General features: G+C 60.8%; 51 protein-coding genes and 1 tRNA gene (2 of these 52 only partly in view). 31 read left to right on the forward strand and 21 right to left on the reverse strand.

What is annotated here, in order from left to right:
- From ND528_RS05020 to ND528_RS05080, 13 genes are all read left to right on the forward strand, one after another.
- Positions 1-3,078: the 3' portion of a bifunctional diguanylate cyclase/phosphodiesterase gene (locus tag ND528_RS05020; protein ID WP_212617275.1), read on the forward strand. 669 nt of this gene lie to the left of the window's left edge; 3,078 of the gene's 3,747 nt are visible here — the last part of the coding sequence; the start codon falls outside the window, past its left edge; the stop codon is at positions 3,076-3,078.
- A 15-nt stretch (positions 3,079-3,093) separates the two neighbouring features.
- Positions 3,094-3,170 (forward strand) — tRNA-Ile (locus ND528_RS05025).
- A 191-nt stretch (positions 3,171-3,361) separates the two neighbouring features.
- Positions 3,362-3,934: a PBECR2 nuclease fold domain-containing protein gene (locus ND528_RS05030; RefSeq protein WP_263469824.1), complete on the forward strand. Its 573-nt coding sequence runs from the start codon at positions 3,362-3,364 to the stop codon at positions 3,932-3,934.
- Between the two features lie 272 nt (positions 3,935-4,206).
- Positions 4,207-4,668 carry an Lrp/AsnC family transcriptional regulator gene (locus tag ND528_RS05035; protein WP_073476545.1) on the forward strand — a complete coding sequence of 154 codons (462 nt, stop codon included), beginning with the start codon at positions 4,207-4,209 and terminating at the stop codon, positions 4,666-4,668.
- Between the two features lie 215 nt (positions 4,669-4,883).
- Positions 4,884-6,566: a flavin monoamine oxidase family protein gene (locus tag ND528_RS05040; protein ID WP_024014552.1), complete on the forward strand. Its 1,683-nt coding sequence runs from the start codon at positions 4,884-4,886 to the stop codon at positions 6,564-6,566.
- 12 nt (positions 6,567-6,578) lie between these two features.
- A complete protein-coding gene (locus tag ND528_RS05045) occupies positions 6,579-7,373 on the forward strand; it encodes a carbon-nitrogen hydrolase family protein (protein ID WP_263469825.1) in 795 nt (264 codons plus the stop codon).
- A 38-nt stretch (positions 7,374-7,411) separates the two neighbouring features.
- Positions 7,412-9,823 carry a pyrroloquinoline quinone biosynthesis protein PqqF gene (pqqF, locus tag ND528_RS05050; RefSeq protein WP_263469826.1) on the forward strand — a complete coding sequence of 804 codons (2,412 nt, stop codon included), beginning with the start codon at positions 7,412-7,414 and terminating at the stop codon, positions 9,821-9,823.
- Between the two features lie 156 nt (positions 9,824-9,979).
- Positions 9,980-10,054: a pyrroloquinoline quinone precursor peptide PqqA gene (pqqA, locus tag ND528_RS05055; protein WP_003444522.1), complete on the forward strand. Its 75-nt coding sequence runs from the start codon at positions 9,980-9,982 to the stop codon at positions 10,052-10,054.
- An 81-nt stretch (positions 10,055-10,135) separates the two neighbouring features.
- Complete coding sequence (pqqB, locus tag ND528_RS05060; protein ID WP_263469827.1) at positions 10,136-11,047, forward strand: pyrroloquinoline quinone biosynthesis protein PqqB; 912 nt, start codon at positions 10,136-10,138, stop codon at positions 11,045-11,047.
- Between the two features lie 139 nt (positions 11,048-11,186).
- A complete protein-coding gene (gene pqqC / locus ND528_RS05065; protein ID WP_263469828.1) occupies positions 11,187-11,939 on the forward strand; it encodes a pyrroloquinoline-quinone synthase PqqC in 753 nt (250 codons plus the stop codon).
- A complete protein-coding gene (pqqD, locus tag ND528_RS05070; RefSeq protein ID WP_137214231.1) occupies positions 11,936-12,211 on the forward strand; it encodes a pyrroloquinoline quinone biosynthesis peptide chaperone PqqD in 276 nt (91 codons plus the stop codon). The genes pqqC and pqqD overlap by 4 nt, the downstream gene beginning before the upstream one ends.
- Positions 12,183-13,355: a pyrroloquinoline quinone biosynthesis protein PqqE gene (gene pqqE, locus ND528_RS05075; RefSeq protein ID WP_263469829.1), complete on the forward strand. Its 1,173-nt coding sequence runs from the start codon at positions 12,183-12,185 to the stop codon at positions 13,353-13,355. The genes pqqD and pqqE overlap by 29 nt, the downstream gene beginning before the upstream one ends.
- Positions 13,321-15,120: a S9 family peptidase gene (locus tag ND528_RS05080; protein WP_263469830.1), complete on the forward strand. Its 1,800-nt coding sequence runs from the start codon at positions 13,321-13,323 to the stop codon at positions 15,118-15,120. Before pqqE ends, ND528_RS05080 begins: the two co-directional genes overlap by 35 nt.
- A 116-nt stretch (positions 15,121-15,236) precedes the next feature.
- Here the strand turns inward: ND528_RS05080 and ND528_RS05085 are convergent, their stop codons facing one another.
- The 4 genes from ND528_RS05085 to ND528_RS05100 form a co-directional block, all read right to left on the reverse strand.
- Complete coding sequence (locus tag ND528_RS05085; RefSeq protein WP_003228885.1) at positions 15,237-15,395, reverse strand: YqaE/Pmp3 family membrane protein; 159 nt, start codon at positions 15,393-15,395, stop codon at positions 15,237-15,239.
- A gap of 95 nt (positions 15,396-15,490) precedes the next feature.
- Positions 15,491-15,811, reverse strand: a complete 321-nt coding sequence (locus tag ND528_RS05090; protein ID WP_263469831.1) for a helix-turn-helix domain-containing protein — start codon at positions 15,809-15,811, stop codon at positions 15,491-15,493.
- Positions 15,804-16,160, reverse strand: coding sequence for a type II toxin-antitoxin system RelE/ParE family toxin (locus tag ND528_RS05095; protein ID WP_263470090.1), 357 nt, complete (start codon positions 16,158-16,160; stop codon positions 15,804-15,806). The genes ND528_RS05090 and ND528_RS05095 overlap by 8 nt, the downstream gene beginning before the upstream one ends.
- Before the next feature lie 250 nt (positions 16,161-16,410).
- Positions 16,411-17,637 (reverse strand): aspartate aminotransferase family protein, encoded by a 1,227-nt coding sequence (locus ND528_RS05100; protein ID WP_263469832.1) that lies wholly within the window; start codon positions 17,635-17,637, stop codon positions 16,411-16,413.
- 169 nt (positions 17,638-17,806) lie between these two features.
- Here ND528_RS05100 and ND528_RS05105 point away from each other — a divergent pair, with 169 nt between their 5' ends.
- A complete protein-coding gene (locus ND528_RS05105; RefSeq protein WP_263469833.1) occupies positions 17,807-18,721 on the forward strand; it encodes a LysR family transcriptional regulator in 915 nt (304 codons plus the stop codon).
- A 228-nt stretch (positions 18,722-18,949) separates the two neighbouring features.
- On the opposite strand, the gene ND528_RS05110 is transcribed toward ND528_RS05105, so the two are convergent.
- From ND528_RS05110 to bioB, 10 genes are all read right to left on the reverse strand, one after another.
- Complete coding sequence (locus ND528_RS05110) at positions 18,950-20,728, reverse strand: acyl-CoA dehydrogenase C-terminal domain-containing protein (protein ID WP_263469834.1); 1,779 nt, start codon at positions 20,726-20,728, stop codon at positions 18,950-18,952.
- A 208-nt stretch (positions 20,729-20,936) separates the two neighbouring features.
- Positions 20,937-22,733 (reverse strand): acyl-CoA dehydrogenase C-terminal domain-containing protein, encoded by a 1,797-nt coding sequence (locus ND528_RS05115; RefSeq protein WP_263469835.1) that lies wholly within the window; start codon positions 22,731-22,733, stop codon positions 20,937-20,939.
- A gap of 90 nt (positions 22,734-22,823) precedes the next feature.
- On the reverse strand, positions 22,824-24,113 hold the full coding sequence (locus ND528_RS05120; RefSeq protein WP_039757672.1) for a GGDEF domain-containing protein: 1,290 nt from the start codon (positions 24,111-24,113) through the stop codon (positions 22,824-22,826).
- A gap of 191 nt (positions 24,114-24,304) precedes the next feature.
- A complete protein-coding gene (locus ND528_RS05125; protein WP_039757671.1) occupies positions 24,305-26,110 on the reverse strand; it encodes a phenylacyl-CoA dehydrogenase in 1,806 nt (601 codons plus the stop codon).
- Between the two features lie 274 nt (positions 26,111-26,384).
- On the reverse strand, positions 26,385-26,681 hold the full coding sequence (locus ND528_RS05130) for a hypothetical protein (protein ID WP_016772865.1): 297 nt from the start codon (positions 26,679-26,681) through the stop codon (positions 26,385-26,387).
- A 108-nt stretch (positions 26,682-26,789) separates the two neighbouring features.
- Positions 26,790-27,470: a dethiobiotin synthase gene (gene bioD / locus ND528_RS05135; protein WP_016772864.1), complete on the reverse strand. Its 681-nt coding sequence runs from the start codon at positions 27,468-27,470 to the stop codon at positions 26,790-26,792.
- The gene (bioC, locus tag ND528_RS05140) at positions 27,467-28,276 is read right to left on the reverse strand and encodes a malonyl-ACP O-methyltransferase BioC (RefSeq protein ID WP_263469836.1); all 810 of its coding nucleotides are present in this window, start codon (positions 28,274-28,276) and stop codon (positions 27,467-27,469) included. The genes bioD and bioC overlap by 4 nt, the downstream gene beginning before the upstream one ends.
- Positions 28,269-29,000 (reverse strand): alpha/beta fold hydrolase, encoded by a 732-nt coding sequence (locus tag ND528_RS05145; RefSeq protein ID WP_263469837.1) that lies wholly within the window; start codon positions 28,998-29,000, stop codon positions 28,269-28,271. The genes bioC and ND528_RS05145 overlap by 8 nt, the downstream gene beginning before the upstream one ends.
- A complete protein-coding gene (bioF, locus tag ND528_RS05150; RefSeq protein ID WP_263469838.1) occupies positions 28,993-30,171 on the reverse strand; it encodes an 8-amino-7-oxononanoate synthase in 1,179 nt (392 codons plus the stop codon). The genes ND528_RS05145 and bioF overlap by 8 nt, the downstream gene beginning before the upstream one ends.
- Positions 30,172-30,331: 160 nt before the next feature.
- Positions 30,332-31,387, reverse strand: a complete 1,056-nt coding sequence (gene bioB / locus ND528_RS05155) for a biotin synthase BioB (protein ID WP_130911408.1) — start codon at positions 31,385-31,387, stop codon at positions 30,332-30,334.
- A gap of 91 nt (positions 31,388-31,478) precedes the next feature.
- On the opposite strand from bioB, the gene ND528_RS05160 reads away from it, so the two are divergent.
- The 5 genes from ND528_RS05160 to rarD all read left to right on the forward strand — a co-directional run bounded on the left by ND528_RS05160 (position 31,479) and on the right by rarD (position 37,366).
- On the forward strand, positions 31,479-32,213 hold the full coding sequence (locus ND528_RS05160) for a ComF family protein (RefSeq protein ID WP_263469839.1): 735 nt from the start codon (positions 31,479-31,481) through the stop codon (positions 32,211-32,213).
- 185 nt (positions 32,214-32,398) lie between these two features.
- Positions 32,399-33,163 (forward strand): TOBE domain-containing protein, encoded by a 765-nt coding sequence (locus ND528_RS05165; RefSeq protein WP_263469840.1) that lies wholly within the window; start codon positions 32,399-32,401, stop codon positions 33,161-33,163.
- A 70-nt stretch (positions 33,164-33,233) separates the two neighbouring features.
- On the forward strand, positions 33,234-35,135 hold the full coding sequence (locus tag ND528_RS05170) for a PhoX family protein (RefSeq protein WP_024014570.1): 1,902 nt from the start codon (positions 33,234-33,236) through the stop codon (positions 35,133-35,135).
- A gap of 164 nt (positions 35,136-35,299) precedes the next feature.
- On the forward strand, positions 35,300-36,274 hold the full coding sequence (locus tag ND528_RS05175) for a serine/threonine protein kinase (protein ID WP_039757662.1): 975 nt from the start codon (positions 35,300-35,302) through the stop codon (positions 36,272-36,274).
- 204 nt (positions 36,275-36,478) lie between these two features.
- The gene (rarD, locus tag ND528_RS05180; RefSeq protein WP_263469841.1) at positions 36,479-37,366 is read left to right on the forward strand and encodes an EamA family transporter RarD; all 888 of its coding nucleotides are present in this window, start codon (positions 36,479-36,481) and stop codon (positions 37,364-37,366) included.
- Positions 37,367-37,589: 223 nt separating this feature from the next.
- Here rarD and ND528_RS05185 read toward each other — a convergent pair whose 3' ends face one another.
- The gene (locus ND528_RS05185; RefSeq protein WP_016772854.1) at positions 37,590-38,108 is read right to left on the reverse strand and encodes a glycine cleavage system protein R; all 519 of its coding nucleotides are present in this window, start codon (positions 38,106-38,108) and stop codon (positions 37,590-37,592) included.
- Between the two features lie 543 nt (positions 38,109-38,651).
- Here ND528_RS05185 and ND528_RS05190 point away from each other — a divergent pair.
- The gene (locus tag ND528_RS05190; protein ID WP_263469842.1) at positions 38,652-40,829 is read left to right on the forward strand and encodes a malate synthase G; all 2,178 of its coding nucleotides are present in this window, start codon (positions 38,652-38,654) and stop codon (positions 40,827-40,829) included.
- A gap of 264 nt (positions 40,830-41,093) precedes the next feature.
- Here ND528_RS05190 and ND528_RS05195 read toward each other — a convergent pair whose 3' ends face one another.
- Positions 41,094-41,540 carry a response regulator gene (locus tag ND528_RS05195; protein ID WP_016772851.1) on the reverse strand — a complete coding sequence of 149 codons (447 nt, stop codon included), beginning with the start codon at positions 41,538-41,540 and terminating at the stop codon, positions 41,094-41,096.
- Positions 41,541-41,795: 255 nt separating this feature from the next.
- Here ND528_RS05195 and ND528_RS05200 point away from each other — a divergent pair, with 255 nt between their 5' ends.
- The 8 genes from ND528_RS05200 to ND528_RS05235 all read left to right on the forward strand — a co-directional run bounded on the left by ND528_RS05200 (position 41,796) and on the right by ND528_RS05235 (position 51,043).
- A complete protein-coding gene (locus ND528_RS05200; RefSeq protein WP_330221308.1) occupies positions 41,796-43,730 on the forward strand; it encodes a DUF294 nucleotidyltransferase-like domain-containing protein in 1,935 nt (644 codons plus the stop codon).
- Positions 43,727-44,434 (forward strand): 3'-5' exonuclease, encoded by a 708-nt coding sequence (locus ND528_RS05205; RefSeq protein ID WP_263469844.1) that lies wholly within the window; start codon positions 43,727-43,729, stop codon positions 44,432-44,434. The genes ND528_RS05200 and ND528_RS05205 overlap by 4 nt, the downstream gene beginning before the upstream one ends.
- A gap of 358 nt (positions 44,435-44,792) precedes the next feature.
- On the forward strand, positions 44,793-45,269 hold the full coding sequence (locus tag ND528_RS05210; RefSeq protein WP_263470091.1) for an RNA polymerase sigma factor: 477 nt from the start codon (positions 44,793-44,795) through the stop codon (positions 45,267-45,269).
- Positions 45,266-46,240 (forward strand): FecR domain-containing protein, encoded by a 975-nt coding sequence (locus tag ND528_RS05215; protein ID WP_263469845.1) that lies wholly within the window; start codon positions 45,266-45,268, stop codon positions 46,238-46,240. The genes ND528_RS05210 and ND528_RS05215 overlap by 4 nt, the downstream gene beginning before the upstream one ends.
- 203 nt (positions 46,241-46,443) lie before the next feature.
- On the forward strand, positions 46,444-48,870 hold the full coding sequence (locus ND528_RS05220; RefSeq protein ID WP_263469846.1) for a TonB-dependent siderophore receptor: 2,427 nt from the start codon (positions 46,444-46,446) through the stop codon (positions 48,868-48,870).
- Positions 48,871-48,944: 74 nt separating this feature from the next.
- A complete protein-coding gene (locus ND528_RS05225; RefSeq protein ID WP_263469847.1) occupies positions 48,945-50,075 on the forward strand; it encodes a PepSY-associated TM helix domain-containing protein in 1,131 nt (376 codons plus the stop codon).
- The gene (locus tag ND528_RS05230) at positions 50,072-50,251 is read left to right on the forward strand and encodes a hypothetical protein (protein ID WP_263469848.1); all 180 of its coding nucleotides are present in this window, start codon (positions 50,072-50,074) and stop codon (positions 50,249-50,251) included. Before ND528_RS05225 ends, ND528_RS05230 begins: the two co-directional genes overlap by 4 nt.
- Positions 50,252-50,413: 162 nt before the next feature.
- Positions 50,414-51,043, forward strand: coding sequence for a glutathione S-transferase (locus ND528_RS05235; RefSeq protein WP_130911795.1), 630 nt, complete (start codon positions 50,414-50,416; stop codon positions 51,041-51,043).
- Positions 51,044-51,224: 181 nt separating this feature from the next.
- On the opposite strand, the gene creD is transcribed toward ND528_RS05235, so the two are convergent.
- The 4 genes from creD to rloA2 all read right to left on the reverse strand — a co-directional run bounded on the left by creD (position 51,225) and on the right by rloA2 (position 55,399).
- Complete coding sequence (gene creD, locus ND528_RS05240; RefSeq protein WP_263469849.1) at positions 51,225-52,592, reverse strand: cell envelope integrity protein CreD; 1,368 nt, start codon at positions 52,590-52,592, stop codon at positions 51,225-51,227.
- Between the two features lie 132 nt (positions 52,593-52,724).
- Positions 52,725-54,143, reverse strand: coding sequence for a two-component system sensor histidine kinase CreC (gene creC, locus ND528_RS05245; RefSeq protein ID WP_263469850.1), 1,419 nt, complete (start codon positions 54,141-54,143; stop codon positions 52,725-52,727).
- Positions 54,143-54,823, reverse strand: coding sequence for a two-component system response regulator CreB (gene creB / locus ND528_RS05250; protein ID WP_024014583.1), 681 nt, complete (start codon positions 54,821-54,823; stop codon positions 54,143-54,145). Before creB ends, creC begins: the two co-directional genes overlap by 1 nt.
- Before the next feature lie 69 nt (positions 54,824-54,892).
- Positions 54,893-55,399 (reverse strand): retropepsin-like aspartic peptidase RloA2, encoded by a 507-nt coding sequence (rloA2, locus tag ND528_RS05255; protein WP_016772839.1) that lies wholly within the window; start codon positions 55,397-55,399, stop codon positions 54,893-54,895.
- A gap of 258 nt (positions 55,400-55,657) precedes the next feature.
- On the opposite strand from rloA2, the gene ND528_RS05260 reads away from it, so the two are divergent.
- Positions 55,658-56,545 carry an acyltransferase gene (locus ND528_RS05260; RefSeq protein ID WP_263469851.1) on the forward strand — a complete coding sequence of 296 codons (888 nt, stop codon included), beginning with the start codon at positions 55,658-55,660 and terminating at the stop codon, positions 56,543-56,545.
- A gap of 1 nt (position 56,546) precedes the next feature.
- Here the strand turns inward: ND528_RS05260 and ND528_RS05265 are convergent, their stop codons facing one another.
- Positions 56,547-57,104: a DUF2780 domain-containing protein gene (locus tag ND528_RS05265; RefSeq protein ID WP_130909676.1), complete on the reverse strand. Its 558-nt coding sequence runs from the start codon at positions 57,102-57,104 to the stop codon at positions 56,547-56,549.
- Positions 57,105-57,326: 222 nt separating this feature from the next.
- Between ND528_RS05265 and ND528_RS05270 the strand changes: the two genes are divergently transcribed.
- Both ND528_RS05270 and ND528_RS05275 read left to right on the forward strand, forming a co-directional pair.
- Positions 57,327-57,581 (forward strand): hypothetical protein, encoded by a 255-nt coding sequence (locus tag ND528_RS05270; protein WP_263469852.1) that lies wholly within the window; start codon positions 57,327-57,329, stop codon positions 57,579-57,581.
- A gap of 35 nt (positions 57,582-57,616) precedes the next feature.
- Positions 57,617-57,671 carry the 5' end (the start) of a cold-shock protein gene (locus ND528_RS05275; RefSeq protein WP_130909680.1) on the forward strand. The gene runs 158 nt beyond the window's last position, so 55 of the gene's 213 nt are visible here — the first part of the coding sequence; it begins with the start codon at positions 57,617-57,619; its stop codon lies off the right edge, out of view.

Raw genomic sequence — 57,671 nt, forward strand, 5'->3', positions numbered from 1 at the left:
GTGCCCCGCGATAACAAGATGTTGGTGGGCATCCTCGATAAAGTCCTCGCCGATATGACGCCGGCAGAAATCAGCAGCATCCAGGAACACTGGGTCGGTAACGTGCTCGACCACCGGACGTTCTGGTCAGATCTGCTGATGTATGGCTTGCCCGGCCTGTTGCTGCTGATGACAGTGCTGGCCGTGGTGATTCGCATCAACCGCCGCCTGAGCTCGGAAATCACCCGGCGCATCGACCTCGAACAGGAATTGCGCAGCAGCGAATATCACTACCGCGGCCTGGTCGAGAGCCTGTCGGCGATCGCCTGGGAAGCGCGGATGAGCGACTTCACCTACAGCTATGTTTCGCCGCATGCTGAAGACTTGCTCGGCTATCCACAGTCCCATTGGCTGATTCCGGGCTTCTGGCATAACATCATTCACCCCGCCGACCTGACCCGCACGCAGAACTATTGCAAGGAAGCGCTACGCCAGGGCCGCGATCACATCGTCGATTACCGCGTGATAACCGCTGACGGCCGCTGCCTGTGGGTGCGCGATATCGTCAGCCTGATCGAGCATGGCCACGAACCGGTGATGCGCGGGTTGATGATCGATATCAGCGAAATCAAACGCACCGAAGAAGCGCTGCGGCTGTCCGAGCAGAAGTTCGCTTCGGTGTTCGAGCAATGCCCGGACATTCTGGTGATTGCACGCCTGTCCGACGGCTGCCTGCTGGAGGTCAACGAGGCCTTCGAAGAGCAGATCGGCCTCAGGGCCGAGGACGTGATCGGCCAGACCGCCACCAACCTCAATATCTGGGGCATTCCCGGCGTCGGGCCGGGCCTCTTGCAGCGTTTGCAGGCCGGCAGCATCCGTAATCTGGAAATGCCCTTTCGCCGCAACAACGGCCAAGTCTTCACCGGGCTGATTTCCGCCGAGCCTTTCGACCTCGACACCACGCCGGCGCTGGTGGTCGTGGTGCGCGACATCAGCCAGCTCAAGGAAACCCAACAGCAACTGCAAACTTCTGAAGAGAAATTCGCCAAGGCTTTCCATGCGTCGCCGGACGGCCTGCTGCTGTCACGCCAGAGCGACGGCCTGCTATTGGAGGTCAATGAAGGCTTCAGCCGCATCACCGGTTTCAACAGCGCGATGTCGGTGGATCGTTCGACGCTGGATCTGGGCATCTGGGTCAACCTCAACGAACGCAAACAGATGCTTGACCTGCTGCAACGCGACGGTTTCGTCCGCGACTTCACATGCCACATCCGTCGCAGTGACGGGCAGATTCGCCTGTGCGAAGTGTCCAGTCGCCCGCTGCCGATCGGCGACGAGGATTGCATGCTGACCATCGCCCGCGACATCACTGAACGCCATCTCATGCAGGAAAAACTGCAGCAGGCCGCGACCGTTTTCGAGAGTACGGCAGAAGGCGTGCTGATCACCGATACCCAACAACACATCAGCGCGGTCAACCGTGCCTTCACCGAAATTACCGGCTACAGCGAAAGCGAAGCACTGGGCCACACGCCACGCTTGCTGGCGTCAGGGCTGCATGACAGCGCTTTCTACGCGGCGATGTGGCATCAATTGACCGACGAGGGACACTGGCAAGGCGAGATTTCCAACCGGCGCAAGAACGGCGAGCTGTACCCGAGCTGGCTGACCATCAGCGCCGTGCGCAATCGCGACAAGTTCATCACTCACTTCGTTGCGGTGTTCGCCGATATTTCCAGCCTCAAGCATGCCCAGGCCAAGCTCGATTACCAGGCTCACCACGATCCGCTCACTGGTTTGCCCAACCGCACCTTGTTCGAGAGCCGCCTGCAAATGGCCCTGACCAGCCAGCAGGAAAATGGCGGCCAGGGCGCGGTGCTGTTTCTCGATCTCGACCGCTTCAAGCACATCAACGACAGCCTCGGCCACCCGGTCGGCGACCTGTTGCTCAAGGGCATCGCCGTGCGCTTGAAGGAGCAACTGCGCGATATCGACACAGTCGCACGGTTGGGCGGCGACGAGTTCATCATCCTGTTGCCGGGCTTGCAGCAAGCCAGCGACGCCGACAACATCGCGACGAAACTGCTCAACTGCTTCGGCGCGCCGTTCCAGGCCGGCGAACACGAGTTCTTTATCAGCGCCAGCATTGGCACCAGCCTCTATCCGCGCGACGGTTGCGATGTGGCCACCCTGGTGAAAAACGCCGACGCGGCGATGTACCGCTCCAAAGCCAAAGGACGCAACCGCGTCGAAAGCTACACCCGCGACCTCACCGCCCAGGCCAGCGAGCGCATAGCGCTGGAACACGAACTGCGCCGTGCCATCGAGCGTGATGAGCTGTTTCTCTATTACCAACCGAAAATCAGCCTGGTCGATCACAGTCTGGTCGGTGCAGAGGCGCTGATTCGCTGGCGCCACCCAACCTTCGGCGACGTGCCGCCCGAGCATTTCATTCCGTTGGCGGAAGAGAACGGCATGATCCTGCAGATCGGCGATTGGGTGCTGGAAACCGCTTGCAGGCAAATGTTCGAGTGGAACGAGATCTACCAACCGCTGGGGCCGCTGTCGGTGAACCTCGCCGGCGCGCAACTGCGTCAACCGAACCTCTTGGTGCGCATCGAGCAACTGCTCAAGGACAACCGCCTCAGGCCGGATTTACTGCAACTTGAAATTACCGAGAATTTCATCATGAGTCAGGCCGAAGAGGCGCTGGCAGTGTTGCACCAGCTCAAGCACCTCGGCGTGCAGCTGGCGATCGATGACTTCGGCACCGGCTATTCCTCGCTCAGCTACCTCAAACGCCTGCCACTGGACATCCTCAAGATCGACCAGTCCTTCGTCCGCGGACTGCCTGACGACCCCCACGACGCGGCGATTGTGCGCGCCATCATCGCGCTCGGTCGCAGCATGCAATTCACTGTGATCGCCGAAGGCGTGGAAACCCAGGCGCAACAACAATTCCTCGCCGCAGAAGGTTGTGAACAGATCCAGGGCTACATCGTCAGCCTGCCCCTGCCACCGGACGAATTCGCCGCGACGTTTCTGCATGTAACCGTATCGGATTTTTCGGATAGCACAGCCGCGAAACCGTCGCTATAATCCGCCGCCTACTGAGGGCCTATAGCTCAGTTGGTTAGAGCAGAGGACTCATAATCCTTTGGTCCACGGTTCGAGTCCGTGTGGGCCCACCAAATTGAAAAGCCGCGCTTGATGCGCGGCTTTTTTGTGGGTGCAGTTATCAAGTCTTGCGAATTCCGACCCAGGAAGAAAGCTGCGCTATCTGTAGGAACATTCTGAAGCGATGTTTCAGGCGTTTGCAGCCTTGTTAGGCTTTCCTGCGAGCAATTAATCTCCTGACGCATCGCCGCCCAGGATTGTTTCCATGCTCATGAATGCTGCTCCAACAATCAGGGAAGCAGCCGGCCAAGCAACCTGGATCGATCTTGCCCTACCCGACTTGAGAACACTCTCGAAAGAACTTCGATCAGCCGCAATTGCAGAAATAAAAAGGGCTGACGATGCAGCGGGTGCCTTGGGAATACTCTTGGAATACTTCGGATTCATCGATGAGTCCGTTATGGCCGTCACCATCCTGACGCCGATTGGAAACGTTGCGGTTGCCAGAGAAAAACTGGCCCACATCGTTGAAAAACGCACGGACTCTCGCGAGCGCTATGTTCGACACGCTATCGATACCTTAACGGGACCCTTTGAAATATGGAAAGTCCAATACGATAACGGCGGACACCGCGTTGCATTTATCAATGCCTATGAGGCAAAAAATGACATGCTTGTGGTTGTGGACATTCGGGATGGACACGTTCTCTGGAATTTTATGCACGCTCCGGCGAGAGCCATGAACAGGCATCGAAAAGGCGAGCTTTTGTATAGGCGGTACATTCTTACGGACAAAAAAAGGGCAGCCATCGGGCTGCCCGTAACATCTAAATCCTGATATTTGCATCCCCAGGAAATGGGATGAAGAGGTCTCACCTGACACCGATGTTGCAGCATCGCTGAGGTACCTACATCTGCTAATGCCCTGCAAGGCAGCAGATTTCGCGCTCTTGTTGGCATTCTTGGGAAACAGGGCAGACAAGTCAAATCAATTGTCAGAACATTTGTTTCACCAAGTTCATCTGTGACCACTTTGCTATGGCGCAAAAGCCTTTCCTTATTTGCCTGTAAAGTGCGCCTCCCTCCGACTCAACGCCAATGGAGCCTCCCTTGCCAGACACCCGCCACCCCAGCCTCGACGAAATCGACCGCCAACTGATCGCCGCGCTGCAGATCAACGCCCGTGAAAGCGTGGCCATGCTCGCCCGTCAGCTAGGCATTGCTCGCACGACGGTGACGTCGCGTCTGGCACGCCTGGAAAAGGCCAAGGTAATCACCGGTTATGGTGTGCGCTTGGGTCAGCGTGTGGTCGATGGTGGCTTGCAGGCCTACGTCGGAATCAAGGTGCAGCCGCGTTCCGGCAAGGACGTGCTGCGACGTTTGAGTGCGATGGCGCAGGTGCAGCAGCTGTGTGCGGTGAGTGGCGAGTTTGATTATGTGGCGTGGTTGCGCACCGATTCGCCGGAGCAGTTGGATCAATTGCTGGATCAGATTGGCAGCGTCGATGGGGTGGAGAAAACCACGACTTCGATCATTCTGAGCAGCAAGATTGATCGCGGGCAGCCGGTCTGAGCATTGGCCGGGCATTCTGGCTGAGCCGCTTCGCAAGCGTGCTCGCTCCCACTTTTTTGGTCGGTATGCAGCCCGCAATCGTCAGTCTGCACAACAATCAGGCAAAACGACGACACATTGCGTCTTATTAACGCGCTCCACGCTCCCTAGAATGGCTGGCATCTTTTCCTATACTCAGACGCGAATCCTGCGTCGGGTCGCCAATAAGGTCAGCCATGAACAAGAACAATCGCCATCCTGCAGACGGAAAAAAACCAGTCACCATTTTCGGTCCGGACTTTCCGTTCGCGTTTGACGATTGGATCGAGCATCCCGCCGGGTTGGGGAGCATTCCTGAGCAGCACCATGGCGCTGAGGTGGCGATTGTCGGGGCGGGCATCGCCGGTCTGGTGGCTGCGTATGAACTGATGAAACTCGGTTTGAAGCCGGTGGTGTACGAGGCGTCGAAACTCGGTGGTCGTCTGCGCTCGCAGGCCTTCAACGGCACCGATGCTATCGTCGCCGAGCTCGGTGGCATGCGCTTTCCGGTGTCCTCCACAGCGTTCTATCACTACGTCGACAAGCTCGGCCTCGAAACCAAGCCTTTTCCCAACCCGTTGACCGGCGCTTCTGGTAGCACCGTGATCGATCTGGAAGGCGAAACCTATTACGCCGAAAGCCTGAAGGATCTTCCTGCATTGTTTCAGGAAGTGGCTGACGCCTGGGCGGATGCGCTGGAAGCCGGTTCGCAGTTCTCCGATATTCAGCAAGCCATCCGTGATCGCGATGTGCCGCGCCTGAAAGAGTTGTGGAACAAGCTGGTGCCGCTGTGGGACGACCGGACCTTTTACGACTTCGTCGCTACTTCGAAAGCCTTCGCCAAATTGTCGTTCCAGCACCGCGAAGTGTTCGGCCAGGTCGGTTTCGGCACCGGCGGCTGGGATTCGGACTTCCCCAATTCGATGCTGGAAATCTTCCGCGTGGTGATGACCAATTGCGACGATCACCAGCACCTGGTGGTCGGTGGCGTCGAGCAGGTGCCGCAGGGCATCTGGCGCCATGTGCCGGAACGCTGCGTGCACTGGCCGGCCGGCACCAGCCTGAAATCCCTGCACCGTGGCGCGCCGCGTTCCGGTGTGAAGAAAATTGCTCACGCACCGGAGGGCCGTTTCGCCGTAACCGACAACAACGGTGACACCCGTGAATATGCCGCTGTGCTGACTACCTGCCAGAGCTGGTTGTTGACCACTCAAATCGAGTGCGACGAAACCCTGTTCTCGCAGAAGATGTGGATGGCCCTCGACCGCACGCGCTACATGCAGTCGTCGAAGACCTTCGTGATGGTCGATCGGCCGTTCTGGAAAGACAAGGATCCGGAGACCGGCCGCGACGTGATGAGCATGACCCTCACCGATCGCCTGACCCGTGGCACCTATCTGTTCGACAACGGCGACGACAAGCCGGGGGTGATCTGCCTGTCGTATTCGTGGATGAGCGACGCGTTGAAAATGCTCCCGCATCCGGTGGAAAAACGCGTTGAGCTGGCCTTGAACGCACTGAAAAAGATCTACCCGAAAGTCGACATCGCCGCGCGCATCATCGGCGATCCGATCACCGTGTCGTGGGAAGCCGATCCGTATTTCCTCGGAGCTTTCAAAGGCGCCCTGCCCGGCCATTACCGCTACAACCAGCGCATGTATGCGCACTTCATGCAGGACGACATGCCGGCCGAGCAACGCGGAATTTTCATCGCTGGCGACGACGTGTCGTGGACACCGGCGTGGGTCGAAGGCGCGGTGCAGACTTCGCTCAACGCGGTGTGGGGCATCATGAAACATTTCGGCGGCTCGACACATAAAGAGAACCCTGGCCCGGGTGATGTGTTCAAAGACATCGGCCCTATCGCCCTGCCCGAGTAAGAGGATTCCCCGATGCGCGTAGCCGTTTACCAATGTCCACCGCTGCCACTGGACCCCGCCGTCAACCTGCAGCGCCTGCATCAGGTAGCGATGGAGGCCAAGGGCGCCGACTTGCTGGTGCTGCCGGAGATGTTCATGACCGGCTACAACATCGGCGCCGAAGCGGTCAGCACGCTGGCCGAAGTCTACAACGGTGAATGGGCGCAGCAGATCGGCCGGATTGCCAAGGCTGCGGGTCTGGCGATCGTTTACGGTTACCCGGAGCGCACCGCCGACGGGCAGATCTACAACGCCGTGCAACTGATCGACGCCCACGGCGAGCGCCTGTGCAACTATCGCAAGTCGCATCTGTTTGGTGATCTCGACCGGTCGATGTTCAGCCCCGGTGACTCCGACTTGCCGGTGGTTGAATTGAACGGCTGGAAGCTCGGCTTCCTGATCTGCTACGACCTGGAGTTTCCGGAAAACGCGCGGCGCCTGGCCTTGGCCGGCGCCGAGCTGATCGTGGTGCCGACGGCCAACATGATTCCGTTCGATTTCGTTGCCGATGTCACCGTGCGTGCCCGCGCCTTCGAAAACCAGTGCTACGTGGCTTACGCCAATTACTGCGGGCATGAAGGCGATATTCAGTACTGCGGGCAAAGCAGCGTTGCCGCACCGGACGGCAGCCGTATCGCCTTGGCAGGTCTGGACGAGGCGTTGATCGTCGGTGAACTGGACCGCCAACGGATGAACGACTCACGCCAGGCCAATCGCTATCTCAGTGATCGCCGTCCAGAGCTTTACGGCGCGCTCAACCGCCGCTAATCCGCTAGCATGGGCACTTCACTGTTCTGGAAGTGCCCATGCCTGCGCCGACTCATCCCCGCCCCCACCCTGAAACCCTGGCCAACGGCCTGCGCGTGACCCTGCGCCACGTGCCCGGCCTCAAGCGCAGCGCTGCCGCGTTGCGCGTGGCGGCCGGCAGTCATGACGTGCCGCTGGCATGGCCGGGGCTGGCGCATTTTCTTGAGCACTTGCTGTTTCTCGGCACTGAGCGTTTCCCCACGAACGAAGGGCTGATGGCTTTCGTGCAGCGTCACGGCGGCCAGGTCAATGCCAGCACCCGCGAGCGCACCACGGATTTCTTCTTCGAGCTGCCAGTTTCTTCGTTCAGCGCAGGGCTCGAGCGCCTGTCAGACATGCTCGCCAGGCCGCGTATGAATCTCGACGATCAACTGCGTGAACGGGAAGTGCTGGAGGCGGAGTTCGTCGCCTGGTCGCAGGATCCGACAGCGCAACAGCAGTTTGCCTTGTATGAAGGTTTACCAGCGGAGCATCCGTTGCGCGGTTTTCATGCGGGCAATCGGGACAGTTTGCAGGTCGAATCGCCTGGGTTTCAGTTGGCATTGAAAGATTTCCATCAGCGGTTTTATCGAACCGGGCAAATGAACCTCAGCCTGGTCGGTCCGCAGAGTGTTGATGAATTGCGGGAGCTGGCGCAGCAATTCGCAGCGGTTTTGCCGGTTGGGGATAAAGTTGTCCAAGCCGCACCGCCACCGTTGGCAGTGAAAAGTTATCAACAGGTCGGCGCTCACACGAACCTGTTATTTGCTTTCGAGGCTTTGCCCGAGTCATCCGCCGAGGCGATGGCGTTTCTCTGCCATTGGTTGAACAGCGCCAAACCCGGTGGATTGCTTGCACATTTGCTCCAGCAAAAACTGGCCGATGGTTTGAAAGCCACGCTGCTCTACCAGTTTGCCGGGCAAGCGCTGCTGCATCTTCAATTCCATGCCGACGGCGAGCAGTTGAACGCCATTCACGAGCAGCTGCTGGATTGGCTGAGCTTCTTCGCCCGTCAGGACTGGACGCCGTTGCGCGAGGAATACGCCGCCCTGGTTAAGCGCCAGCAGCAAATCCGCGGCGCGTTGCAACTGGCGCGAACCGACATCGAGCAGCATGCATTCGGCCTGTCCGAATCAGCTGCCGCCGCGCTTGAGCGCATCCTGCGGGAAATCGGCGTTGTGGATAACTTCAGCGAACAGTGGCGCCTGCCCGCAGCCAATCCTTTCCTGCGCGCCAGTGAACCGCTGGCCAACGCCGGGCTGATTCGCGGCCAGACCAGCGCCCACCGTGGCCTGCGCACCTTCGCCCAGGATCGCTCGCGCAGTCGTCGCGAGCGATCGCCGATGCAGTTCAGCCAGGCGCTGCCGGACAACAGCGATGAGGGCGCGATTTACCTGCGCTGGCAGGTCGAGGCGGCAGCCAGCGTCGATCTGCGTTCAAGATTACAGCGCAGTCTGCAGCAAACCCGGCAAGACGCGTCCGAAGCCGGCGTGGAGTTGTCTATCGGCGCCGCAGGTAACCAATGCCTGCTTAAAATGACCGGACTTCAGGAACCGATGCCCAGCGTCCTCGAGCATGCGCTGAAATGTCTGACGATGATCGACGCCGATTCGCCGCGCGACGAGGTGCAGATACCGTCGATGCCGATCCGCCAACTACTCGAAGCGTTGCCAGAGAAATCCCTGCCCACGATTGAAACCAGCGATGACGCCCATCAGCTGTGGACAACTTCGCGCTGGGACGGCCTCGCTCTAGGGCTAAATCAACAGACCCAATCAGCCATGGGCCTGGCGCTGAGCCGCATTCCCGGCACACCGGACAATCAGCTACCGGTGACACCGATCACCCAAGCCCAGTACCACTGGAGCCAGATCAACACGGCCTCCAGCGAACACGCCTTGCTGCTGGTCTGCCCGACTGCCAGCCGCGACATCGCTGATGAAGCTGCATGGCGCCTTCTGGCTCAGGTGTGCCAGACGCCTTTTTACCAGCGCCTGCGTGTCGAATTGCAATTGGGGTACGCCGTGTTCAGCGCGCTGCGTCAGTTGCATGGCAGGACTGCGATTGTCTTTGGCGTGCAATCGCCGACGACTGCGGCGGGCAAGTTGCTCGAATACATGCATGAGTTTTTCAATGGCATTCCCGCGTTGATCGAAACGCTCGATGACGCAAGCCTCAAGCAACAGCGCCAAAGCCTCGCCGATCAGTTCGACGATGCCACACTGTCCAGCAGCGATGCTGCCGAGCTGCTGTGGCAAGGCAAACTTGCCGGCCATTCGTCGGATTACCGTGAGCAGTTGGTCGCGGCGATCCAGCAGCTGAATCGTCAGGCTTTGCTGGCCGCTGCGCAGCGTCTGATCAATGCCGAGGGCGGCTGGCACTGCCTGGCCAATGAATCGATGCCGGACGCGCCGTGGCAAGCGACAAACTGATCATTACCGAGGCTGCAAGGAGCTTTCTCAAAGATTCATGGGTCACGGCGTTGAAATTTTGAGTAACATAGCCGCCTAACTAATTGGAACATCATCGCGCTGCCGTGGACTATAACTATGGATAGCGCTATCCCAACCCTCAGAAGGAGACATCTCATGGCCTGGACCAAACCTGCTTACACCGACCTGCGTATCGGCTTCGAAGTCACCATGTACTTCGCCAGCCGCTGAGTTCTGCTTACGCAGATTCGCAGTGCAACGCCTCGGCTCGCCGAGGCGTTTTATTTTCCGCGTTGAAATGATGGAGCGTTCATGTTCGTCCAGATTCTGGGTTCGGCCGCCGGTGGCGGTTTTCCGCAGTGGAACTGCAACTGCGTCAATTGCGCAGGCTTTCGCGACGGCAGCCTGAACGCCAAGTCCCGCACCCAATCGTCCATCGCCATTTCCGATGACGGCGTGAACTGGGTGTTGTGCAATGCCTCGCCGGACATCCGCGCGCAACTGCAAAGCTTCGCCCCGATGCAACCGGGCCGCGCCCTGCGCGACACCGGCATCAGCGCGATCATCCTGATGGACAGCCAGATCGACCACACCACCGGCCTGCTCAGCCTGCGCGAAGGCTGCCCGCATCAGGTCTGGTGCACGGACATGGTTCACGAAGACCTGAGCACCGGTTTTCCCCTGTTCAAGATGCTCACCCACTGGAACGGCGGGCTGGACTGGAACCGTATCGAGCTCGACCAGAGCTTCACCGTAGCGGCCTGCCCGAACCTGCGTTTCACCCCGCTGCCATTGCGCAGCGCCGCGCCGCCGTATTCGCCGCACCGTTTCGATCCGCATCCGGGCGACAACATCGGTTTGGTCGTTGAAGACCTCAACACCGGCGGCAAGCTGTTCTACGCGCCGGGGCTGGGCAGGGTCGATGCGCCGCTGCTGGACATCATGGCGGGCAGCGATTGCCTGCTGGTCGACGGCACGCTGTGGGATGACGATGAAATGCAGCGCCGTGGCGTCGGCACCCGCACCGGTCGCGAGATGGGCCATCTGGCGCAGAACGGCCCCGGCGGCATGCTGGAAGTGCTGGAGCAGTTGCCCGAGCAGCGCAAGGTACTTATCCACATCAACAACACCAACCCGATCCTCGACGAGGATTCCCCGGAGCGTGCGGAGCTGGTGCGGCGTAATGTTGAAGTGGCGTTTGATGGCATGAGTATCGTGCTTTAAGCAATCGAGACCGCTGCGCGGTCTATCGCGAGCAGGCTCGCTCCCACATTGGAATGCGATCAACTGTGGGAGCGAGCCTGCTCGCGAAGAGGCCAGCACAGACACCAGAGATTTCCAGGGTTGTTCCCGGAGAACAGAGATGACCGACACCCCGCTGCCCCCCACCGAATTCGAAGCGGCCCTGCGCGCCAAAGGCGCCTACTACCACATCTACCACCCGTACCACGTGGCGATGTACGAGGGCCGTGCGACCCGCGAGCAGATTCAGGGCTGGGTCGCCAACCGCTTCTACTATCAGGTGAACATCCCCCTGAAAGACGCGGCGATCCTCGCCAACTGCCCGGATCGGGAAATCCGTCGCGAGTGGATTCAGCGCTTGCTCGACCACGACGGCGCACCCGGTGAAGATGGCGGCATCGAAGCCTGGCTGCGTCTGGGCCAGGCTGTTGGCCTCGACCCGGAGCAATTGCGCTCCCAGGAACTGGTGCTGCCCGGCGTGCGTTTCGCTGTCGATGCATACGTCAACTTCGCCCGTCGCGCCAGTTGGCAGGAAGCCGCCAGCAGCTCGCTGACCGAATTGTTCGCGCCGCAGATCCACCAGTCGCGCCTCGACAGCTGGCCGCAGCATTATCCGTGGATCGACCCGGCCGGTTACGAATACTTCCGCACCCGCCTCGGTCAGGCGCGGCGTGACGTCGAGCATGGGCTGGCGATCACCCTTGAGCATTACAAGACCCGCGAAGGCCAGGAGCGCATGCTGGAAATTCTCCAGTTCAAACTGGACATTCTTTGGAGCATGCTCGATGCCATGAGCATGGCCTATGAACTGAACCGTCCGCCGTATCACAGCGTGACCGAACAACGGGTCTGGCATAAAGGAATCACCTTATGAATTTCGACCGCAGCAAAGTGCCGAGCTGGCGCCCGGGCTATCGCTTCCAGTACGAACCGGCGCAAAAGGGCCATGTGTTGCTGTACCCGGAAGGCATGATCAAGCTCAACGAAACGGCCGCGCTGATTGGCGACCTGATTGACGGTGAGCGCGATGTCGCGGCGATCATTGCCAGACTCGAAGAGCAGTTCCCCGGCGTGCCCGAGCTTGGTGACGACATCGAGCAATTCATGGAGGTTGCCCGTGCACAGCACTGGATCGAACTTGCCTGATTCGTCCGTGCAAGTCCCGCCAAAACCTGAAGTCGGCCTGCCGCTGTGGCTGCTCGCCGAGCTGACCTACCGCTGCCCGCTGCAATGCCCGTACTGCTCCAATCCGCTGGATTTCGCCGAGCAGGGCAAAGAGCTGACCACCGAACAATGGATCAAGGTGTTCCGCGAAGCGCGGGAGATGGGCGCGGCGCAATTGGGCTTTTCCGGCGGCGAACCGCTGGTGCGCCAGGACTTGGCCGAACTGATCCGTGAAGCGCGGCAGTTGGGTTTCTACACCAACCTGATCACCTCCGGCATTGGCCTGACCGAGCAGAAAATCAGCGACTTCAAAAAAGCCGGGCTCGATCACATCCAGATCAGTTTTCAGGCCAGCGACGAGCAAGTGAACAACCTGCTCGCCGGCTCGAAAAAAGCCTTTGCGCAGAAGCTGGAAATGGCTCGTGCGGTGAAGGCCCACGGCTACCCGATGGTGCTGAACTTCGTCACCCATCGGCACAACATCGACAAGATCGACCGCATTATCGAACTGTGCATTGCGCTGGAGGCTGACTTCGTCGAACTCGCCACTTGCCAGTTCTACGGCTGGGCGCAGCTCAACCGTGTCGGTCTGTTGCCGACCAAGGAACAACTGGTGCGCGCCGAACGCATCACCAACGAATACCGCGCCAGACTGGAAGCCGAAGGGCATCCATGCAAGCTGATTTTCGTTACCCCGGACTACTACGAAGAACGCCCGAAAGCCTGCATGAACGGCTGGGGCAGCATCTTCCTGACCGTCACCCCGGACGGCACCGCCCTGCCCTGCCATGGTGCCCGCCAGATGCCGGTGCAGTTTCCCAACGTGCGCGATCACAGCATGCAACACATCTGGTACGACTCGTTCGGCTTCAACCGTTTTCGCGGTTACGACTGGATGCCCGAGCCGTGCCGCTCTTGCGATGAGAAAGAAAAAGACTTCGGCGGCTGCCGCTGCCAGGCGTTCATGCTCACCGGCGATGCCAGTAATGCCGACCCGGTGTGCAGCAAGTCCGAACATCACGGCGTGATCCTCAAGGCCCGCGAAGAAGCCGAGACCGCCACTCAAACCATCGAACAATTGGCCTTTCGCAATGAACGAAACTCACGCCTCATCGCCAAGAGCTGAGCCTTTCAGCGCCGCCCAAGCCGTCGCCGCCGGAACCGACTTCGCCGAACTGCAGCTCGGCGCCCATGGCGTGTTCTGGAATGAATACCGCCCCGAGGATGCCGCGTGCCGAATCTGGCATTGGCGCGATGGCGTAGCTAAACGTCTGACGCCGGACGGCTTCAGCGTGCGTAGCCGCGTGTACGAATATGGCGGTGGTGCGTTTTGTCTGACGCCTGACGGGGTGGTTTTCGTCAATGAAGCGGATCAGCAGATGTATCGGCAGGCGCTGGATGGCGAGCCGGTCGCGCTGACATCGACTGACTGCCGCTACGGCGATCTGCAATTCGCCGCTGGCCGGGTGTTGGCGGTCGAAGAGCAGCAGGATCGACATCGCCTGGTGGCGATTGATCTGGCGAGCGGTACGCGACAGGTGCTGGCCGAAGGTGCGGATTTCTATGCATCGCCAACGCTGAGCCCGGACGGCCAGCGCTTGGCATGGATCGAGTGGAGCCGACCGCATCAGCCGTGGACCTCGACGCGGTTGATGGTCGCGCAAGGCGATTTTTCTGCGCCTCGTTGTGTTGCCGGTGAGCAGATTGAGGAGTCGATCCAACAGCCGCGCTTCGACGCGGACGGCCGGCTCTACTGCCTGACAGATCGTGGCGGCTACTGGCAGCCGTGGGTCGAAACGTCCGATGGCTTGCACGCGCTACCGAGTGCAGAGGCCGATCACGCGCCCGCGCCCTGGCAACTGGGCGGCTGCACTTGGCTGCCTGTCGGTGATCAATTCTTAGCCAGCTGGAGCGAGGATGGTTTCGGTCGCCTGGCCCTTGGAGTTGAAGATTTCAGCGGTGGCTACAGCCGCTTCCGCCACTTGGCGATGGATCAACAGTTCATCTATTGCATTGCCGCATCGCCGGTGAGCCCGTCAGCAGTGATTGCCATTGATCGTGTCTCTCATGCAGCGAAAATCCTCGCTGGCGGCGTGGCTCCATTGCCCGCCGAACGCATCAGCCGTCCGCAGACCTTGCGTTATCCGAGCGGTTCCGGCGAGGCGCACGGTTTCTTTTACCCGGCCATGAGCGGTGAAGCGAAACCGCCGCTGGTGGTGTTCATCCACGGCGGCCCGACGTCGGCGTGCTATCCGATCCTCGATCCGCGTATCCAGTACTGGACGCAGCGCGGCTTTGCCGTCGCCGACCTCAACTATCGCGGCAGCAGTGGCTATGGTCGCGAATATCGTCAAGCGCTGCATTTGCGCTGGGGCGAGGTGGATGTCGAGGATGCCTGCGCGGTGGTGAGTTATCTCGCTGACCAAGGTTTGATCGATGGTGACCGCGCGTTCATTCGCGGTGGCAGCGCGGGCGGGTACACGACACTGTGCGCACTGGCGTTCAGGCAGGTTTTCCGCGCGGGCGCCAGCCTCTACGGCGTCAGCGATCCGCTGGCTTTGGCACGGGCCACGCACAAGTTCGAGGGCGATTATCTGGACTGGCTGATCGGCGATCCCAAGCGAGATGCCGAACGCTATGCCGCCCGCACGCCATTGCTGCACGCAGACGATATTCGCGTGCCGGTGATTTTCTTCCAGGGTGAACTGGACGCGGTGGTCGTGCCGCAACAGACCCGCGACATGGTCGCGGCGCTGGAGCACAACGGCATCCCGGTCGAAGCGCATTACTACCCTGACGAACGCCACGGCTTTCGTCGCGCGGCTAACCAGGCGCATGCGCTGGAGCGGGAGTGGACGTTTTATCGGCGGGTGATGGGGCTGGTTGACTGAAAACCGTGTCGTCCCATTCGCGAGCAGGCTCGCTCCCACATTGGATCTGCGTCATTCACAAATCCCCTGTGGGAGCGAGCCTGCTCGCGAAAGCTATCTAATAGACGCTACCGGACTCAACGCTTGGCGATGATATACACCGCATGCACGATCCCCGGAATGTAGCCGCACAACGTCAGCAGAATGTTCAGCCAGAACGCCCCGCCAAACCCGACCTGCAGAAACACGCCCAGTGGCGGCAACAGAATAGCGATGATGATACGAATGAAATCCATGGGGCAGCTCCTGAATGGGGGTTGGCTCACTTGAGCCATACAAGCTAATCGACCTGCGCCGTTCGTCAGGGTTCAGTGCAATAGCTGCGTCAGGCTCAAGCGAGAATTTTCAACCCATGTTTTTGTACGATGCTCAGTAGTTTGAGCGCCATACCGCTGGGATGTTTGTCACCCGATTCCCATTGCTTGACCGTGGATGCACTGGTGTTGAGATAGCGTGCAAACACCGGCTGGCTGACCTTGTTACGCTCGCGTAGCGCCTTGATCTCCTCAGCCGGGATCGCTAAGGGAACCGATGCCAGACAGGAGTCATCGAATTCTCGCATCGTTGCTTTGTTGATTGCTCCGACAGCAAGCAACGCCCCGGCTGATTCGTGTATCGATTCAAAGACTTCACTTTTGAATTTCTCACTCATGACATATCTCCACAAACTCCTTCATCGCCAACAAGTCGCTGATCTGCTCTTCGGTCAGTTGCGCATAAACCTTTGCCAATTTACGTAAATCCTTCAATTCTGTTGGCGTGATATTGATTTGATCCTGCTTGGCGAAAAGCACTTGGTAGATCCAGTAATGTCCACCTTTTGCCAAAACAATCGAACGGTGGCGGTTCGCCTTCAAGCGCTTCTTCCACACGCCTCCGCCAAGATCGTCCGCCCGTCCCTGAAGCATCTGGTGAAACGCCTCCTGCAACTCTTCATCTGTGATCCACGCCCTGCTGGCCTGGAGGGCGAAGCGTTTGGTCTTGAACAACCTCAATGGCATAGGTATCCCTTCCAAAAACATACCACCCAGTGGTATAGATCGCAAAACGGCTTTTTCGGTGATACCGATCAGGCCGTGGCCGCATCCCTTGCTGGCATTCTCTAAAAGACCATCCGCGGCACGATCTCTCAAGCTCTAAATCCCGTCTGTAAAACCCGGCCACAAAAAAACGCCCCACGCCAAAAGAATCAGGCGTGGGGCGTGCGTTATACCGCGAGACGGTTCGGGTAATCGGTTGGAGCTGCTCAGCTCAGACGGCAATGCCCTTGCGGCATTGCACTTGGGCGGTGCGCACTCGCGAGAAGGCGCGGCCCAGGCGCAGGAGCATTTCGTCGATGTTGGCTTTGCTGACAGTGAGTGCCGGGGTGAAGCGCAGGCAGTCAGGCTGCGCGGCGTTCAATATCAGGCCTTCGTGAAGTGCGGCGTGAACGACGGCGTCGGCGCATTCGTCGGACAGCGTCAACCCGTAAAACAGGCCTTGGCCGCGCAACTCGCCGTGACCGTAGCGGTGCGCCAGTCGCGCCAGGCCTTCGCGCAGGTGCTGGCCGTTGTCGTTGACCTGCTGAAAGAAGCTGCGGTCATGGATGCTGTCGAGCACTACCAGACCGGCCGCCGTGATCAAGGCGTTGCCGTGATGGGTGCCGCTCAGCTCGCCAGTGGCGAAGCAGCAGGCCTTGCCTCGCGCCAGCAAGGCCGCTAACGGCAAGCCGCCGCCAAGGCCTTTGCCGAGCACGACGATATCGGCGCGAATGCCGTAGGACTGTTCGGCAAGCAAGCTGCCGCAACGGCCGATGCCGGTTTGCACTTCGTCGAGAATCAGCAGAATGCCCAGTTCACGGCAAAGTCGTTCGACCCCTTTGAGGTAGTGTTCGGTCGCGGGAATAACCCCGGCATCGCTCTGGATCGGCTCCAGCATGATCGCCACGGTCTGCGCATCAACCGCCGCGTGCAGCGTCGGCAGGTCGTTGAATGGCACTCGATCGACCGTCGCCAGACTGCGGCCATGGCAACCCTGCTGCGCCACGATGATCCTCGAAGCGCCGCCACGATGCAGTTGCCCCCATGTGCGCGCCAGTTTCATTGCCGCGTCACAAGCCTCGCTGCCACTGTTGAGCAGGTACGCCTGATCGCTGGACGTACTGGCGCACAAACGTTCGGCCAGGCTGAGCATGCCGCGATTGTGCAGATTGAAGCCTGGATTGATCAGCGCCTGGGCCTGATTGGCGATGGCTTTGACCAGCGCCATGGGGCTGTGGCCAAGGCTGTTGGCGCCGCCGGCCTGGGAAAAGTCGAGGTAGGCGCGATCGTTGCTGTCCCACAGCCATGAACCCTGGCCGCGAACGAACACTTGATGCGGCCGCTCGACACTGGGCATCAGGCGTTGGGCATTGAGGTGATCGGTCATGGCCGATGGCCCCGCCTCGAAGGTGAGGTCATCCAGACTCGGCGTCCGGCGCCGCAAACTGAACAGATTCATGCGGAAAAACCTCGCTTGAGGTTTTTTGAACTGCCTATGTAATCACGAACGAAGCAAATGGAATTCGTCACGCTTTCTGGCCCTGCAAGCCTTGTGAATGCGGTTAGACTAGGCGCGCAAACGGCTTCAGGCCATTTCGATTTTTCAGCCATTTCGATAAGCGCTACTTATGGATTTCAAACAACTGCGTTATTTCGTCGCGGTCTACGAAGAAGGCCATGTCGGCCGTGCGGCTGAGCGCTTGTCGATCTCGCAACCGGCGCTGTCGCAACAGATCCGTCAGCTGGAGCAGAATCTCGACGTCACCCTGTTCGAACGCAGCAGTAAACGCCTGCTGCCGACCCTCGCTGCGCACACGCTGTACAACCACGCGTTGCCGCTGCTCGATGGCTTGCAGCGGGCGCGCGAGGCGTTGGGTAATTTCAAGGGGCAGGCGTTGCGCACCCTGGCGATCGGTGTGCTGCAAACGGTGCACACCAGCCTTGTGCCGCAAATGCTCGAGCGTGTGCGCAAGGCGCAGCCGCATCTGGTGGTGCAGATCTATGAACTGACAGGGCTGGAAATCGAACGGCGCTTGCTCAACGGTTCGCTGGACATCGGTATCAGCTATCTGCCGCCGCGCCAACCCGGTCTGCACGGGGTGTTGCTGTATGAAGACGAACTGACGCTGGTCATCCCGGCCGACCATCCATTGCGAGAGTTCAAGAAAGTCTCGATGCGCCAGGCCGCTGAGTTGCCAATGTTGCTGCTCGGCGAAGAATTCCAGATCCGGCAGATCTGGCAGGCACAACTGACCAGCCTCGGACGACGCCCGCAGGTGCAGGCCGAGCTGAACACTATGTTGGGGATTCTCGACAGCCTGCCGCATACCCGTCTGGCGACGGTGCTGCCGGGACGTTCGCAAAAGGAATACGACGATGCCGATCTGCTGTGGAAACCGCTGAGCGAACCACGGGTGCCGTTGAAAGTTGGCCTGGTGTGCCGCGATGTACAGCGCCAGCAGGCCTCGCTGGCACTGCTGCGGACATTGCTTGAAGAGGTGATCGATCGCGAAGTGAAGCCGCCTCTCGATCCGCTTGCCTGAAACTTTTCTTCAGGCAAAAGAAAACCCCGCCGAAGCGGGGCTTTGCAGACTGTTTCCCTGACATCCATTTCACTCCGCCACCCTGGCAGAATCCTACGTGTCCGTGTTGTTTACTTTGCGCTTCCTGCGCGACGTCCATGAAATGTAGATTAGCCGTGGATCCAATATACGGATATGGGAGAACAGCAGCACGTCACGTAAGCAAATGCTTACATGACGTCTACGGGATCAAAACTGCGCCGCATCCAGCAGGAACAGCGACTCGCTACCGGCCTTGACCGACGCGCTCAACGAGTGGATACGCGGCAGCAAACGGGCGAAATAGAAGCGTGCGGTGCCCAGCTTGCTCGCATAGAAATCATCTTGCGCTTCCTTGCCCAGCGAGGCTTTGGCCATCAACGCCCACATGTAGGCGTAAGCGGTGTATCCGAACGCTTGCAAATATTCGACCGAGGCCGCGCCGATTTCGTTCGGATTGTTTTTCGCCCGGTCCAGCAGCCACGCGGTCAGCTCGTCGAGGGTGTCGACGGCATCGTTCAACGGCTTGGTGAACTCGCCCAGATCAGCACTGGCGGTAGCGGTGAAATGGCGGATCTCGTCAGCGAACAACCGGTAGAACGCGCCGCCACTGCCAACGATCTTGCGCCCGACCAGGTCCAGCGCCTGAATACCGTTGGTGCCTTCGTAGATCTGGGTGATGCGCACATCACGCACCAATTGCTCCTGGCCCCACTCGCGGATGTAGCCGTGGCCGCCGAAAATCTGCTGGCCGTGGACGGTGGTTTCCAGACCCAGGTCGGTCAGGAACGCTTTCGCTACCGGCGTCAGCAGCGCCACCAGATCTTCTGCGCGCTTGCGGGTGGTCGCATCTTCGCTGAACTTGGCGGTATCCAGTTGCATCGCCACATACGTGGAGAACGCACGGCCGCCTTCGTTCGAGGCTTTCATGGTCAGCAGCATGCGCCGCACGTCAGGATGGACGATGATCGGGTCAGCAACTTTGTCCTTGTTCTGCGCACCGGTCGGCGAACGGCTCTGCAGACGATCGCGCGCATATTCAACAGCGTTCTGATAAGAGCGCTCGCCTGTAGCCAGGCCTTGAATACCAACGCCCAGGCGCTCGTAGTTCATCATGGTGAACATCGCGGCCAGGCCTTTGTTCGGCTCGCCGACCAGATAGCCGACGGCTTCGTCGAAGTTCATCACGCAGGTCGCCGAAGCCTGGATGCCCATCTTGTGTTCGATCGAACCGCAATTGGCCGGGTTGCGCGCGCCGAGGCTGCCGTCGGCATTGACCATGAACTTTGGCACCAGGAACAGCGAAATGCCTTTCGGACCGGCCGGGGCGTCAGGCAGCTTGGCCAGTACCAGATGAATGATGTTCTCGGTGAGGTCGTGTTCACCGCCAGTGATGAAGATCTTGGTGCCGCTGACCTTGTAGGAACCGTCAGCCTGAGGTTCGGCTTTGGTGCGGATGATGCCCAGGTCGGTGCCGGCGTGCGGCTCGGTCAGGCACATGGAACCGGCCCAGATGCCGGCGTACATGTTCGGCAGGTACGCAGCTTTCAGTTCTTCACTGGCGTGGGCGTTGATCGACAGGCAGGCGCCGGCGGTCAGCATCGGGTACAGACCGAACGCCAGGCTGGCGGAGTTGACCATTTCTTCGACCTGCGCCGACACGGCTTTGGGCATGCCCATGCCGCCATAGGCCGGATCGCCACCGACGCCGACCCAGCCGCCTTCAGCATATGTCTGATAGGCCTGTGGGAAGCCGGCCGGCGTGGTGACGGCACCGTCTGCCCAATGGCAACCTTCCTCGTCAGCGGCACGGCTCAGCGGCGCGATGCTTTTGCTGGTGACCTTGCCGGCCTCTTCGAGAATCGCTTCAACGGTTTCGGCATCGACGGTCTCGGCCAGCGCTGGCAGCTCGGCCCAGAGTTTGGCGACTTCGAACACTTCATTGAGGACGAAGCGCATATCGCGCAGCGGCGCTTTGTAGTCAGCCATGGCAAACCTCGCAAGATCTAAACAGGTGGTTCGTGGAATGATGTTTTCGTTGAGCCCGAGTGTACCTCAACAACTTTTGCGACACATAGGGTCAACCGGTGACTGATTTGTAATTTTTAGTCACCACAAAAAATCGCAGCCTCGCCAGCTCCTTCAGACAAAACGCGATCCGGTGGAGCTGCCGAAGGCTGCGATCTTTTGATCTGCCCTATAAAGCAAACGCCTGCGCGGGCAAATTCATCAAACAATCACTGCCCGCCTCGATCGCTGCCTGATGCGCAGCCGTGCGCGGCAACAAACGTTTGAAGTAGAACTCGCACGTCGCCAGTTTGCCCTTGAGGAAATCGGCCTCACCCTCGCCTGCGTCCAGCTGTACCTGGGCAACCAACGCCATGCGCAGCCACAGGTAACCAAGGATGATGTAGCCGCTGTACATCAGATAATCGACCGATGCGGCACCGACTTCGTCCGGGTTCTTCATGGCGGCCATACCGACCTTCATGGTCAGGTCGCCCCACTGTTGGTTGAGCCCGTTGAGTTGCGCGACGAAGCTGCCCAATTGCGCGTGGCCGGCGTTCGCTGCGCAGAACTTGTGGACGATTTTGGTAAAGCCGCGCAGCAGCTTGCCCTGACTGCCCAGCACCTTGCGCCCAAGCAGGTCCAGCGCTTGAATGCCGTTGGTGCCCTCATAGATCGGCGCAATCCGGCAATCGCGCACCAGTTGCTCCATGCCCCACTCGCGAATGAAACCGTGGCCGCCAAACACCTGCATGCCGTGGTTGGTCACTTCCAGCCCGGTGTCGGTCATGAACGCCTTGCAGATCGGCGTGAGGAACGCCAACAGGTCTTCGGCCTCCTGACGCGCCTCGGCATCGCTGCTCAGGTGCGCGACATCGAGCATCTGCGCGGTGAAATAGGTCAGCGCGCGGTTGCCTTCGTTGAAAGCCTTCATGGTCAGCAGCATGCGCCGCACATCGGGGTGGACGATGATCGGGTCAGCAGGTTTTTCCGGGGCCTTGGCGCCGGTCAGCGCACGCATTTGCAGGCGGTCGTTGGCGTACTTGATCGCGCCCTGGAAACTCGCCTCGCCCAGACACAGCCCCTGCATGCCGGTGCCGAGGCGCGCGTGGTTCATCATGGTGAACATGCAGTTGAGGCCTTTGTTCGGCTCGCCGATCAGGTAACCGGTGGCGGCATCGAAGTTCAGCACGCAGGTGGCTGAAGCCTTGATGCCCATCTTGTGCTCGATCGAGCCGCAGGAAACGCCATTGCGCTCACCCGCTTCGCCTGCTGCATCGGGCAGAAACTTGGGCACGATAAACAGGGAAATGCCCTTGGTTCCGGCCGGTGCGTCCGGCAGCTTGGCCAGGACCAGATGGATGATGTTGTCGCTCAGGTCATGCTCGCCGGCGGAAATGAAAATCTTGCTGCCAGTGATCGCGTAGCTGCCGTCGGCCCGGGGCACCGCGCGGGTCTTGATGATGCCCAGATCGGTGCCGCAGTGGGCTTCGGTCAGGCACATGGTGCCGGTCCACTGGCCAGCGGTGAGTTTGCTCAGGTAGGTGTCTTTCTGCTCGGCGGTACCGTGGGCGTGGATCGCCGACATCGCGCCGTGGGTCAGGCCGGGGTACATGCCCCAGGACGTGTTGCTGGAGCCGACCATCTCGCTGATCACCAGCCCCAGCGAGCTCGGCAACCCTTGGCCACCGTAAGCCGGATCAGCCGCCAAACCGTGCCAGCCGCCCTCGACATATTGTGCGAAGGCCTGCTTGAAGCCTGTAGGCGTTGTCACCACACCGTTGTCGAAATGGCAGCCCTCTTCATCGCCGCTGCGATTGAGCGGGGCCAGAACGTTCTCGCAGAACTTCGCGCCTTCTTCGAGGATCGCGCTGATCATGTCCGGGCTGGCGTCATGCGCGCCGAGATTGGCGTAGCTGGAGTGGAAGTCGAAGACGTGATCGATCAGAAAGCGCATGTCGCGCAGGGGAGCTTTGTACTCGGGCATGGTGGCTTCTCCGTCAGCAGATTCCTCCAACCTACTGCTGGCCACCACCCGCGACAATCATCGTGCGGGCGCTGAATGCGCCGTCATCACTCAACCCGCAGCGGCGTCCATGCGCACCGCGCCACGGCGGTTCTGCCCGAATGCCATGACGCAGTTACGCCCGGCGCCCTTGGCGCTGTACAACGCCTGGTCGGCGGACTTGAGCACTTCTTCGGGAGTGCGCTGCTCCACGCGTTCGGCGACGCCGATGCTCACCGTCACCGACACCGCCGACGCGCCGGAACCGCTGCGGCGCTGGCGCCCTTGCTGATCGTCCTGCGGGCGGTTTTCCTGGTTGCGCAACTGAATGCTGTAGGAGGCGATTGATTCACGGATCACTTCCAGGTGCGGCATGCATTCCTCAAGGGTTTTGCCTGCAAACACCAAGGCAAATTCCTCACCGCCGTAGCGATACGCCCTACCGCCACCGCTGATTTTCGACAGTTTGCTGGCGACCAGGCGCAGCACCTGGTCACCGACATCATGGCCATGGGTGTCGTTGAATTTCTTGAAGTGATCGACGTCGCTCATCGCCAGCACATAGTTGCGCCCCAAGCGCTGCATGCGCTCGTTGAGCGCGCGACGTCCCGGCAGGCCGGTGAGCTCGTCGCGGAAGGCCATTTGATAGGCCTCATGCGCAACCGCCGCGGCGATCATCAGCATCACCTGGCTGCACATGATGTTCAGGGTGAACGGCAGAATGAAGGTCTTCGGCAACATCCAGAACACCCCGAGCAAGCCGACCAGTTGCGCCGCGTGCAACGGGCGCGGGTTGCGCCAGTATTGCCAGGCCAGCAGCAGGAAGGCCGAGATGAACACCGGGTAGGACAACTGGATCAGGCTCATCCACGCGCCGTGCAGCGCCGGCCAGCGGATCTCCGACAACCACAGCAGCAGCGCCTGTGGGTAACTTTGTTCCAGCCCTAGCGCCACGCTGCCGAATGCCAGCAGCACGGCAAAGCGCGCGACCATGTCTTGGAATAGATGCGTACGTTCCTGCCACGCCGCGAACAGCCCGAACAACAACGGCAACAGCAGGCAGACCAGATGAAACACCACCGCAGCGTCTTCGCGAACCTTGCCGTTGTCGCGGTAGAAATCGGTCTGGGTATCGAGCAAAAAGTAGGCGATGTACACCGTGAGCATCAGAAACAGTTCGCGCTGACGCCGATACACCGCGCAATACGCCCCGCCCAGCAGCAGGACCAGGGTCGGCAGGACGTTGAACAGGGACGTGAAAAACACGCTGAGGTCTTTGACATACGCAGCCGCCAGCCCCGCAAGCAATAACAGCAGTGATGGCAGGAAATGGCTGAAACGTACAGCGGAAGAACGCGGCAAGGGTAAGCTCCGACCCGTCATAGCAAAGAGATGGCATTGTGCCTGCAAAGTGCGGCCAAGCCCATACAATGTGATCCAGATCACACACGGTCTCTGTAACGGCCGGAAGCTCGACTATCTGAGCCATCCGCAAACAAAAAAACCGCTGCCCCCTAATGGGAGCAGCGGTTTTCGTCAGACTGCGTGAAGGCTTAGTAGCCCAGTGCGAAGTCTTCTTCTTTCATGTCCATCAGGTTGCCAGCGCCCGACAGCATAGTGGCCACGTGCGTGCGGGTACGCGGCAGGATGCGCTGGAAGTAGAAGCGCGCGGTTTGCAGCTTGGCGGTGTAGAACGCCTCGTCGCTGGTGCCGGCAGCCAGTTTTTCCGCAGCCAGACGCGCCATGTCAGCCCAGAAGTAGGCCAGGCAGGCATAACCGGAGTACATCAGGTAGTCCACGGAGGCCGCGCCGACTTCTTCGCGATCTTTCATGGCCGCCATACCAACCTTCATGGTCAGCTCGCCCCACTCTTTATTCAGTGCAGCCAGTGGCGCGACGAATTCCTGGACGGCTTCGTTGCCTTCGTTGGTCTGGCAGAACTTGTGGACGATCTTGGTGAAGCCTTTCAAAGCTTCGCCTTGAGTCATCAGCACTTTACGGCCGAGCAGGTCGAGAGCCTGGATGCCGGTGGTGCCTTCGTACAGCATCGAAATGCGGCTGTCGCGAACGTTCTGCTCCATGCCCCACTCGGCGATGAAGCCGTGGCCGCCGTAGATCTGCACGCCGTGGTTGGCGGCTTCAAAACCGACTTCGGTCATGAACGCTTTGGCGATCGGGGTCATGAACGCCAGCAGCGCGTCGGCCTTCTTCTTCTCTTCTTCATCGACGCCGTATTTGACGATGTCGACCTGCTTCGCAGTGAAGTACACCATCGCGCGGTTGCCTTCGGCGAACGCCTTCATGGTCAACAGCATGCGGCGCACGTCCGGGTGGACGATGATCGGGTCAGCGGCTTTGTCCGGCGCTTTCGGGCCAGTCAGCGAGCGCATTTGCAGGCGATCACGAGCGTATTTCAGACCGCCCTGGAAGCCGATTTCGGCGTGAGCCAGACCTTGCAGCGCGGTACCGAGACGAGCGGTGTTCATGAAGGTGAACATGCAGTTCAGGCCTTTGTTCGCCGGGCCGATCAGGTAACCGGTGGCGCCGTCGAAGTTCATCACGCAGGTGGCGTTGCCGTGGATGCCCATCTTGTGTTCCAGCGAACCGCAGCTCACTGCGTTGCGCGCGCCAATGGTGCCATCGGCGTTTGGCAGGAACTTTGGAACGATGAACAGCGAGATGCCTTTGGTACCAGCCGGTGCATCCGGTAGACGCGCCAGTACGATGTGGACGATGTTATCGGCCATGTCGTGTTCACCGGCCGAGATGAAGATCTTGGTGCCGGAAACTTTGTAGGAACCGTCGGCCTGAGGCTCGGCCTTGGTGCGCAGCATGCCCAGGTCGGTGCCGCAGTGCGGTTCGGTCAGGCACATGGTGCCGGTCCATTCGCCGGAGACCAGTTTGGTCAGATAGGCTTCCTGCTGCTCAGGGGTGCCGTGCTCGGAGATGGTGTTCATCGCACCGTGCGACAGTCCTGGGTACATGCCCCACGACCAGTTGGCTTCGCCGACCATTTCGCTGACCGCCAGGCCCAGCGACTCAGGAAGACCTTGGCCGCCATGCTCGACGTCGTGGGCCAGGCTTGGCCAGCCGCCTTCGACGAATTGCTTGTACGCCTCTTTGAAGCCAGTCGGGGTTTTCACGCCGGACTCGCTCCAGGTGCAACCTTCCAGATCGCCCACGCGGTTCAGCGGCGCCAGTACCTGCTCACAAAACTTGGCGCCTTCCTCGAGGATGGCGTCAACCATGTCCGGCGTGGCATCTGCGCACGCTGGCAGGCTCTGATAGTGCGCTTCGTAGCCGAGCAGCTCGTCACGAACGAAGCGAATATCACGCAAGGGGGCCTTGTAGTCAGGCATAGCGATAAACCTCTGCTGATGTAACCGGGAATGAACGACCGTGTTGAGTTGTTGTGACGGTCAAACAGTTGTTTGAAACATACGTTTACGCCGAAATCTTGTCAAGCGTCGTTCTTTTGCCGTTCGTCATCAGTTTTGCCAAATGTCGAAGACGACAAATCGCCGCGACTTCAAACAAGCCACGAGCGTTGAAGAAAGATTAGTTGAGCAAGAAGGACTTAAACGAAAAACGCCGCGACAGGGCGCGGCGTTTCGAGGTCTACAACAAATTCAATCAGGCGAAGGTATCGATGATCGTCCCCAGCACCTCGTCGGAAGCTTTGGCCACCTTCACACCCAGCTCTGCCTGGATCTTGCCCTGCGACAGCTCGACGATATTGCTCGCCAGATCCGATTCTTGTGCGCGATCCACACCGCGCAGGCGATTGACCTGCACTTCGGACGACTGGCTGGTCACCGAGCGTTCGATGGTGTTATTGGCGATCTGGCTGGCGGCCTGATCGACGCGGTTCTGCCCAGACTGAATCGAGCTCAGCCCCGCATAAAAAGCTGTGTTGCCGGAGATTTCCATAGTCGCTCTCATCCTTGCAAAGGATCAATGGTCGCCATTGAAGCAAACGCGCCAGCAAAACACCCGTCAAAAACACTAATGGCACAGTGCCCGTTCATAGCGAGAAACTTAATCGAGCAAATCCAGTTGCAAATGCTCGGCCACCGCTTCGGCGCTCAACGCCTTGAGTTTCGGTACCCGGCCCAGGCACGGCGCGGGAATGCGCTCGGCCAGGGTCGCAAGGTTTTCCTCCAGCCGCGAAGTTTTCGGATCGATAATATTGGCCACCCATCCAGCCAATTGCAGACCATCGCGGGCAATCGCCTCGGCGGTCAGCAACGCATGACTGATACAACCCAGCCTCACGCCCACCACCAGAATCACCGGCAGCTTCAGCGCAATCGCCAGGTCCGAGAGATTGTCCTGATCCGCCAACGGCACTCGCCAGCCGCCCGCGCCTTCGATCAGGGTGAAGTCGGCGTTCATCGCGAGAATCCCGCGCATCGGCGCCAGCAGCGATTGCACCGTCAGCGCCACTCCCGCTTCGCGCGCCGCCAGGTGCGGCGCGATCGCTGGCTCGAACGCCACCGGGTTGACCTGTTGATAAGTCAGCGGCAACGAACATTCGGCCAGCAGCGCCAAGGCATCGGAATTACGCAAGCCTTTGGGCGTGACGTCGCACCCGGAAGCCACCGGTTTGCCTGCTGCCGTGCTCAAGCCTGCCGACCGCGCCGCATGGAGCAATCCGGCAGCGACGGTGGTTTTGCCAACATCGGTATCGGTTCCGGTGATGAAATAGGCTGCGCTCATAGAGGTTTCTCCAACACGGCGTACACCACCTGATAGGTTGCCGGCAGCCCCGACACCTGACGGAAGCGCTCATACGCGTCGATCAGCCCGAGAATCCGCGCCCGTCCGGTCAAACCGCCCGGCCGCCCGGGATTCAGATTGTGCGCGCCCAATGCCTTCAGCTCGTGAGTCAGGCTGCGCACATCCGGGTAATGCAACACGTGCGGCTGATTCTCCAGCGCCAAAATGCGCATGCCACTGCCGGCACATAACTGTTCATAGCGGGCGAACTCGCGGAAGCGATTGACGTGCACCAACCCGTCGACCTGCTGCCAACTCTCACGCAACTCGAACAACGTTCCTGTACACAGACTAGCAAAGGCAAAAATCCCGCCCGGTTTCAGCACGCGCAAGGCTTCGCTGAGCACCGCCTGGAAGTCGGCGCACCACTGCACCGCGAGACTGGAGAAAATCAGATCGACGCTCGCATCCTGCAACGGCAGCCGTTCGGCATCGCCAGCAATGAAATGCTCAGCGCCACCCAACGGCCGTGCGTGATTGAGCATGCCCTCGGCGATGTCCAGCGCGACACCGCTGCCCTGGGTGAAACGCGAGGCCAGCGCGCGGGTGAAATAGCCAGTGCCGCAACCGAGATCGAGCCACCGCGACGGCATGAAACTCCCAGGCAAACGCTCAAGCAGCTGCGTGCCGACGTCACGCTGAAACTCGGCGACGCTGTCGTAACTGGCCGCCGCGCGAGAAAAAGACGCCGCCACCTGGCGCTTGTCGGGCAAGCCCCCAGGCAGCACAAGGGACAGGTCAGTCATCAGCGCACTCATGTAGAAAAGCCTGGATCGCGCCCGCGACTCCATGCGGGTCTTCCAGCAGAAAAGCATGGCTGGCCTGTTCGATCAGACCAATTTCGATATCCGGCAACAGCGCGAACAATGCGCCGGCCGCTTCCGCCGGGACCAGAGCGTCCTGACCGCCGAACAGATGCAACTGCGGGCCGCGAAACCCCTGCAACGCCTGGCGCGTATCCAGTTGCGCAAGCAGCTCCAGACCCGCCATCAGCGCAGTCGGCGCGGCTGCCGGCGCACCACCGAGCAGCAACCGCGACAAGCCACGCGGGTCTGGCGAACCTTGCGCACATAACAAAGCGAAGCGCTTGAGCGTGACACGCGGATCGGCCTGGCAACCGCCAAGAAATGCATCGAAAGTCTCGCCGGGCATCGAGGTCGGCCATTGCTCATGGGCGACAAACGCCGGGTTGCTCGCCAGCGTCAGCACACCGCAGCACGCCTCACCGCGTCGTGCCGCCAACTCAGAGGCGAGCATCCCGCCCAGCGACCAGCCACCGAGCCAGACTTCCTGTGGAATTCGCGCATCGAGTTCATCGAGCCAGTCTTCAAGGTCAGCGGAATCCAGCTCCGGCAGCGGTTCGATCTCGACTTGCAGATGTTCGTCGAGGCCACGCAATGCTGCGGCCAGCGGTTCCAGCGGCGACACGCCGAGGCCCCAGCCGGGCAGCAGAATCAGACGATTACGCATGGCTTGGCTCCAACGACAATCGGGCGAAACAATCTGCCAATCCTTCCAGCAACTGTTGCACTTGAGCTTCGCTGTGGGCGGCGGTCAGCGTGACGCGAAGGCGCGCGCTCCCGGCAGGCACGGTTGGCGGGCGAATCGCAGTGACCATCAGCCCGCGCTCGCGCAGCATCTGCGACAACCGCACGGCGCGCCCGGCATCGCCGATCATGATCGGCTGGATCGGCGTGAAGCTGTCCATCAGCTCCAGCCCGATCTGCTCGGCGCCGTGGCGGAACTGGCGGATCAGCATCTGCAAGTGCTCACGGCGCCAGTGCTCGCTGCGCAGCAGCTCGAGGCTTTTCAGCGTCGCGCAGGCCAGCGCCGGCGGTTGGCTGGTGGTGTAGATGTACGGGCGGGCGAACTGGATCAGGCTTTCGATCAACTCTTCGCTGCCAGCGACAAAGGCCCCGGCGGTGCCGAAGGCTTTGCCGAGGGTACCGACCAGCACCGGCACATCGTCCTGGCTCAGGCCGAAATGCTCGACGATGCCGCCACCGTTGGCGCCCAGCGGGCCAAAGCCATGCGCGTCGTCGACCATCAGCCACGCGCCTCTGGCCTTGGCCGCGCGGGCCAGCGCCGGCAGGTCGGAGATGTCACCGTCCATGCTGAATACACCATCGGTCACCACCAGCGTGTTGCCAGTGGCTTTCTCCAGGCGCTTGGCCAGACTCTCGGCGTCGTTGTGCAGATAGCGATTGAAACGCGCGCCGGACAACAGGCCCGCGTCCAGCAACGAGGCGTGATTGAGCCGGTCTTCCAGCACCGTATCGCCCTGCCCGACCAGCGCGGTGACCGTGCCGAGGTTGGCCATGTAGCCGGTGGTGAACAGCAGCGCACGTGGGCGCCCGGTCAGATCGGCGAGTGCTTCTTCCAGCGCGTGATGCGGGCTGCTGTGGCCGATCACCAGATGCGACGCGCCACCGCCGACCCCCCAACGCTCGGCACCGGCGCGCCAGGCTTCGATCACCTGCGGATGATTGGCCAGGCCCAGATAGTCGTTGTTGCAGAAAGCGAGCAACGGTTGGCCGTCCACCACCACTTCCGGCCCTTGCGGCGATTCGAGCAGCGGACGCTGCCGGTAGAGGTTGTCGGCACGGCGGGCAGCAAGGCGTGCGGCGAGATCGAAAGACATGCAGGCCTCGATTTTCAAATGACACAGATCCCCTGTGGGAGCGAGCCTGCTCGCGAATGGGCGTCACATCCAACATGGATGTTGGCGGCCAAACCGCTTTCGCGAGCAGGCTCGCTCCCACAGGGGTTTTGCATTCCTTCAGCGCAATCCGCGCGGTTTATTACACCGCAGCGTTGTAGAACTGCTCGCTACTCTTCTGCTCCACCAGCGCCTGCTCGATCGCAGCTTGATGAACCTCATCGGAATGCTCTTCGCGAGCCTCCGGCTGGATACCGAGGCGCGCGAACAGCTGCATGTCCTTGTCTGCCTGCGGGTTGGCGGTGGTGAGCAATTTGTCGCCGTAGAAAATCGAGTTGGCGCCGGCGAAAAATGCCAGGGCCTGCATCTGCTCGTTCATCGCTTCGCGACCGGCGGACAGGCGCACGTGAGATTGCGGCATGAGGATGCGCGCGACGGCGAGCATGCGGATAAAGTCGAACGGATCGATGTCTTCGGCGTTTTCCAGCGGCGTACCGGCGACTTTCACCAGCATGTTGATCGGCACCGATTCCGGATGCTCGGGCAGGTTGGCCAACTGGATCAGCAGATTGGCGCGATCGTCCAGCGATTCGCCCATGCCGAGAATGCCGCCGGAGCAGATTTTCATCCCCGACTCACGCACGTAGGCCAGCGTCTGCAGACGCTCGCTGTAAGTGCGAGTGGTGATGATGCTGCCGTAGAACTCCGGCGAGGTGTCGAGGTTGTGGTTGTAGTAATCGAGACCGGCCCTGGCCAGCGCTTCGGTCTGCTCCTGATCGAGACGGCCGAGGGTCATGCAGGTTTCCAGGCCCAAGGCTTTCACCCCTTCAACCATCTTCAACACATACGGCATGTCTTTGGCCGACGGATGTTTCCACGCCGCGCCCATGCAGAATCGCGTCGAACCGATGGCTTTGGCGCGGGCCGCCTCTTCGAGGACTTTCTGCACTTCCATCAGCTTTTCTTTTTCCAGACCGGTGTTGTAGTGCCCGGACTGCGGGCAGTACTTGCAGTCTTCCGGGCAGGCGCCGGTCTTGATCGACAGCAGCGTCGAGACCTGCACGCGGTTGGCGTTGAAATGTGCGCGGTGCACCGTTTGCGCCTGGAACAGCAAGTCGTTGAATGGCTGTACGAAGAGTGCTTTGACTTCGGCCAGAGACCAATCGTGACGCAGGGTGGCAGTGGTGCTCGCGCTCATGGGCAATTCCTTGGTTATGCTTGGCTGGCGCCGGGGGAAATGGAATATCCACAGGCGCTACACGGATGTTCGGCATATTTAAGGAAGAGTGATGCGCTGTCAACCGCAATACCAAGGACAGGTTTACATCTGTTTAAAAAACGTACAGACCTGTTTGCTGTGCGATGAGCCCGCAGAAGCACAAATGCCAATGTGCGAGTCCTGCGAAACCGAATTGCCCTGGCTCGGCAGCCATTGTCAGAGCTGCGCTTTGCCGCTGGCGGCGGATGGCCTGACTTGCGGCGAGTGCCTGCTAGAGCCTCCGGCCTTCGAGCAGGTCGCCGTGCCGTGGGTTTATGGCTTCCCCGTTGACAGTCTGATTACACGCTTTAAACACAACGCAAAATGGCCGTTTGGTCACCTGCTCGCCGACGTTCTCGGCCAATACCTGCAGCATCGCTTCGCCGAGGACTTGCCGCGACCCGATGTGTTGCTACCGGTGCCGTTGGCGAATAAACGACTGCGTCGGCGAGGATTCAATCAAGCGGCGATGCTCGCGCGCTGGTTGAGTGTGTCGCTGGATTTGCCCTGTGAAGAACAGCTTCTAAGGCGAGTCATGGACACCGATGCCCAGCAGGATCTCGATGCCAAGGCGCGCAAACGCAATTTGCGCAATGCCTTTGCGCTGGCGCCTGATGCAGAGGTAAGCGGCCGCCATTTCGCGCTGGTTGACGACGTCTTGACCACCGGCGCGACCGCTCAGGCGCTGGCGCGGTTGTTGATGAATGCAGGTGCGGCGCGGGTTGATGTGTATTGCCTGGCCCGGACGCCGAAGCCCGGTACCTGAAGCGAATACAGATCTCATGTGGGAGCGAGCCTGCTCGCGAATGGGCGTCACATTCAACAAAGCTGTGGTTGGTCAAACCGCTTTCGCGAGCAGGCTCGCTCCCACAGGGGCTCGGCGTCAGGCTTGACTCGCGCGTTGCAAGTGGCCAACGTCCCTCTCATCGCCCGAGCCAGAAGCGTTCTGCCATGTCCCTGCCCACCCTGCTCTCCCAGCACATTGTCCGCCGCCCGCAGCGCATTGCCCTGCTGCAACACATCGCCGAGCAGGGTTCGATCACCCGTGCGGCGAAGAGTGCGGGGCTCAGTTACAAGGCAGCGTGGGATGCGATCGATGAGCTGAACAACCTGGCGCAGAAACCCTTGGTCGAGCGCGTGGTGGGCGGCAAGGGCGGCGGCGGCGCCAGACTGTCCAGCGAGGGCGAGCGAGTGCTGCGCCTGTATCAGAAATTGCAGGCGTTGCAGGCACAGGTGTTGGAAGCGGCCGAAGACGCCAGTGATCTCGACCTGCTCGGGCGGCTGATGCTCAGGACCAGCGCGCGCAATCAGCTGCATGGCACGGTCGCGGCCATTCAGGCGCAGGGGCGCAACGATCTGATCCGCCTCGAACTGGCAGAAGGCATTGCTCTGGAGGCACAGATCACCCACGACAGCACCGTGCATCTGGAATTGCAGATCGGTACCGAAGTGATGGCGCTGATCAAGGCTGGCTGGCTTGAACTGCTCGGCACCGATCAGCCGGCCACGCCCGGACACAATGTCCTGCGCGGCACCATCGAAGCCATCCTCGATGCCGAGGACGGCCCCAGCGAGGTGCGCATTTCCCTGCCCAACGGCCAGACACTTTGCGCCTTGGCCGAACCGCTGCACTTGCGCAACCAGCAACTCGGCGTGGGGTCTGCGGTGCAGGTGCAATGTGCGCCGTCCAACGTGCTGATCGGCACGCCGCTCTGATTCGCCCTTGCCACAAAAGCGTCATCGACCCGCATTAAGGTGTTGCCCATAACCAAGCAGGGAGCCTGATGTGAGCCTATTAGAAGAAAACCAATCCACTGATCTGGAAAAAATGGTCGGCCTCAGCCGTCGCGGTTTCATCAGCGCCGGCGCGTTGTGCGGGGCGGCGATGTTCCTCGGCGGCAACCTGCTGAGCCGCAGCGTCATGGCCGCCAGCGTCAGCGCCGGCAACAGCCGCCTGCTCGGTTTCGAGAGCATTCCGGCGGCGACCACCGACGCCATCAGCCTGCCCAAGGGCTACAAGTCTTCGGTGCTGATCAGTTGGGGCCAGCCGTTGCACAAGAACGGCCCGGCCTTCGATCCGAGCGGTAACGGCACCGCTGCCGCACAGGAAGTGCAGTTCGGCGACAACAATGACGGCATGAGCCTGTTCGCCTTCCCGGACGACAAGAACCGCGCGCTGATGGCGATCAACAACGAATACACCAACTATCGCTACCTGTATCCGCATGGCGGCATGCCGCAGTCGGCTGAGGATGTGCGCAAGGCATTGGCCTGCGAAGGCGTGTCGGTGATCGAAGTGCAGCGCAAGAACGGCCAGTGGCAGTTCGTCCAGGGCTCGCGCTACAACCGTCGCATTCACGGTAACTCGCCGCTGCGCATCAGCGGTCCGGCCCGCGGCCACGACTTGATGAAAACCGCCGCCGACAAGCACGGCAAAAAAGTCCTCGGCACCTTCCAGAACTGCGCCAACGGCAAGACACCGTGGGGCACCTACCTGACCTGCGAAGAAAACTTCACCGACTGCTTCGGCAGCAGCAACGCCCAGCAGCAATTCGATGCGGCGCAAAAGCGCTACGGCGTTGTCGCCAGCAGCAAAGACATCAACTGGCACCCGCACGACCCGCGCTTCGACATGGCCAAGAACCCCAACGAACTCAACCGTCACGGCTGGGTGGTCGAGATCGATCCGTTCGACCCGCAATCGACTCCGGTCAAACGCACCGCGCTGGGCCGCTTCAAGCATGAAAACGCCGCGCTGGCCGAGACCGACGATGGTCGCGCTGTGGTGTACATGGGTGACGACGAGCGTGGCGAGTTCATTTACAAATTCGTCAGCCGCGACCGCATCAACCATCGCAATCAGAAAGCCAACCGCGACATCCTCGATCACGGCACGTTGTATGTGGCCAAATTCGACGCCGGCGACGGCAACCCTGATCACCCGAAAGGCCAGGGCCAGTGGATCGAGCTGACCCACGGCAAGAACGGCATCGACGCCAGCAGCGGGTTTGCCGATCAGGCAGAAGTGCTGATCCACGCGCGCCTTGCCGCCAGCGTCGTCGGCGCAACACGCATGGATCGACCGGAGTGGATCGTTGTCAGTCCCAAGGACGGCCAGGTTTATTGCACCCTGACCAACAACGCAAAGCGCGGCGAGGACGGCCAACCGGTGGGCGGGCCGAACCCGCGCGAGAAGAACGTTTACGGGCAGATTCTGCGCTGGCGCACCGACCGCAACGATCACGCCTCGAAGACGTTTGCCTGGGATCTGTTTGTGGTCGCCGGCAACCCGGGCGTGCATGCCGGGACGCCGAAGGGTGGCTCATCCAACATCACCCCGCAGAACATGTTCAACAGTCCCGACGGTCTGGGTTTCGACAAGGCCGGACGCCTGTGGATTCTCACCGACGGCGACTCGAGCAACGCTGGCGACTTCGCCGGGATGGGCAACAACCAGATGCTCTGCGCCGATCCTGCGACCGGTGAGATTCGCCGTTTCATGGTCGGGCCGGTGGGTTGTGAAGTGACCGGGATCAGCTTCTCGCCGGATCAGAAGACCCTGTTTGTCGGCATCCAGCATCCCGGCGAGAACGGCGGTTCGACCTTCCCCGAGCATCTGCCCAATGGCAAGCCAAGGTCTTCGGTGATGGCGATTACTCGCGAAGACGGCGGGATTGTCGGCGCCTGATAAACCGCTCTCGCGAGCAGGCTCGCTCCCACAGGGAATCGCATTCCAAGGTGGGAGCGAGCCTGCTCGCGAAGAGGCCCGGGCAGACACCAACACCCTTCGCGCCGCCATCTGCGCTACCATGCCGAGCCGGACGCAGCAGCCTGCTGCGCGCAGGAGTCAGCATGGCCCACCCGTTTGAAACCCTCACCCCCGATCTCGTCCTGGATGCCGTTGAAAGCATCGGTTTCCTCAGCGACGCGCGCATTCTGGCGCTCAACAGCTACGAAAACCGTGTGTATCAGGTCGGTATCGAAGACTCCGAGCCGCTGATTGCCAAGTTCTATCGTCCGCAGCGCTGGACCAACGAGGCCATCCTCGAAGAGCACCAGTTCACTTTCGAACTGGCCGACATCGACATCCCGGTGGTAGCGCCGCTGATCCACAACGGCGAAACCCTGCATGAGCACGCCGGTTTCCGCTTCACCCTGTTCCCGCGTCGTGGTGGCCGTGCGCCGGAGCCGGGCAATCTTGATCAACTGTATCGCCTCGGCCAGTTGCTTGGGCGCATGCATGCGGTGGGCGGCACCAAGCCGTTCGAGCACCGCGAAGCCCTCGCCGTGCAGAACTTCGGCCATGCCTCGCTGAACACTTTGCTCGAAGGCAATTTCATTCCCAAGAGCCTGCTGCCGGCTTACGAGTCGGTTGCCCGCGACCTGCTCAAACGCGTCGAAGATGTCTACGCTGCCACGCCGCACCAGAACATCCGCATGCACGGCGACTGCCACCCCGGCAACATGATGTGCCGCGACGAGATGTTCCACATCGTCGACCTCGACGACTGCCGCATGGGCCCGGCGGTGCAGGACATCTGGATGATGCTCGCCGGCGATCGCCAGGAGTGTCTGGGGCAGTTGTCGGAACTGATGGACGGCTACAACGAATTCCATGATTTCGACCCGCGCGAGCTGGCGCTGATCGAACCGTTGCGCGCACTGCGCCTGATGCACTACAGCGCCTGGCTGGCGCGGCGCTGGGACGACCCGGCGTTCCCGCACAGCTTTCCGTGGTTTGGCACGGAGCGGTATTGGGGCGACCAGGTGCTGGCGTTGCGTGAGCAGTTGGCGGCACTGAATGAAGAACCGCTGAAACTCTTCTGATTCAAACCTGAACCCTGTGGGAGCGAGCCTGCTCGCGAAGACGTCATTTCAGGCAACATCGATGTTGAATGTCAGACCGCCTTCGCGAGCAGGCTCGCTCCCACAAGATCGCTGTTCACAATTCTTTGAACATTGGTCTACGACATTTGCGGACAAATCTCCTTACAATCCCTCCTTTGTCAGCTGCCTGAGCAAGGATTCTGCATGCAAGCCGCCAACCCGCGTCGCGGGTACATTCTGGGCCTGAGCGCCTACATCATCTGGGGCCTGTTCCCGATCTATTTCAAAGCCATCGCCGAAGTCCCGGCCGTCGAGATCATCATCCACCGGGTGCTGTGGTCGGCGCTGTTCGGTGCGTTGCTGCTGATGGTGTGGAAACACCCGGGCTGGCTGCGCGAGCTGCTCGACAATCCAAAACGCCTGGCGATTCTGGCGCTGAGCGGCACGCTGATCGCGGCCAACTGGCTGACCTACGTGTGGTCGGTGAACAACGGCCGCATGCTCGAGGCGAGTCTGGGTTACTACATCAATCCGCTGGTCAACGTGCTGTTGGGCATGGTGCTTCTCGGCGAGCGGCTGCGGCGCATGCAGTGGGTCGCGGTCGGGCTGGCTGCCATCGGCGTGGCGCAGCAGGTGTGGCAGGTCGGCAGTCTGCCGTGGGTGTCGCTGGCGCTGGCGCTGACCTTCGGTTTCTACGGCCTGATCCGCAAGCAGGCGCCGGTCAAAGCGCTGCCGGGGCTGGTGGTGGAGACCTGGATGCTGGTGCCGATCGCGATTGCATGGTTGCTGTTCAATCAGACTGCGACGAGTGTGCAGCCGGCCTTCTGGACCACCTCCGAAGCCTGGTGGCTGGTGGCCGCCGGCCCGGTGACACTGGTGCCGCTGGTGTGTTTCAACGCCGCCACCCGCCACTTGCCCTACACCACCATCGGCTTCCTGCAATACATCGCGCCGACGCTGGTGTTGCTGCAAGCCGTGCTGCTGTTTGGCGAGCATTTGTCGTCCAGCACGCTGGTTGCGTTCATGTTTATCTGGGCTGGTCTGGCGGTGTACAGCGTCGATGCGTGGATAAGTTTGCGCCGGCGCACCTGATCAAAAAACGCACAAAGCTCCGCAGGCCACGGTCCTCGTGGCCTGCATCGTTCCTTCCCAAGCTTATCCACAGCGTGATCCCCGCCGTTTGTGCGCAAGTCACTGAATGTTGGCGGTTTTTTGATCAAAGGGCGCAAAGCCCCGGCCGGCGTGGCGTGGCGGTCTGTCTCTACAGGTTATCCACAGGCAGGTGCACGTTAAACCTGAATAACCCTGTCTGCGCTTAAACCTCTGTGCGTAACACCAGTTCGACCATCAGATCATCGGCCAGGGTTTCCAGGCGCGCCTGCAACACATCCAGCGACAGCGTCAGTGGTACCGCGAGAATCGCCTCGGCGTGAAACAGCGGCTCGCTGCTCATCGGCGCCGGGCGCACCTCAGTTACCAGCCGCTCCAGGTTCACACCCTGCTCGCTCAACAGCCGAGTGATATCGCGGACGATACCCGGCCGGTCATTGCCGACCAGTTCCATGGCGATCGGTTTCCACGTGCAGGACTGCTCCACTCCGCTTTCGGCAATCAGTACCCGAATGCCATGGGCCGACAGCGCTTGCAGGGCATCGACCAGTTCGTCGTAAGCCTCCGCCGGCACACCCACGCGCAGAATCCCGGCGAACTGTCCGGCCATGCGTGACATGCGGCTTTCCAGCCAGTTGCCGCCGTGCTCGGCAATGCATTGGGCGATGCGCTCGACCTGCCCGGGCTTGTCCGGGGCGAAAACGGTGAGTACGAGATGGTCCATGGCGCAGCCCTCTTGTCATGACTTTTGTTATCGAAGGGCAAGTATAGGCAAGGGCTGATTTTGTGTTGAATCGACTGGCCCCTTCGCGAGCAGGCTCGCTCCCACAGGGGTCGCATTCCAAATGTGGGAGCGAGCCTGCTCGCGAATGGCAGCACTGGGGATCTGCGCGACAGACAAATCGTGTACAACTTTCGATATTTAGCTGGAACAATCCAATGCTTTTTTGAGAACATCCCGTTCCGCGACGTGACCGCAATGCGTCATGAGGTCGCAGAACGACGTAATTAGTCTGATTTTCACAAGCGCAACTCATCATGTAGTATGCCGCAGCGCGCACTACATAACGCTGGATCGATGTCTGCCCAAGGCCCTTCGCAATCCTGAAAGCCCCGTCAGCAAGGCCTCCAAGCCGTTGATTGGTCCTAGCCCAGCCGCCAGCAATGGCATGTACTGGTCCGCAGGTTTGTGGTTTAAATGGCCAGAAGCTTCATTGTTAAATTGACGAGCTGAAAAGCGAAATAGCTGAGCAGAGTGAGGCAAGCAATGACTGAACACGTTCAAGTCGGTGGCCTGCAGGTCGCCAAAGTCCTGTTCGACTTCGTGAACAACGAAGCCATTCCCGGTACCGGCCTCACCGCCGAACAATTCTGGGAAGGTGCCGACAAGGTCATTCACGACCTGGCGCCGAAGAACAAAGCCCTACTCGCCAAACGCGATGACTTCCAGGCGCGCATCGATGCCTGGCATCAGCAGCATGCCGGCCAGGCGCACGATGCCGTGGCCTACAAAGCTTTCCTGCAAGAGATCGGTTATCTGCTGCCGGAAGCGGCTGATTTCCAGGCGACGACGCAAAACGTCGACGATGAAATCGCCCGCACTGCCGGCCCGCAACTGGTCGTGCCGGTGATGAATGCGCGATTCGCGCTCAACGCCTCGAACGCCCGCTGGGGTTCGCTGTACGATGCTCTCTACGGCACCGACGCGATCAGCGAAGACGGCGGTGCGGAAAAAGGCAAAGGCTACAACAAGGTGCGTGGCGACAAAGTCATCGCCTTCGCCCGTGCTTTCCTCGACGAAGCCGCACCACTGGCCGCTGGCTCCCACGTTGATTCGACCGGCTACAAAATCGCTGAAGGCAAACTGGTCGTCACTCTGAAGGGCGGCAGCAACAGTGGCCTGCGCGATGACGCTCAGTTGATCGGTTTCCAGGGCGACGCCAACGCACCGATCGCGGTGCTGCTCAAGCACAACGGCCTGCACTTCGAAATCCAGATCGACGCCAGCACTCCGGTCGGCCAGACCGACGCCGCCGGCGTCAAAGACATCCTCATGGAAGCGGCGCTGACCACGATCATGGACTGCGAAGACTCCGTGGCCGCCGTTGACGCCGACGACAAAGTGGTGATCTACCGCAACTGGCTCGGCCTGATGAAAGGCGACCTCGCGGAATCCGTGTCCAAGGGCGGCCAGACCTTCACCCGCACCATGAACCCGGATCGCACCTACACCGCGCCCAACGGCGGTGAAGTGACCCTGCACGGTCGTTCGCTGTTGTTCGTGCGCAACGTCGGCCACCTGATGACCATCGATGCGATCCTCGACAGCCAAGGCAACGAAGTACCGGAAGGTATCCTCGATGGTCTGGTGACTTGCCTGGCCGCAATGCACAACCTCAACGGCAACACCTCGCGGCGCAACACCCGCACCGGTTCGGTGTACATCGTCAAACCGAAAATGCACGGCCCGGAAGAAGCGGCGTTCACCAACGAGTTGTTCGGGCGTATCGAAGACGTCCTGCGCTTGCCGCGTAACACCCTCAAAGTCGGGATCATGGACGAGGAGCGCCGCACCACGGTCAACCTCAAGGCTTGCATCAAGGCGGCCAGCGAGCGTGTGGTGTTCATCAACACCGGTTTCCTCGACCGCACCGGTGACGAAATCCACACCTCCATGGAGGCCGGCCCTGTCGTGCGCAAGGCTGACATGAAGGCCGAGAAGTGGATCGGCGCCTACGAGAACTGGAACGTCGACATCGGTCTGAGCACCGGCCTGCAAGGTCGTGCGCAAATCGGTAAAGGCATGTGGGCCATGCCCGACCTGATGGCGGCGATGCTCGAACAGAAAATCGCCCACCCACTGGCCGGCGCCAACACTGCCTGGGTCCCTTCTCCAACCGCCGCTGCGCTGCACGCGCTGCACTACCACAAGGTTGACGTGTTTGCGCGTCAGGCCGAACTGGCCAAACGTGCGCGCGCCTCGGTGGATGACATCCTGACCATTCCATTGGCAGTGAACCCAAGCTGGACGCCTGAGCAGATCAAGAACGAACTGGACAACAATTCCCAGGGCATTCTTGGCTATGTGGTGCGCTGGATCGACCAGGGTGTCGGCTGCTCGAAAGTGCCGGACATCAACGACGTCGGCTTGATGGAAGACCGTGCGACGTTGCGCATCTCCAGCCAGCACATCGCCAACTGGCTGCGCCACGGTATCGTCAGCCAAGAGCAAGTGATGGAAAGCCTCAAGCGCATGGCGCCGGTGGTTGACCGCCAGAACGCCAACGACCCGCTGTATCGCCCGCTGGCACCGGACTTCGACAGCAACATCGCCTTCCAGGCGGCGGTCGAACTGGTGATCGAAGGCACCAAGCAGCCGAATGGCTACACCGAGCCGGTGCTGCACCGTCGTCGTCGCGAGTTCAAGGCCAAGAATGGTCTGTAATTTGCGCTGACGCTGGAAATGAAAAAGGCCCTGATCGAGAGATCGGGGCCTTTTTTGTTTGTGAGGTGGATTGGATTCTTGTGGTGGGCTTGAGATCCATCCCCCTCACCCCAGCCCTCTCCCCCAAGGGGTAGAGGGGAAAGGGAGCAGATTGGGGAAGCTTCAACTCATGAGTTCGACTCATGAATTTCAGGTCGGTGTACCTCTGACATTCACCGCGGTCAGTCCCCTCTCCCTCCGGGAGAGGGTTAGGGTGAGGGGCTTCTAGGGCTCGATGCCCAATTCGTGTTTCACCAACTCAAGCAACTTGCCCGTATCAATCGGCTTGAGCAGAAAATCCACCACGCTCAAGTGCATCGCTTCGATCGCATCTTTCACGTCGGCATCGCCGGAGACGATGATGATCGGCATCGCTGCCCGTACCGATTCACGCACCTGGCGAATCAGCTCCAGGCCATCGACATTGCCCATGCGCAGGTCGGTAATCACCAGGCCGATCGAAGGCTTTTCATCGAGCATTTTCAGCGCGGTTTCACCGCTGGCTGCGGTCATGCAGCGAATGCCGTCCAGCGCGAGAATCTCCGACAACAGCTCGCGGGCGTCCTTGTCGTCGTCGACGATCAGGACACGCTGCGGCGGCAGATCAGGTTCGAGCATCACTGCGCTGAGCGCTTCCCGCTCGGCGTCGCTCAAAATATCGTGGTCGGACATGGCGCTCTCTAAATGTTCAAACAATCCCTGGCAAGTCGTCAGACATCACCGGACAGCGCTTCAATGTGCACTTCGTCGGAATTTTTTCCAAGTGGCTAGCGCAAGCTTTTCCGAGCTTTTGCGTAGGTTATTTCCGAAAATCGGCCAATGGTGGCAAAACCTAGACTTACGTCCAATGGGCACCCTGCCCGCCGGGGCCGACCATGGTCGCAACGATCCGACAACAACAATTCGAAAAAGACTGCGGTAATGGTTATGAGCAAAGCGGACGCCTTCACCCAGGCAGGGAAAACCGCGGTGTTGCAGAACATTCAGGGCACCCTGCAATTCCTCCAGCGCTTCCCGCCCTTCAATCAGATGGAACACGCCCACCTCGCCTATCTGGTGGAGCAATGTCAGCTGCGCTTTTTTGCCCAGGGCGAGAGCATCATCAAACCGGCCGACGGCCCGGTGGAACACTTTCATATCGTCAAACAGGGTCGGGTGGTCGGCGAACGCCAGCACATCACCAAGCCCGGCACCGAGACCACCTTCGAAATCACCACCGGCGAATGCTTTCCGCTGGCCGCGCTGCTCGGTGAACGCGCCACACGCACCGAGCACCTGGCGGGCGAAGACACCTTCTGCCTGCAACTGAACAAACTGGCGTTCATCAAACTGTTCGCCCTGTCCAGCGCCTTCCGCGATTTCGCCTTGCGTGGGGTCAGCAGCCTGCTCGATCAGGTCAACCAGCAAGTGCAACAAAAAGCCGTGGAGACCCTCGGCACCCAATACTCGTTGAACACTCGTCTCGGTGAACTTGCGATGCGCCATCCGGTGACCTGCAGCGCCGAGACGCCGTTGCGTGAAGCGGTGAAGCTGATGCACGAGCAACAGGTCGGCAGCATCGTCGCGGTGGATGAGCACAAGGCGCCGCTGGGGATTTTCACCCTGCGCGATTTGCGCCATGTGGTCGCCGAAGGTGTCGGTGATTTCAGCGACGCCATCGAACAGCACATGACTCGATCACCGTTTTATCTGTCGCCGGATCACAGCGCCTTCGATGCGGCGATCGCCATGACCGAGCGGCACATTGCTCACGTCTGCCTGGTCAAGGATCAGCGCTTGTGCGGCGTGGTGTCCGAGCGTGATCTGTTCTCCCTGCAACGGGTCGATCTGGTCCACCTCGCCCGGACCATCCGCAGCGCGCAACGGGTCGAACAACTGGTGACCCTGCGCGGCGAGATCGGCCAACTGGTCGAGCGCATGCTCGCCCACGGCGCGTCGTCGACGCAGATCACCCACATCATCACCCTGCTCAACGATCACACGGTGTGCCGGGTGATCGAACTCACCCTGGCGGAAAAAGGCGACCCGGGCGTGCCGTTCAGCTGGCTGTGTTTCGGCAGCGAGGGCCGGCGCGAGCAGACGCTGCACACCGACCAGGACAACGGCATCCTGTTCGATGCCCGCGACGCGGCGCACGCAGCAGAGATTCGCGGCAAGCTGCTGCCGATTGCCCAGCAGATCAACCACAGCCTGGCGCAGTGCGGCTTCACCCTGTGCAAGGGCAACATCATGGCCGGCAATCCCGAGCTGTGTCTGTCGCGGGCCGAATGGGCGCGGCGCTTTGCCGCGTTCATCCGCGAAGCCACGCCGGAGAACCTGCTGGGCTCGAGCATTTATTTCGACCTGCGTGTGGTCTGGGGCGATGAGCAAGGCTGCGAGCAATTGCGCCGGGGCATCCTCGATCAAGTCGCTGACAATCGTCTGTTCCAGCGCATGCTCGCCGAAAATGCGCTGCGCAATCGCCCTCCCGTTGGGCGCTTCCGTGAGTTCGTGCTGGCACGCAAGAACGGCGAGAAGGCCACGCTGGATCTGAAAATCCAGGGCCTGACGCCGTTCGTGGACGGCGCCCGCTTGCTGGCGCTGGCCAACGGCATCGACGTCAATAACACCCTCGAACGCTTTCGCCAACTGGTCGATAAAGAGGTCATCGAGCCACTCGACGGCGCGGCGTACGAAGAGGCCTATCACTTCATTCAACAAACGCGGATGCAGCAGCATCAGCTGCAGACCCGGGAGAACCAGCCGTACTCCAACCGCGTCGATCCCGACAGCCTCAATCATCTCGACCGGCGCATCCTGCGCGAATCCCTGCGCCAGGCGCAGCGCCTGCAAAGCAGCCTGACCTTGCGGTATCAGCTATGAGCCTGTTCTCCTGGCTGCGCCCGGCCAGCCCCGTGGTGTCGGCGGACTTGCAGCAGCGGCTGGCGAAGCTGCCGGCGCTTGCCGAGCTGAACGAATGCAGCCTGCGCGAGCAGCGCTGGGTGGTGCTGGACCTGGAAACCACCGGCCTGAATATGAGCAAGGATCGGGTCCTGTCGATCGGCGCGGTGGTGATCGAGGACGGCGCGATCGATTTCCGTCAGCAGTTCGAACGCACCTTGCAATGCCGCGAATTGAAGCTCAGCCCCAGCGTGCTGATTCATGGCCTCGGCCCTAGTGCAATTGCCGCAGGCAGCGACCCGGCGGAAGCGTTGCTGGAGTTGCTGGAGTTCATCGGCGAAAGCCCGGTGCTGGCGTTTCATGCGCCGTTCGATCAGCACATGCTCGGGCGCGCAGTGAAAGAACATCTGGGGCATAAGCTGCAGCATGTGTTTCTGGATGTGGCGGACATCGCGCCGTTTCTGTGTCCGCAGGCGCAGATCCGCGAGGCGGGGCTGGATGAGTGGATCGAGTGGTTCCGGCTCGAAGTGTTCGAGCGGCATAACGCGAGTGCCGATGCGCTGGCCACTGCGGAGTTGGCGTTGATTCTGTTCAGCCGGGCGCGGGCGCAGCAGATTTACAGTCCGTTGCAGTTGCAGCAGCGGTTGAATCAGTGGAAGCGCAGGCAGCAGGCGCCGTCCTTTTAGAATCATTCAGATCAAAAGCCCCTCATCGGAACGCCGCCCGCCCAGCCCTCTCCCGGAGGGAGAGGGAGCCGATCGTGGTGTCTGAAGCCTTATATCGACCTGAAAGACCGAGTCGATTGAGGAATCGCTGAAAATCGTTCAGGTCGGTGTACCTTCAGAATATCCCCCGATCAGTCCTCTCCCTCCGGGAGAGGGCTAGGGTGAGGGGCTGCCCTTGATTCATCACCTGACCAGTGGCCAATTGCTAACCATTCCCACCTCTGCCAGAATCGCGAACTATTCTCGTTAGTTAACATTTCCCAATCGGTGATGTCCGGTGTCGTCAGTGCCCAACCCCCACAGTGAGCTCGTCGGTGCGATGTATCGCGACCATCGCGGTTGGCTGCTGGCGTGGTTGCGGCGCAATGTGGCGTGTCCGCAGCGTGCCGAGGACCTGAGCCAGGACACGTTCGTGCGCCTGCTCAACCGCGACCAGCTGCTGACACCGCGCGAACCTCGGGCGTTTCTGGTGGCGATCGCCAAAGGCCTGTTGTTCGACTACTTCCGCCGCGCCGCGCTGGAACAGGCCTACCTCACCGAACTGATGCTGATCCCCGAAGACGAGCAGCCTTCGGTGGAAGAACAGCAAATGATCCTCGACGACCTCAAAGCCATCGATCGCCTGCTCGGCAAGTTGTCGACCAAAGCTCGTGCGGCCTTCCTGTATAACCGCCTCGACGGCCTCAGCCACGCCGAAATCGCCGGCAAACTCGGCGTCTCGGTGCCGCGCGTGCGGCAGTACTTGGCCCAAGGCCTGCGCCAGTGCTACATCGCCCTGTACGGTGAGCCGACATGACCGCGGCCAGTTCGCGCCCGGTGCCGGCGCATGTGCTGGACGCGGCGATTGCCTGGCAATTGACCCTCGATTCGAGCACCGCGCTGGAACGCGAGGAGTTCGCCAAGTGGCATGCGGCCCATGAAGAACACGCCCGCGCCTGGCGCCAGTTGGGCATGCTCGATCAGCGTTTCAGCGTCGCCAAGGGCCCGGCCCGAAGTGCGTTGCTGCAATCGCGCGAAGGCATTCGCCGGCGCGTGTGCAAGCTCGGTAGTGGGCTGGCCAGTGTCGTGGTGCTCATCGGGCTCGGGCTGTTTGTCAGCGAGCGCTACCTGCCGCTGGATTACTGGCTCGCCGATCAGCGTACCGCCACCGGCGAACAGCGCACCGTGCGCCTGTCCGACGGCACTCTGCTCAATCTCAATACCCACAGCGCGGTCGACGTGCGCTTCGATGACAAGCGCCGCTTGATCGTGTTGCAGGAAGGCGAAATCCTCGTCGAGACCGGGCATGGCGATGCGCGGCCGTTTATCGTCGAAACTCGCGAAGGCAGCATGCGTGCGCTGGGCACGCGGTTTCTGGTCAAGCGCGAGGACGATGGCACACGCCTGAGCGTGTTGCAGTCGGCGGTCGCGGCCCATGCCCAGGCCAACCCGCAAGAACTGGTTCTGCGCGAAGGCCAGCAGGTGCTGTTGCGCAGTGACGGGCTGGGCTCGATTGCCGCCCTCGCCCCCGGCGCCGATGCCTGGACGCGCGGCATGCTGGTGGTGGACAACGCACGGCTGGGCGATCTGGTGCATGAGCTCGGGCGCTATCGTCGCGGGCATCTGGGCGTGGCGCCGGAAGTGGCCGATCTGCGCATTACCGGCAGCTTTCCGTTGCATGACACCGACAAGGCCCTGAGCGCTTTGCTGCCGACCTTGCCGGTGCAGATCGAGCGGCATACGCCGTATTGGGTCACCGTGGCGAAGGCTGATATCAAGCCTGAATAATGCGCCAGCAGGAAAACCGCCTTCGCGAGCAGGCTCGCTCCCACACTGGCATGCGATCACCTGTGGGAGCGAGCCTGCTCGCGAAGGCGCCATCAGCCGCACAACCATTTCCTGCAAAAAGAATTTCCACCCAGCCCTATCACTTTTCCAATCTCGTCCGGCACACAGGCAATTGAGAAATATTTCCATTCAGGAGCCGCCGTATGTCCCGTTCGCCAGACACCTTGTTGCGCCCCAGTCTGCTGGCTTTTGCCATCGCTTTCGGCACGCCGCTGATCAGCAGCCCGTTGCTCGCCGCTGAGCAAGCTTCCAGCGTGCGCGCCTACAACCTGCCGGCGGCGCCGCTGTCGACCACCCTGAACCAGATCGCCAGCCAGGGCGGCCTCGCCCTGTCGCTCAATCCTGCGCTGGCCGCCGGCAAGACCTCAGCGCCGGTCGACGGCCAGTACGACGCCGCCGGCGCCCTGCGCGCGGCCTTGCGCGGCACCGGTCTGCAGCTGGAACAGAGCAGCGCCGGCACCTACACCCTGGTGGCCGTGCCGGAAGGCACGCTGGCCCTGCCGGAAACTTCGGTCATCGGTGTGGAAAACTTCGAAAGCGCCTGGGGCCCGGTCGAAGGCTACACCGCGACCCGCACCGCCGCCGGCACCAAGACCGACACCGCGCTGGTCGAAGCACCGCGATCGATTTCGGTGGCGACCCGCCAGCAGATGGACGACCGCAGCGTGCACAGCCTCGATGACGCCGTGCGCTACATGCCGGGTATCACCGCCAGCAGCTACGGCAGCGACACCCGTGCCGACTGGTTGCGCGTACGCGGTTTCGAACCGACCCAGTTCCTCGATGGCCTGCCGCTGCCCAAAGGCGTGTACGCCAACCCGAAACAGGAAACCTGGAACCTCGACCGCCTCGCCCTGCTGCGTGGCCCGGCTTCGTCGGTGTACGGCCAGACCCCGCCGGGCGGTTTGCTCGACATGGTCAGCCGCCGCCCGAGCGCTGAAGCCAGCAGCGAAATCCAGCTGCAATACGGCAGCGACAACCACCGCCAGATCAACTTCGCCAGCACCGGCAAGATCGATGACGCCGGGCAGTTTCTCTATGGCCTCAGCGGCGTGGTGCGCGACAGCGGCACCCAGGTCGACCACGTCGACAACAAGCGCTACAACATCGCGCCGAGCCTGACCTGGAACATCGACGACGACACCAAACTCACTCTGCTGACCCAGTTCACCCGCGACGACACCGGCATTACCAGCCAGTTTCTGCCGATCCAAGGCACGAAGATCAAATCGCCGCTCGGTGATATTTCCCATCACAAGAATCTCGGCGATCCGGATTGGGAATACTACGACCGCACCTACTACGCGCTGGGTTATGCCTTCGAACATCGGTTGAACGATGTCTGGCAGTTCAAGCAGAACCTGCGCTACACCAAGTCGGACCTGTCGTTCCAGTCGCTGACACCCGGTTCCTACCCGTTTACCACCGTGGATGCAGAGGGCAACGTCGGCCGCACCAGCACCAGCGTCGACGAAGACATCAGCCAGTTTGCCGTGGACAACAACTTCCAGGCCGACTTCGCCACCGGTGAGGTTCGCCACACCTTGCTGCTGGGTCTGGATCACCAGCGCAGCAACACCAACTACACCTCGATCTTTGGCGATGGTCTGCAAACCAACGTCATCAACCCGATCTACGGCCAGCCGATCGTACGTCCAGCACGCTCCACCGCGTTTTACGACTACAACCAGAAGACCTACCAGACCGGTCTCTACGTGCAGGACCAAATGGCCCTCGACCAGTGGCGCCTGACCCTCGGCGGCCGTGAAGACTGGGTGCACACCAGCACTGAATTCTTCAACAAGGGCGATGCGACCAACACCCAGCGTGACAAGAAATTCAGCGGCAACGCGGCGCTCAGCTACGTCTTCGATAACGGCTTCGTGCCGTACCTGTCCTACGCCGAATCCTTCCAGCCGACCACCGGCGCCGATGCCACTTCGACCGGCTCGCTCAAGCCAACCGAAGGCAAGCAGTGGGAACTGGGCATCAAATACCAGCCTCCGGGCAGCAAGACCCTGCTGACCGCCGCCGTGTATGACCTGACCCAGAAGAACGTCGCGGTGAATACCTTCGTCAACAACGTCTCGGTGACCAGCCAGACCGGCGAAGTGAAGGTCAAAGGCCTCGAGCTCGAAGCGGTGTCGGATGTGACCGACAACCTCAAAGTCATCGCCGCCTACACCCTGGCCAAGTCCGAAGTGCAGAAAGGCGTCGACAAGGGCAATCGTCTGCAACTGATGCCCAACCAACAAGCCTCGCTGTGGACCGACTACACATGGCACGCCGGCGTGCTCGACGGTTTCGGTATCGGTGCCGGCGTGCGCTACACCGGCAACACCTACGGCGACAAGGCCAACACCTGGCTGGGCAAGGCTGACGCCTACACCGTGTTCGACGCCAGCGTGCATTATGATCTGGGCCGTCTGGACAACAGCCTCAAAGGTGCGTCGCTGGCGGTGAACGCGACCAACCTGTTCGACAAGGACTACATTTCCACCTGCGACAGCTTCTACTGCTACTACGGCGACCAGCGCAGTGTCGTCGCCAGCGCCACTTACAAGTGGTAAGCCAGTGAGCTGAAACAGGCCCTGTTCCCAGGCCGTCCGTACCGGGCGGCTTTGGTGTTTTTGAAGGTCATGCAATGAAAAGTAAAACCATCCGCCGCTGGTCGTTCATCCACACCTGGACCAGCCTGATCTGTACCGTGTTTCTGCTGATGCTGGCGCTGACCGGTCTGCCGCTGATTTTCAGCCACGAGATTGATCACGCGCTGGGCAACGCCCCGGAGCTGCGTGAGATGCCGGCCGACACGCCGCAACTCAACCTGCAGCAACTGGTGGATGCCGCGCAGAAACATCGCCCGGGCGAAGTCATGCAGTACTTCGGCTATGACGACGAAGAGCCGAACGCGGCGTTCGCGATCATGGCCAGGACTGCCGATACCGAGCCGAATTCTTCGCACACCTTCATGCTCGATGCGCGTACTGGCGAAGCGCTGGAAACCCCTTCGGCCAACGGTGGCTTGATGCTGTTCATCCTGCGCCTGCATGTCGACATGTTCGCCGGGCTGCCGGGCAAGCTGCTGCTGGCGTTCATGGGCCTGTTGTTTGTCGTGGCGATCGTCTCCGGCACGGTGCTGTACCTGCCGTTCATGCGCCGCTTGAAATTCGGCACTGTGCGCCAGGACAAATCCACGCGGCTGCGCTGGCTCGATCTGCACAACCTGATTGGCGTCGTCACCCTGACCTGGTGCCTGGTGGTGGGCGTGACCGGGGTGATCAGCGCCTGCGCCGACCTGCTCATCGCTGCTTGGCGCAACGACGCGTTGACCACGCTGATCGCGCCGTATCGCGATGCGCCGCCGCTGACCCAACTGGCGCCGGCCACGCGGCTGCTCGACATCGCCGAGGAAGTCGCACCGGGGATGAAGCCGGATTTCATCGCCTTCCCCGGCACGCGCTTTTCCAGCGAGCACCATTACTCGGTGTTCATGAAAGGCGGCACGCACCTGACCTCGCATCTGCTGACGCCGGTGCTGATCGATGCCACGACACTGCAAGTCACCGCCGTGGCGGAACGGCCGTGGTACATGGACGCCATGGGCATGTCGCAGCCGCTGCACTTTGGTGACTACGGCGGCATGCCAATGAAGATTCTCTGGGCGACGCTGGATGTGCTGACAATCATTGTGTTGGCCAGTGGCGTTTATCTTTGGGTAGTGCGGCGCAGGGCGGCCAAGCCTGTTCTGGAAACGGCGGAGGCCTCGGCATGAAGCCGCGTCAGTCGAGTTTCTGGAAAGTCTACAGCACACCGATCGTGATCGCCCTGCTCAGTGCGGCGGGGCTGTTTGCGGCGCTGCTGGGGGATGGCATCTGGGATGCCTTGAGCTGGGTCGGCCTCGGCGTTCCGGCATTTCTGGCCATAAGAGGTTTTCTGCCGCGAAGCTGAAAAACCCTTGTGGGAGCGAGCCTGCTCGCGAAAGCGCCCGGACACTCAACGTCAAAGTCGACTGTCACGACGCCTTCGCGAGCAGGCTCGCTCCCACATGGGTTCTGCGCCGGACGCGAGCAGGCTATGCTGCCCGATCATTGTCCTGATCGAGACCTTGCCATGTCCGCCCCCAGCATGACCCTGTACCACAACACTCTGTCGCCCTTCGTCCGCAAGGTCATGGTGCTGCTGCACGAAACCGGTCAGCAGGATCGTGTCGCGCTGCAGGACTGTGTGCTCAGCCCGGTCAGCCCGAACCCGGCGCTGATCGCCGACAACCCGTTGAGCAAGATCCCCGCCCTGCGCCTGGCCGATGGCAATGTCATCCATGACAGCCGCGTCATCCTTGAGTACCTCGACCAGCAGCACGTCGGCAATCCGTTGATCCCCCGTGAAGGTGCGGCGCGCTGGCGGCGCCTGACGCTGGCGTCGATGGCTGACGGGATCATGGATGCCTCGGTGATGGTGCGTTATGAAACCGTTCTGCGCCCGGTGGAAAAACACTGGGACGAGTGGCTCGACGCCCAGCGCGACAAGATCCGCCGCGCCCTCGCCGTGCTTGAGAACGAAGCGATTGCCGAGCTGACCAGTCACTTCGATGTCGCGGCGATCAGCGTGGCCTGCGCGCTGGGCTATCTGGACCTGCGCTTCCCGGACATGGACTGGCGTGCAGCCAATCCACAACTGGGCAATTGGTATTTTGAAGTGAGTCAGCGACCGTCCATGGTGGCGACGATGCCCAAGCCTTAGATCTGGGCTGCCTGTTCCGGCCTCTTCGCGAGCAGGCTCGCTCCCACAGTTGACCACATTCCAATGTGGGAGCGAGCTTGCTCGCGAATGCACCAACTCGGTTTCGGAGGTAGTGACGCAATAAGCAGCGTCACCAAAACCTCCGCTTCACGCTGTTCCTCGCGTAACCCAAGCCACCCGCTCATTGCATCGCCTCCACGTCAAACTCCAGCGGCTTGGCGGACTTCAAACCAATTCCGTACCAGTCCAGTTTGCGCGTGAGCACCATGAACACCCCGAGCAGACCGAACAGCATCAGCGAGCCCATCAGCAGCGCGTAATCCTCGGCGCTGAGCAAGCCGTACAGCAAGCCATACAGCGCCGCCAGCCCGGCCGAAAAACTCAAGCCATGCCGCGCGCTGCGCAGGACGTGGCTGACATAGAAGCCGATCAGCAACACGCAGCCACTCGCCGACAACAGATACGCCAGCGCAAAACCGATGTGTTCGGACAGCGACAACAGCAGCAGGTAAAAGATCGCCAGCGCGACACCGACCAAGGCATATTGCACCGGGTGCACCGCCAGGCTCTTGAGCACTTCGAAGAGGAAGAAACCGGCGAAGGTCAGGACGATGAACAGCAGCGCGTATTTGATCGCCCGGTCGCTCTTGAGGTACTGATCCACCGGATCGATGAAGCTGACGCCGAAGCTGCGGCCGTTGAGTGCGTCACAGTCGCCAGCGACGCAGCGCTCCATCGCCTCTTGCAGGTTGGTGGAGAAAAACGAGGTCTGCCAGTCGGCGCTGAAACCCTGATCATTGATCTCGCGCTTGGCCGGCAGGAAGTTGCCGACGAAGCTGGGGTGCGGCCAGTTGGCGGCGAGGCTGACACTGCTGGTCTTGCCCACCGGCACCACACGCAGCGAGCCGGTGCCTTGCAGGCGCAGGTCGAAACCAAACGTCAGTTGCGTGGCTTTGCTGGCGTCGAGCGCCGGCAGGGTTACGTGTACGCCCTCACCGATCCAGGCCACTTCGCTGCCGGGCACAAAGTCCAGTTGCTGGCCGCCGAGCTCGAGTTTCAGCGCGTTTTCGATGCCACGAATATCGCTGATACCCACGGCGAGGAACGGCGCGTCGAATTGGTAATCGGCAAAGTTTTCCTTGATGCCCAACTGCGCCGGCAGGGAAAAATGCCCATCGATGCGGTTGTCGGCGTGGAACAGTCGCGCCTCGTAAATGCCGCGTTTGCGCAGTTCGGTTTGCACCTGGCCGTCGAGTTCAAAACGCTCCGGCAGAAAGTACAGACGCCCGCGCGCTTCACTGACTTCTTCGTAGCGCTTGTTGGTTTTCTCGTTGGTCTTCCAGGTGCGCACCACCTTGCGATACGGCACCACCATCACCGGTCCGGTCAGCTGCTGGCTGTAACTGGAGCTGCGCGCGATGTCTTCGAGCACACCGTCGCGCAGTTGCTGACGCTCATCGATGATGCCGTCGATCATTAGCAAAGGGATCAGCAACAGCAGGATCAGCAAGGCGATCGCGCCGAGTTTGATGGTCAGATTCTTGTTCATGGGACTCTCCCTGTTTGGATGGGGGGAGTCTGGCGATGCGGTGTGGAGGGAATGTGCGGGGAATATGGAGATTGTGTGGAGAATGCATTCCCCTGTGGGAGCGAGCCTGCTCGCGAAGGTCGCGACTCGGTTTCAAGGCAAGCGCAATACCACCTCAACCCCGCCCTCGACATTGCTAATGCGCATCACCCCGCCATGCAACTTGACCACTTCTTCAACGAAGTTCAGCCCCAGCCCGGTGCTCTTGCGTCCGCTGTCCGGGCGCGGCAACGAGTAGAAGCGTTCGGTCAGGCGTGGCAAGGCGTAATCGGGAATCGGCGTGGTCTGGTTGAACAGGCGGAACTCGACGTGCTCGCCAACCCGCTCGGCACTAAAGCGCAAAAGGCCCTGCGTCGGGGTGAAATCCAGTGCATTTTCCAGCAGATTTCCCAACGCCTGACGCAGCAGAAACGGCTCGCCAATCAGCAGCAACTCCTCACCGATCGCTTGCTCGACGCGCAGTTGTTTGCCCTCGATCCGCGCGGCCTGCGCCTGGAGCAGTTCTGCGACCAACAGCGCCAGCGGCACTGCCACCCGTTCTTCCAGCCCTTGGCGCTGCTCGACTTGCGCCAGGTTGAGCAGGCGCTCGATCAACTGCTGCATCCGCGCGCTTTCGCTGTCGATGTTGCTGACAAAACGCAAACGCTGGATCGGTGGCATATCACTTTGCAGCAACTCCGCCGCGCCCCGGATCGCCGCCAGCGGACTTTTCAATTCATGGGTCAGGGTGTGCACGTAGCGCTCGACGTAGGCCTTGCCTTCGAGCTGGGTGCGCATTTGCTCGACCGCCGTGGCCAGTTGCTCCAGTTCGCCGCCGCGATAATGCGGCACTTCCACGCGCCGGCCTTCGCTCACCGCCTGGGCATAACCGGTCAAGCGATGCAGCGCACGACTCAGCCACCATGAGAGCAAGGCGCCGAAGAGCAGACCGAGGCCGATCAATCCCGCACCGTAAAACAGCAAACGCCGCTCGGTGCGATCGACGTAGGGTTGCAACGAACTGTTGGGCTTGGCCACGGTGACCACGCCGATGATCTTGCCGTTGTCGCGGATCGGCGCGCCGACGTGCATCACTGAAGAGCTCGGATCATCAGGATCGCTGCGGCTGGAGCGCGCGCCGTACTCGCCGCGCAGGGTCAGGTAGACGTCGTTCCAGCGCGAATAATCCTGGCCGACCGCGACGCCGCTTGAGTCGAGCACGACGATGCCCTTGGCGTCGGTGACGTAGATGCGGTGGTTGACCTGGTTTTTCGGCAAGCCCCAGATGGTCGCTTGCGGCTGCCGCTCGCCATAGGCGCGGAGCAATTGCGGCCAGCGGTTCTCGCTGAGGGTGCCGGCCTTGAAATCGTCGCGCAGGATTTCTGCCATCAGGTTGGCGGTGTCCACCAGCGTCTCTTCGGTGGACTGGCGCACGCCGGGGCGAATTTCTTCCATCACCGTGTTGAGGACGAAATAACCGGTCAGGCCGACAAACAGCACGTACACAAGAAAGATCCGCAGCCCCAGCGACATCAGCTGTGCCCCGGGCTGTAGCTGTAACCGAGGCCGCGATGGGTCTGGATCGGCTCGGCCTCGGCACGTACCAGGCGCAACTTGGCGCGCAGGCTTTTGATGTGGCTGTCGATGCTGCGCTCGTAACCGGCGTCGGCCGCTACGCCCAGCGCATCGAGCAATTGCTCGCGGCTGAACACCCGCTCAGGTTGTTCGAGCAGGCATTGCAACAAGCGGAATTCATGGCGGGTCAGGCTCAGCGGCTGGCCGCGATAGCTGATCTGCACGCGTTCAGCATCGATGCGAAACAGCGTTGAGCCTGCTTCCAGGGTTGCGCGCGGCGCCATGCGTTTGAGGATGGCCTTGACCCGCGCCGCCACTTCACGCGGGCTGAACGGCTTGACCACGTAATCGTCGGCACCGATCTCAAGGCCCACCACGCGGTCGATCTCGGCGTCGCGGGCGCTGAGAAACAGCACCGGCACTTCCGTGAAGCGCCGCAATTGCTTGCAGGTTTCGAAGCCACTGATGTCCGGCAGACCGATATCGAGAATGATCAGGTCGGCCGGGGTTTGCCGCTGATGCTCCAGCGCCGCCGCGCCAAGGTTCAGCCACGTGGTGCTGAACCCCTCGCCCTGCAAGGCAAAAATCAATGTGTCGGCAATCGCCGCTTCGTCTTCGACAATCAGGATGTGCGGCATGGCGTCCGAGCCCGTGGCAGTTAGTGCGCGAACGGTGCCCCAAGCCCGGGATTACGTCAATCAGACCACTTAGCAGTCAGGCTTGTCGGCGGTGTAACGCCGCGCCGGATTGACCGCCGCGCCGAACTCGCGCAAGGCCTTGGCGCCGATCAGCAGCGGATAGTTGAAGTGGCTGCGGTCGGTCAGGTTGACCTCGACGGTGCGCTTGACGTTGCCCAGGCAAAGTTCCAGATCGACCACCGGACGCTTGGCGACATCGCTGCTGTCGCGCTCTTCATCGTCCTCGTCGGAACGGCTTTTGATCTTGCTGATGCGCGCGACCTTGTGCTCGAAAACCTTGTTGCTGGCGTCCTTGGTGGCGAGGCGGAAACGTACCCAGTCTTCGCCGTCGCGGGTGAAGGTCTCGATGTCCTTGGCCGACAGCGAGGCGGTCAGCGCACCGGTGTCCATCTTGGCCTTGAGCACTTCGCCGCCGATTTCCGGCAGTGCGATGTATTCGTAACGACCGTACAGCGTCGGCTCGGCGGCCATGACCGGCAGCGCGACAAGGGCAAACAGAGCAAGGAGGGATTTCACGTAAGGGGCTTCCTTGGGAGGTTGGGCAACGGGATTTTAGACCGTCGCGCGGTTGATCGTTCCCACGCTCTGCGTGGGAATGCATCCAGTGACGCTCTGCGTCACAGGGGACGCGGAGCGTCCCGGGCGGCGTTACCACGCAGAGCGTGGGAACGATCAGGTTAACGGGACTGAAGTGAAACATTCGTCAGCACCGATTTGGCCTGCTGCGCGAAGCTGCTTATCATGGCTCGCCCCTGCCACTTCATAGAGTTGCTTATGCGCCGCCTGCTCACCGGCTGTTTCGTCACCCTGCTGCTGTTGCTCAACACCTTGATCCTGATCGGGCCATTGATGGTGTTTGCCCTGCTCAAACTGGTTGCACCCGGGCGCTGGCGTGACCACGCATCAGGTGCGGTAATGTGGATTGCCGAGACCTGGGCCGAGATCGACAAGCTGATCTTCCGGCTGTGCATCCCGACGCAATGGGACATACGCGGCGGCGACGATCTGCGCCGCGACACGTCCTATCTGGTGGTCAGCAACCATCAATCGTGGGTCGACATTCCGGCGCTGATCCAGACCCTCAACCGGCGCACGCCGTTCTTCAAGTTCTTTCTGAAGAAAGAGCTGATCTGGGTGCCGTTCCTCGGCTTGGCGTGGTGGGCGCTGGATTACCCGTTCATGAAGCGCTACACCAAAGCCTTTCTGGCAAAGAACCCCGAGCTGGCGGGCAAGGATCTCGAAATCACCAAAGCGGCGTGCGAGCTGTTCAAACGGCAGCCGGTGACGGTGGTGAACTATCTGGAGGGCACCCGCTACACCCTGGCGAAAAGCACCCAGCAGGATTCACCGTTCAGCCACTTGCTCAAACCCAAGGCCGGCGGCGTGGCGTTCGTGCTGGCAGCGATGGGTGAACAGCTCGACGCGATGCTTGATGTGACGGTGGTGTATCCGCAGGAAAAAATCCCGGGCTTCTGGGACCTGATCAGCGGCAACGTGCCGCGAGTGATCATCGACATCAGGACCCGCGAACTCGACCCGACGCTGTGGCAGGGCGATTACGAGAAAGATCCGGCCTTTCGCCAACACGTCCAGAACTGGGTCAACCAGCTCTGGACCGAGAAGGATCAACGCATCGTCGAGCTGCGCAACGAGCGCCGCTGACTCAAGTGCCGCTGCCGACACCCCAGATGCTGCCCAGGCTGCTCAACAGCGAACCGCCGACGCCCTGCTGACCGAGGTATTGCAGCAGCACCGGGGCAAACTGCCCGATCATGCCGCTGTCCATGCCCAGCGCGCTGAACGCGTTGTTCAGGTCGTTGCTGTCCTTGACGTTGCCCAGCGCATTTTCCAGGCCAGCGGACTTGCCGGACGAACCGAGCAACGCCCCGAGCGCCGCCAAATTGCCGCTGCCACCGGACAATTTGTCGATGCCCGGCACTTCCTTGGCCAGTTGCGAATAGTCGGTGCTGCTCAACTGATTCTTCGCCAACCCGAGCATCGCGCTGGTGCCGCCAACGGCCTGCTCCGGCGTGACGTCCAGCGCACTCAGAGCACTCAACAAACCAGCGGTTTCCGAGGTCGGCGCCGCAGCGGCCGCCTTGTCACCACCCTGCATCCCCGACACCACGCCGGCCACGTCATTCAGACTGAACCCGGCAAACACCGGCCCGGCGGCCAGGGTCAGGAGCGATGCCAGGGCAAAACCGCGTGAAATCTTCATTCAGACATCCTCTTGGGGAAAAGCTGCCACCGGACACGGCGACGAAACTGCCGGTTTGACCGGGGATCCGGTGGCATGTTCCGGTCATTCCAAATTGATATTCAGGCTATTCCAAAACGTTTCTAAAAACTGTCAAACCTAACAGTTATCAGCTCTATTCGAGTTGTTTAGATTTGAATTCGAGACAAGTTTGCCGCGGATCATTCTGAGGGAGGTGCTGCGATGGAGAAGCGATTGTCAGACCGCGACGACTCGATCATCGCGCCGGTGAAGAGACCGTCCAAGGGCGCTGCAAAGGAAGTGATTGCGCAACCCTCAGCAATCATCTTTTGCGTTGATCCGAACGATCCCATCATTGGAGAAATCAAGGCCGGACGAAGGGTCAGTTATGAAGTGATAAAAAGCGATACAGGGCAGCAATACGCAATCAATGTTCGACTGGTTCGCGACAGAAGGAACAGTAAATCCTGGTCGTGATCCTTGGTTTTGAAAAGCAAACAGGAAGCATGGATATGTCAAACAGAACAAGCGGTACCGTAAAGTGGTTTAACGACGATAAAGGCTTTG

This window comes from Pseudomonas mercuritolerans (genome assembly GCF_025706525.1).
Classification (GTDB): domain Bacteria; phylum Pseudomonadota; class Gammaproteobacteria; order Pseudomonadales; family Pseudomonadaceae; genus Aquipseudomonas; species Aquipseudomonas mercuritolerans.

Bases quoted from the DNA above. Each gene is read 5' to 3' on its own strand.
- ND528_RS05235 (WP_130911795.1), top strand. From the start codon at position 50,414: ATGTCCGCCCCCAGCATGACCCTGTACCACAACACTCTGTCGCCCTTC.
- bioD (WP_016772864.1), bottom strand. From the start codon at position 27,470: ATGAGCGCAGCCTATTTCATCACCGGAACCGATACCGATGTTGGCAAA.
- creB (WP_024014583.1), bottom strand. From the start codon at position 54,823: ATGCCGCACATCCTGATTGTCGAAGACGAAGCGGCGATTGCCGACACA.
- ND528_RS05110 (WP_263469834.1), bottom strand. From the start codon at position 20,728: ATGGCTGACTACAAAGCGCCGCTGCGCGATATGCGCTTCGTCCTCAAT.
- ND528_RS05230 (WP_263469848.1), top strand. From the start codon at position 50,072: ATGAAGCCGCGTCAGTCGAGTTTCTGGAAAGTCTACAGCACACCGATC.
- ND528_RS05030 (WP_263469824.1), top strand. From the start codon at position 3,362: ATGCTCATGAATGCTGCTCCAACAATCAGGGAAGCAGCCGGCCAAGCA.
- creC (WP_263469850.1), bottom strand. From the start codon at position 54,143: ATGTCGCTGGGGCTGCGGATCTTTCTTGTGTACGTGCTGTTTGTCGGC.
- ND528_RS05210 (WP_263470091.1), top strand. From the start codon at position 44,793: ATGTATCGCGACCATCGCGGTTGGCTGCTGGCGTGGTTGCGGCGCAAT.
- ND528_RS05265 (WP_130909676.1), bottom strand. From the start codon at position 57,104: ATGAAGATTTCACGCGGTTTTGCCCTGGCATCGCTCCTGACCCTGGCC.
- bioF (WP_263469838.1), bottom strand. From the start codon at position 30,171: ATGTCTTTCGATCTCGCCGCACGCCTTGCTGCCCGCCGTGCCGACAAC.
- ND528_RS05080 (WP_263469830.1), top strand. From the start codon at position 13,321: ATGAACGAAACTCACGCCTCATCGCCAAGAGCTGAGCCTTTCAGCGCC.
- pqqB (WP_263469827.1), top strand. From the start codon at position 10,136: ATGTTCGTCCAGATTCTGGGTTCGGCCGCCGGTGGCGGTTTTCCGCAG.
- ND528_RS05160 (WP_263469839.1), top strand. From the start codon at position 31,479: ATGCGCTGTCAACCGCAATACCAAGGACAGGTTTACATCTGTTTAAAA.
- ND528_RS05145 (WP_263469837.1), bottom strand. From the start codon at position 29,000: ATGCGTAATCGTCTGATTCTGCTGCCCGGCTGGGGCCTCGGCGTGTCG.
- ND528_RS05190 (WP_263469842.1), top strand. From the start codon at position 38,652: ATGACTGAACACGTTCAAGTCGGTGGCCTGCAGGTCGCCAAAGTCCTG.
- ND528_RS05260 (WP_263469851.1), top strand. From the start codon at position 55,658: ATGCGCCGCCTGCTCACCGGCTGTTTCGTCACCCTGCTGCTGTTGCTC.
- ND528_RS05215 (WP_263469845.1), top strand. From the start codon at position 45,266: ATGACCGCGGCCAGTTCGCGCCCGGTGCCGGCGCATGTGCTGGACGCG.
- ND528_RS05195 (WP_016772851.1), bottom strand. From the start codon at position 41,540: ATGTCCGACCACGATATTTTGAGCGACGCCGAGCGGGAAGCGCTCAGC.
- ND528_RS05115 (WP_263469835.1), bottom strand. From the start codon at position 22,733: ATGCCCGAGTACAAAGCTCCCCTGCGCGACATGCGCTTTCTGATCGAT.
- rarD (WP_263469841.1), top strand. From the start codon at position 36,479: ATGCAAGCCGCCAACCCGCGTCGCGGGTACATTCTGGGCCTGAGCGCC.
- ND528_RS05165 (WP_263469840.1), top strand. From the start codon at position 32,399: ATGTCCCTGCCCACCCTGCTCTCCCAGCACATTGTCCGCCGCCCGCAG.
- ND528_RS05205 (WP_263469844.1), top strand. From the start codon at position 43,727: ATGAGCCTGTTCTCCTGGCTGCGCCCGGCCAGCCCCGTGGTGTCGGCG.
- ND528_RS05040 (WP_024014552.1), top strand. From the start codon at position 4,884: ATGAACAAGAACAATCGCCATCCTGCAGACGGAAAAAAACCAGTCACC.
- ND528_RS05130 (WP_016772865.1), bottom strand. From the start codon at position 26,681: ATGGAAATCTCCGGCAACACAGCTTTTTATGCGGGGCTGAGCTCGATT.
- ND528_RS05105 (WP_263469833.1), top strand. From the start codon at position 17,807: ATGGATTTCAAACAACTGCGTTATTTCGTCGCGGTCTACGAAGAAGGC.
- ND528_RS05100 (WP_263469832.1), bottom strand. From the start codon at position 17,637: ATGAATCTGTTCAGTTTGCGGCGCCGGACGCCGAGTCTGGATGACCTC.
- bioB (WP_130911408.1), bottom strand. From the start codon at position 31,387: ATGAGCGCGAGCACCACTGCCACCCTGCGTCACGATTGGTCTCTGGCC.
- bioC (WP_263469836.1), bottom strand. From the start codon at position 28,276: ATGACTGACCTGTCCCTTGTGCTGCCTGGGGGCTTGCCCGACAAGCGC.
- ND528_RS05090 (WP_263469831.1), bottom strand. From the start codon at position 15,811: ATGAGTGAGAAATTCAAAAGTGAAGTCTTTGAATCGATACACGAATCA.
- ND528_RS05085 (WP_003228885.1), bottom strand. From the start codon at position 15,395: ATGGATTTCATTCGTATCATCATCGCTATTCTGTTGCCGCCACTGGGC.
- ND528_RS05125 (WP_039757671.1), bottom strand. From the start codon at position 26,110: ATGCCTGACTACAAGGCCCCCTTGCGTGATATTCGCTTCGTTCGTGAC.
- ND528_RS05185 (WP_016772854.1), bottom strand. From the start codon at position 38,108: ATGGACCATCTCGTACTCACCGTTTTCGCCCCGGACAAGCCCGGGCAG.
- ND528_RS05175 (WP_039757662.1), top strand. From the start codon at position 35,300: ATGGCCCACCCGTTTGAAACCCTCACCCCCGATCTCGTCCTGGATGCC.
- ND528_RS05225 (WP_263469847.1), top strand. From the start codon at position 48,945: ATGAAAAGTAAAACCATCCGCCGCTGGTCGTTCATCCACACCTGGACC.
- ND528_RS05200 (WP_330221308.1), top strand. From the start codon at position 41,796: ATGAGCAAAGCGGACGCCTTCACCCAGGCAGGGAAAACCGCGGTGTTG.
- ND528_RS05095 (WP_263470090.1), bottom strand. From the start codon at position 16,160: ATGCCATTGAGGTTGTTCAAGACCAAACGCTTCGCCCTCCAGGCCAGC.
- pqqF (WP_263469826.1), top strand. From the start codon at position 7,412: ATGCCTGCGCCGACTCATCCCCGCCCCCACCCTGAAACCCTGGCCAAC.
- ND528_RS05270 (WP_263469852.1), top strand. From the start codon at position 57,327: ATGGAGAAGCGATTGTCAGACCGCGACGACTCGATCATCGCGCCGGTG.
- pqqD (WP_137214231.1), top strand. From the start codon at position 11,936: ATGAATTTCGACCGCAGCAAAGTGCCGAGCTGGCGCCCGGGCTATCGC.
- ND528_RS05220 (WP_263469846.1), top strand. From the start codon at position 46,444: ATGTCCCGTTCGCCAGACACCTTGTTGCGCCCCAGTCTGCTGGCTTTT.
- creD (WP_263469849.1), bottom strand. From the start codon at position 52,592: ATGAACAAGAATCTGACCATCAAACTCGGCGCGATCGCCTTGCTGATC.
- pqqC (WP_263469828.1), top strand. From the start codon at position 11,187: ATGACCGACACCCCGCTGCCCCCCACCGAATTCGAAGCGGCCCTGCGC.
- ND528_RS05045 (WP_263469825.1), top strand. From the start codon at position 6,579: ATGCGCGTAGCCGTTTACCAATGTCCACCGCTGCCACTGGACCCCGCC.